The sequence below is a fragment of the Rhodococcus sp. ARC_M5 genome, from assembly GCF_022810405.1.
Classification (GTDB): domain Bacteria; phylum Actinomycetota; class Actinomycetes; order Mycobacteriales; family Mycobacteriaceae; genus Rhodococcoides; species Rhodococcoides navarretei.
The window spans coordinates 115,344-173,014 of sequence record NZ_JALGQE010000006.1; the positions used below are offsets into that span (position 1 = coordinate 115,344).

At 65.9% G+C, this 57,671-nt stretch carries 53 protein-coding genes (2 of these 53 cut by a window edge); 40 read left to right on the forward strand and 13 right to left on the reverse strand.

Going from position 1 to position 57,671, the window contains the following annotated elements:
• Positions 1-202, forward strand: the 3' end of a protein-coding gene (gene aroB / locus MTX34_RS11725; protein ID WP_243593136.1) for a 3-dehydroquinate synthase. The gene continues 911 nt to the left of window position 1, outside the view; the window shows 202 of its 1,113 coding nt (coding positions 912-1,113); its start codon lies off the left edge, out of view; its stop codon occupies positions 200-202.
• Positions 203-293: 91 nt separating this feature from the next.
• Here the strand turns inward: aroB and MTX34_RS11730 are convergent, their stop codons facing one another.
• Positions 294-965: a B-4DMT family transporter gene (locus MTX34_RS11730; protein WP_243609557.1), complete on the reverse strand. Its 672-nt coding sequence runs from the start codon at positions 963-965 to the stop codon at positions 294-296.
• Between the two features lie 105 nt (positions 966-1,070).
• On the opposite strand from MTX34_RS11730, the gene MTX34_RS11735 reads away from it, so the two are divergent.
• From MTX34_RS11735 to MTX34_RS11815, 17 genes are all read left to right on the forward strand, one after another.
• Positions 1,071-2,174 carry a Xaa-Pro peptidase family protein gene (locus MTX34_RS11735; RefSeq protein WP_243609558.1) on the forward strand — a complete coding sequence of 368 codons (1,104 nt, stop codon included), beginning with the start codon at positions 1,071-1,073 and terminating at the stop codon, positions 2,172-2,174.
• A gap of 76 nt (positions 2,175-2,250) precedes the next feature.
• A complete protein-coding gene (gene efp / locus MTX34_RS11740; RefSeq protein ID WP_008716608.1) occupies positions 2,251-2,814 on the forward strand; it encodes an elongation factor P in 564 nt (187 codons plus the stop codon).
• Position 2,815: 1 nt separating this feature from the next.
• Complete coding sequence (gene nusB, locus MTX34_RS11745) at positions 2,816-3,370, forward strand: transcription antitermination factor NusB (protein WP_243609559.1); 555 nt, start codon at positions 2,816-2,818, stop codon at positions 3,368-3,370.
• A 116-nt stretch (positions 3,371-3,486) separates the two neighbouring features.
• Positions 3,487-4,074 carry a bifunctional pyr operon transcriptional regulator/uracil phosphoribosyltransferase PyrR gene (pyrR, locus tag MTX34_RS11750; protein WP_279393150.1) on the forward strand — a complete coding sequence of 196 codons (588 nt, stop codon included), beginning with the start codon at positions 3,487-3,489 and terminating at the stop codon, positions 4,072-4,074.
• Positions 4,071-5,018: an aspartate carbamoyltransferase catalytic subunit gene (locus tag MTX34_RS11755; protein ID WP_243609560.1), complete on the forward strand. Its 948-nt coding sequence runs from the start codon at positions 4,071-4,073 to the stop codon at positions 5,016-5,018. Before pyrR ends, MTX34_RS11755 begins: the two co-directional genes overlap by 4 nt.
• Positions 5,015-6,331, forward strand: coding sequence for a dihydroorotase (locus MTX34_RS11760; RefSeq protein ID WP_243609561.1), 1,317 nt, complete (start codon positions 5,015-5,017; stop codon positions 6,329-6,331). Before MTX34_RS11755 ends, MTX34_RS11760 begins: the two co-directional genes overlap by 4 nt.
• Before the next feature lie 4 nt (positions 6,332-6,335).
• Positions 6,336-6,842 (forward strand): transporter, encoded by a 507-nt coding sequence (locus tag MTX34_RS11765; protein ID WP_243609562.1) that lies wholly within the window; start codon positions 6,336-6,338, stop codon positions 6,840-6,842.
• Positions 6,839-7,969 carry a glutamine-hydrolyzing carbamoyl-phosphate synthase small subunit gene (gene carA, locus MTX34_RS11770; RefSeq protein WP_243609563.1) on the forward strand — a complete coding sequence of 377 codons (1,131 nt, stop codon included), beginning with the start codon at positions 6,839-6,841 and terminating at the stop codon, positions 7,967-7,969. The genes MTX34_RS11765 and carA overlap by 4 nt, the downstream gene beginning before the upstream one ends.
• Positions 7,969-11,310, forward strand: coding sequence for a carbamoyl-phosphate synthase large subunit (gene carB / locus MTX34_RS11775; protein WP_243609564.1), 3,342 nt, complete (start codon positions 7,969-7,971; stop codon positions 11,308-11,310). The genes carA and carB overlap by 1 nt, the downstream gene beginning before the upstream one ends.
• Positions 11,307-12,134 (forward strand): orotidine-5'-phosphate decarboxylase, encoded by an 828-nt coding sequence (pyrF, locus tag MTX34_RS11780; RefSeq protein WP_243609565.1) that lies wholly within the window; start codon positions 11,307-11,309, stop codon positions 12,132-12,134. The genes carB and pyrF overlap by 4 nt, the downstream gene beginning before the upstream one ends.
• 202 nt (positions 12,135-12,336) lie before the next feature.
• Positions 12,337-12,657 carry an integration host factor, actinobacterial type gene (mihF, locus tag MTX34_RS11785; RefSeq protein WP_243593126.1) on the forward strand — a complete coding sequence of 107 codons (321 nt, stop codon included), beginning with the start codon at positions 12,337-12,339 and terminating at the stop codon, positions 12,655-12,657.
• Positions 12,658-12,662: 5 nt separating this feature from the next.
• A complete protein-coding gene (gmk, locus tag MTX34_RS11790) occupies positions 12,663-13,274 on the forward strand; it encodes a guanylate kinase (RefSeq protein ID WP_243609566.1) in 612 nt (203 codons plus the stop codon).
• Positions 13,275-13,346: 72 nt separating this feature from the next.
• Positions 13,347-13,652 (forward strand): DNA-directed RNA polymerase subunit omega, encoded by a 306-nt coding sequence (gene rpoZ, locus MTX34_RS11795; RefSeq protein ID WP_032377808.1) that lies wholly within the window; start codon positions 13,347-13,349, stop codon positions 13,650-13,652.
• Between the two features lie 23 nt (positions 13,653-13,675).
• On the forward strand, positions 13,676-14,926 hold the full coding sequence (gene coaBC, locus MTX34_RS11800) for a bifunctional phosphopantothenoylcysteine decarboxylase/phosphopantothenate--cysteine ligase CoaBC (protein WP_243593124.1): 1,251 nt from the start codon (positions 13,676-13,678) through the stop codon (positions 14,924-14,926).
• 181 nt (positions 14,927-15,107) lie between these two features.
• A complete protein-coding gene (gene metK / locus MTX34_RS11805) occupies positions 15,108-16,322 on the forward strand; it encodes a methionine adenosyltransferase (protein WP_243609567.1) in 1,215 nt (404 codons plus the stop codon).
• A 144-nt stretch (positions 16,323-16,466) separates the two neighbouring features.
• A complete protein-coding gene (locus MTX34_RS11810) occupies positions 16,467-18,434 on the forward strand; it encodes a primosomal protein N' (protein WP_243609657.1) in 1,968 nt (655 codons plus the stop codon).
• 80 nt (positions 18,435-18,514) lie between these two features.
• Entirely contained in the window at positions 18,515-19,366 is an 852-nt protein-coding gene (locus MTX34_RS11815) for a cyclase family protein (RefSeq protein ID WP_243609568.1), read from the forward strand.
• On the opposite strand, the gene MTX34_RS11820 is transcribed toward MTX34_RS11815, so the two are convergent.
• A complete protein-coding gene (locus MTX34_RS11820; protein ID WP_243609569.1) occupies positions 19,282-20,991 on the reverse strand; it encodes a GGDEF domain-containing protein in 1,710 nt (569 codons plus the stop codon). The two genes, MTX34_RS11815 and MTX34_RS11820, sit on opposite strands and share 85 nt — an antisense overlap.
• A 322-nt stretch (positions 20,992-21,313) precedes the next feature.
• Between MTX34_RS11820 and MTX34_RS11825 the strand changes: the two genes are divergently transcribed.
• The 3 genes from MTX34_RS11825 (at position 21,314) to MTX34_RS11835 (ending at position 24,492) form a co-directional block, all read left to right on the forward strand.
• Positions 21,314-22,015 carry a PadR family transcriptional regulator gene (locus MTX34_RS11825; RefSeq protein ID WP_374639493.1) on the forward strand — a complete coding sequence of 234 codons (702 nt, stop codon included), beginning with the start codon at positions 21,314-21,316 and terminating at the stop codon, positions 22,013-22,015.
• Positions 22,016-22,102: 87 nt separating this feature from the next.
• Positions 22,103-23,026: a methionyl-tRNA formyltransferase gene (fmt, locus tag MTX34_RS11830; protein ID WP_094741971.1), complete on the forward strand. Its 924-nt coding sequence runs from the start codon at positions 22,103-22,105 to the stop codon at positions 23,024-23,026.
• Positions 23,023-24,492 (forward strand): RsmB/NOP family class I SAM-dependent RNA methyltransferase, encoded by a 1,470-nt coding sequence (locus MTX34_RS11835; protein ID WP_243609570.1) that lies wholly within the window; start codon positions 23,023-23,025, stop codon positions 24,490-24,492. The genes fmt and MTX34_RS11835 overlap by 4 nt, the downstream gene beginning before the upstream one ends.
• 17 nt (positions 24,493-24,509) lie before the next feature.
• Here MTX34_RS11835 and MTX34_RS11840 read toward each other — a convergent pair whose 3' ends face one another.
• A complete protein-coding gene (locus MTX34_RS11840) occupies positions 24,510-24,899 on the reverse strand; it encodes an MmcQ/YjbR family DNA-binding protein (protein ID WP_243609571.1) in 390 nt (129 codons plus the stop codon).
• A 36-nt stretch (positions 24,900-24,935) separates the two neighbouring features.
• Here MTX34_RS11840 and rpe point away from each other — a divergent pair, with 36 nt between their 5' ends.
• From rpe to ppc, 15 genes are all read left to right on the forward strand, one after another.
• Positions 24,936-25,610, forward strand: coding sequence for a ribulose-phosphate 3-epimerase (gene rpe / locus MTX34_RS11845; RefSeq protein WP_243593118.1), 675 nt, complete (start codon positions 24,936-24,938; stop codon positions 25,608-25,610).
• Positions 25,610-26,641, forward strand: coding sequence for a bifunctional diaminohydroxyphosphoribosylaminopyrimidine deaminase/5-amino-6-(5-phosphoribosylamino)uracil reductase RibD (gene ribD, locus MTX34_RS11850; protein WP_374639429.1), 1,032 nt, complete (start codon positions 25,610-25,612; stop codon positions 26,639-26,641). Before rpe ends, ribD begins: the two co-directional genes overlap by 1 nt.
• Positions 26,642-27,253 carry a riboflavin synthase gene (locus MTX34_RS11855; protein WP_243609573.1) on the forward strand — a complete coding sequence of 204 codons (612 nt, stop codon included), beginning with the start codon at positions 26,642-26,644 and terminating at the stop codon, positions 27,251-27,253. It abuts the gene before it with no gap.
• A gap of 86 nt (positions 27,254-27,339) precedes the next feature.
• Positions 27,340-28,593 carry a bifunctional 3,4-dihydroxy-2-butanone-4-phosphate synthase/GTP cyclohydrolase II gene (locus MTX34_RS11860; protein WP_243593115.1) on the forward strand — a complete coding sequence of 418 codons (1,254 nt, stop codon included), beginning with the start codon at positions 27,340-27,342 and terminating at the stop codon, positions 28,591-28,593.
• Positions 28,590-29,087 carry a 6,7-dimethyl-8-ribityllumazine synthase gene (ribH, locus tag MTX34_RS11865; RefSeq protein ID WP_243609574.1) on the forward strand — a complete coding sequence of 166 codons (498 nt, stop codon included), beginning with the start codon at positions 28,590-28,592 and terminating at the stop codon, positions 29,085-29,087. The genes MTX34_RS11860 and ribH overlap by 4 nt, the downstream gene beginning before the upstream one ends.
• Positions 29,088-29,116: 29 nt before the next feature.
• Positions 29,117-29,575: a PH domain-containing protein gene (locus MTX34_RS11870; protein ID WP_243593594.1), complete on the forward strand. Its 459-nt coding sequence runs from the start codon at positions 29,117-29,119 to the stop codon at positions 29,573-29,575.
• 71 nt (positions 29,576-29,646) lie between these two features.
• Complete coding sequence (gene uvrC, locus MTX34_RS11875) at positions 29,647-31,734, forward strand: excinuclease ABC subunit UvrC (RefSeq protein ID WP_243609575.1); 2,088 nt, start codon at positions 29,647-29,649, stop codon at positions 31,732-31,734.
• Positions 31,735-31,817: 83 nt separating this feature from the next.
• A complete protein-coding gene (gene rapZ / locus MTX34_RS11880; protein WP_243593593.1) occupies positions 31,818-32,684 on the forward strand; it encodes an RNase adapter RapZ in 867 nt (288 codons plus the stop codon).
• Positions 32,681-33,706 carry a uridine diphosphate-N-acetylglucosamine-binding protein YvcK gene (yvcK, locus tag MTX34_RS11885; RefSeq protein WP_243593112.1) on the forward strand — a complete coding sequence of 342 codons (1,026 nt, stop codon included), beginning with the start codon at positions 32,681-32,683 and terminating at the stop codon, positions 33,704-33,706. Before rapZ ends, yvcK begins: the two co-directional genes overlap by 4 nt.
• On the forward strand, positions 33,697-34,680 hold the full coding sequence (gene whiA / locus MTX34_RS11890) for a DNA-binding protein WhiA (protein ID WP_032398005.1): 984 nt from the start codon (positions 33,697-33,699) through the stop codon (positions 34,678-34,680). The genes yvcK and whiA overlap by 10 nt, the downstream gene beginning before the upstream one ends.
• A 120-nt stretch (positions 34,681-34,800) precedes the next feature.
• Positions 34,801-35,820 carry a type I glyceraldehyde-3-phosphate dehydrogenase gene (gene gap / locus MTX34_RS11895; protein ID WP_032365753.1) on the forward strand — a complete coding sequence of 340 codons (1,020 nt, stop codon included), beginning with the start codon at positions 34,801-34,803 and terminating at the stop codon, positions 35,818-35,820.
• 5 nt (positions 35,821-35,825) lie between these two features.
• Positions 35,826-37,037: a phosphoglycerate kinase gene (pgk, locus tag MTX34_RS11900; RefSeq protein WP_243593111.1), complete on the forward strand. Its 1,212-nt coding sequence runs from the start codon at positions 35,826-35,828 to the stop codon at positions 37,035-37,037.
• A 3-nt stretch (positions 37,038-37,040) separates the two neighbouring features.
• A complete protein-coding gene (tpiA, locus tag MTX34_RS11905; protein WP_243609576.1) occupies positions 37,041-37,826 on the forward strand; it encodes a triose-phosphate isomerase in 786 nt (261 codons plus the stop codon).
• 119 nt (positions 37,827-37,945) lie between these two features.
• The gene (gene secG, locus MTX34_RS11910; RefSeq protein ID WP_032398009.1) at positions 37,946-38,179 is read left to right on the forward strand and encodes a preprotein translocase subunit SecG; all 234 of its coding nucleotides are present in this window, start codon (positions 37,946-37,948) and stop codon (positions 38,177-38,179) included.
• Between the two features lie 51 nt (positions 38,180-38,230).
• On the forward strand, positions 38,231-41,062 hold the full coding sequence (gene ppc / locus MTX34_RS11915) for a phosphoenolpyruvate carboxylase (protein ID WP_243609577.1): 2,832 nt from the start codon (positions 38,231-38,233) through the stop codon (positions 41,060-41,062).
• 216 nt (positions 41,063-41,278) lie between these two features.
• On the opposite strand, the gene pgl is transcribed toward ppc, so the two are convergent.
• Genes pgl through tkt form a run of 5 tightly spaced genes read right to left on the reverse strand, consistent with a single transcriptional unit; the run spans position 41,279 to position 47,713 of the window.
• On the reverse strand, positions 41,279-42,025 hold the full coding sequence (gene pgl, locus MTX34_RS11920) for a 6-phosphogluconolactonase (protein WP_243609578.1): 747 nt from the start codon (positions 42,023-42,025) through the stop codon (positions 41,279-41,281).
• The gene (gene opcA, locus MTX34_RS11925) at positions 42,018-42,926 is read right to left on the reverse strand and encodes a glucose-6-phosphate dehydrogenase assembly protein OpcA (RefSeq protein WP_243593107.1); all 909 of its coding nucleotides are present in this window, start codon (positions 42,924-42,926) and stop codon (positions 42,018-42,020) included. The genes pgl and opcA overlap by 8 nt, the downstream gene beginning before the upstream one ends.
• Positions 42,923-44,479, reverse strand: coding sequence for a glucose-6-phosphate dehydrogenase (zwf, locus tag MTX34_RS11930; RefSeq protein WP_243609579.1), 1,557 nt, complete (start codon positions 44,477-44,479; stop codon positions 42,923-42,925). Before zwf ends, opcA begins: the two co-directional genes overlap by 4 nt.
• Before the next feature lie 6 nt (positions 44,480-44,485).
• Positions 44,486-45,610 (reverse strand): transaldolase, encoded by a 1,125-nt coding sequence (tal, locus tag MTX34_RS11935; protein ID WP_243609580.1) that lies wholly within the window; start codon positions 45,608-45,610, stop codon positions 44,486-44,488.
• Positions 45,611-45,613: 3 nt separating this feature from the next.
• Positions 45,614-47,713 carry a transketolase gene (tkt, locus tag MTX34_RS11940; RefSeq protein WP_243593104.1) on the reverse strand — a complete coding sequence of 700 codons (2,100 nt, stop codon included), beginning with the start codon at positions 47,711-47,713 and terminating at the stop codon, positions 45,614-45,616.
• A gap of 410 nt (positions 47,714-48,123) precedes the next feature.
• Here tkt and MTX34_RS11945 point away from each other — a divergent pair, with 410 nt between their 5' ends.
• A complete protein-coding gene (locus tag MTX34_RS11945) occupies positions 48,124-49,131 on the forward strand; it encodes a heme o synthase (RefSeq protein WP_308198091.1) in 1,008 nt (335 codons plus the stop codon).
• A 24-nt stretch (positions 49,132-49,155) separates the two neighbouring features.
• On the opposite strand, the gene MTX34_RS11950 is transcribed toward MTX34_RS11945, so the two are convergent.
• Positions 49,156-50,121: a quinone oxidoreductase gene (locus MTX34_RS11950; RefSeq protein ID WP_243609581.1), complete on the reverse strand. Its 966-nt coding sequence runs from the start codon at positions 50,119-50,121 to the stop codon at positions 49,156-49,158.
• 136 nt (positions 50,122-50,257) lie between these two features.
• On the opposite strand from MTX34_RS11950, the gene MTX34_RS11955 reads away from it, so the two are divergent.
• The gene (locus MTX34_RS11955; RefSeq protein ID WP_243609582.1) at positions 50,258-50,629 is read left to right on the forward strand and encodes a hypothetical protein; all 372 of its coding nucleotides are present in this window, start codon (positions 50,258-50,260) and stop codon (positions 50,627-50,629) included.
• A 139-nt stretch (positions 50,630-50,768) separates the two neighbouring features.
• On the opposite strand, the gene MTX34_RS11960 is transcribed toward MTX34_RS11955, so the two are convergent.
• From MTX34_RS11960 to mptB, 4 genes are read right to left on the reverse strand one after another with little or no spacing between them, the layout of a single operon-like run.
• Positions 50,769-51,773, reverse strand: a complete 1,005-nt coding sequence (locus MTX34_RS11960) for a heme A synthase (protein WP_243609583.1) — start codon at positions 51,771-51,773, stop codon at positions 50,769-50,771.
• A gap of 55 nt (positions 51,774-51,828) precedes the next feature.
• Entirely contained in the window at positions 51,829-52,629 is an 801-nt protein-coding gene (locus tag MTX34_RS11965; RefSeq protein WP_243593100.1) for an ABC transporter permease, read from the reverse strand.
• Entirely contained in the window at positions 52,626-53,570 is a 945-nt protein-coding gene (locus tag MTX34_RS11970; RefSeq protein WP_243609584.1) for an ABC transporter ATP-binding protein, read from the reverse strand. The genes MTX34_RS11965 and MTX34_RS11970 overlap by 4 nt, the downstream gene beginning before the upstream one ends.
• Positions 53,567-55,219 (reverse strand): polyprenol phosphomannose-dependent alpha 1,6 mannosyltransferase MptB, encoded by a 1,653-nt coding sequence (gene mptB / locus MTX34_RS11975; RefSeq protein ID WP_243609659.1) that lies wholly within the window; start codon positions 55,217-55,219, stop codon positions 53,567-53,569. Before mptB ends, MTX34_RS11970 begins: the two co-directional genes overlap by 4 nt.
• Positions 55,220-55,455: 236 nt before the next feature.
• Here mptB and MTX34_RS11980 point away from each other — a divergent pair, with 236 nt between their 5' ends.
• Both MTX34_RS11980 and sufB read left to right on the forward strand, forming a co-directional pair.
• Positions 55,456-56,301 (forward strand): metalloregulator ArsR/SmtB family transcription factor, encoded by an 846-nt coding sequence (locus tag MTX34_RS11980; protein ID WP_243609585.1) that lies wholly within the window; start codon positions 55,456-55,458, stop codon positions 56,299-56,301.
• On the forward strand, positions 56,298-57,671 hold the 5' portion of the coding sequence (sufB, locus tag MTX34_RS11985) for a Fe-S cluster assembly protein SufB (RefSeq protein WP_243593097.1). It continues 72 nt past the right edge of the window; the window shows 1,374 of its 1,446 coding nt (coding positions 1-1,374); it begins with the start codon at positions 56,298-56,300; its stop codon lies off the right edge, out of view. Before MTX34_RS11980 ends, sufB begins: the two co-directional genes overlap by 4 nt.

Sequence of the window (57,671 nt, forward strand, 5' to 3'; positions counted from 1 at the left end):
CGACGAGGACGCGTTCTCGGATCTGCTCAAGGGCATGCAGACGGACAAGAAGAACCGGGCCGGGTTGCTGCGGTTCGTCGTTCTGGACGGTCTGGCCAAACCCGGACGGCTGGAGGGCCCGGACCCGGCACTGCTCGTTGCAGCATTCTCCGCGGTCGGCCGCGAGGCCCCGACCTCGGGTGGGTCGGCCATTATGTTGTGATCTCGTGAGAATCGACTCGGGTCCGAACGAAGAACGGGCGGTGATCGACGCGCACAGCGTCGATCACCGCCCGTAGGTCGAGGTGGGGGAGTCAGGAACCGTCGGCGGTGCCGTGGCGGTTGCCGCGCTTGTCCAGCCGCGGCTTGCCGTCGGCGTCCACTGCCGAGAACACCTCGGTGTCTGCTTCGCCGTGCTCCGGGGCCCACTGCTGTTCCGACCTCGTGGGTTCTGCTTGCCGCCCGCGGTCGTCTCGACCGGATTCGGTGCGTTCGGCGTTCCCGGCATTGACCAGCTCGCGGTCGTGCGCGCGTTCGGCGTCCGATGTGGCCAACTTCTTCTTGGCCTCGCGGTTGACGATCTGCCGTCCCACGAACACCGCGAGGCTGGCGGCGATGAAGATGGTGAGAATCGTGAACGCGGCTCCGGAGGTGAGCTCGAAGACCAGGCCGTTCTGACCCAGGCTGAAGTCGACGAAGAAGTCGACGACCCAGCTCAGGAGACCGCCGAGGAGTCCACCGACCACCGCGGCCTTGAGCCAGACCATGGTCAGGTCCTCGCCGTCGTCGGGGTCGGGATGCCTGCGTCGGTCGCGGATTCCGTCGATGCCGGCCCACACGATGATGACGAGCAGCACGAGGGCGTATGCCACCCAGCGCAGTGCCGATCCACTCAACGGCCACATCGACACTGCTGCCCCCAGCAGCAGTCGAACGACGACGTTGAACAATCCCATACTTATGCCACGCACTGCCCACCCAGTCATGCGGCACAGCATATCCGCACGTCGAAGTTCGTGTGTCGGGGCCCACAAAATCGACACCCGGTCGAGTGAGAAGAGGCCTGTGGAGCGACCGGTAATGTCGACTGCATGCCTGCCGATTTCGGTGCCCGTCGTGGTGCCCTGCGAGAACTGATGGCCACCGACGGACTCGATTCGATGTTGATCACCGATCTTCTCAACGTCCGATATCTGACGGGTTTCACCGGTTCCAACGCTGCGTTGCTGCTCTCGACGGCCGATTCGGTCGGTGCCGAGGATCGGACGGTCATCTGCACCGACGGTCGGTACGTCACGCAGGTGGCCGAGCAGGTGCCGGATCTGCGCGCCGAGATCGACCGGGCGTCGGCGATCCACCTGCTTCGTTCGGGTGCCGCGGGCAGCAATGGTCGAGTGGGATTCGAGAGTCACGTGGTGACCGTGGACGCTCATCGAGCGTGGTCCGAGCTGGGCGGCGCTGTGGAGTTGGTGCGCGCACCGGGCGTGGTGGAGTCGTTGCGCATGGTCAAGGACGAGTTCGAGGTGGGGTTGCTCAGGGACGCCTGCCGCGCCGCCGACGACGCCCTGGCCCACTTGATCGGTGGGGGCGGCATCCGTGCCGGCCGGACCGAGCGTGAGGTCGCCCGCGAGCTGGAGTCGTCGATGCTCGATCACGGTGCCGATGCCATTTCGTTCGAGACCATTGTCGCTGCCGGGGCCAATTCGGCGGTCCCGCATCACCGGCCCACCGATGCGGTGCTGGCCGACGGCGACTTCGTCAAGCTCGACTTCGGTGCACTCGTCGGCGGGTATCACTCGGACATGACTCGGACCTTCGTCATCGGGACTCCCGCGCAGTGGCAGCGCGATCTGTACGAGCTGGTGCAAAGGTCGCAGACGGCCGGTCGAGAGGCTCTGGCACCCGGTGTGACCACTGCCTCGGTCGACGCCGCGTCGCGCTCGGTGATCGAGGATGCAGGGTACGGGGAGTACTTCCTCCACGGGCTCGGCCATGGGGTGGGCCTGGAAATCCACGAAGCGCCGGGAATCGCGAAGACGAGCACCGGTACACTGCTGAGCGGTGCAGCGGTCACCGTCGAGCCGGGTGTCTACTTCTCCGGTCGCGGCGGCGTTCGGATCGAGGACACACTCGTCGTTCGCGACGGGGGTCCGGAACTGCTCACCCTGACAAGCAAGGAACTCACGTCCGTCTAGCGCGCGGGCGGGAGCGAATCCCGCACGTGACCGACGGCGCGTCACGCGCACAAACGATTGAGGAGACGCGAAGCAAGTGGCTTCCACCAGCGATTTCAAGAACGGACTGGTTCTCAACCTGGAGAACCAGCTGTGGTCGATCATCGAATTCCAGCACGTCAAGCCCGGCAAGGGACCGGCATTCGTGCGGACCAAGCTCAAGAACGTGCTCTCGGGCAAGGTCGTCGACAAGACGTTCAACGCCGGTGTGAAGGTCGAGACCGCTACGGTCGACCGCCGCGACATGACGTACCTCTACCACGACGGTAGCGATTACGTGTTCATGGACGCCGACACCTACGACCAGCTCCCGATCGGTGAGGCCACTGTCGGTGACGGCGCACGCTTCCTGCTCGAGAATCTCCGGGTTCAGGTCGCCATGCACGAGGGCGTCCCGCTGTACGTCGAGCTTCCCGTCACGGTCGAGCTCGAGGTCAAGCACACCGATCCCGGCCTGCAGGGCGATCGCTCCACCGGCGGCACCAAGCCGGCGACCCTCGAGACCGGAGCCGAGATCTCGGTGCCGCTGTTCATCAACACCGGCGACAAGCTCAAGGTCGATTCGCGTGACGGAAACTACCTCGGGCGTGTGAACTCCTAACGTGTCATCGAAGAAGCCGACATCCTCCGCCTCGCAGAACGGTGCCACCGGCGCGAAGAAGCTCGGTGCGCGACACAAGGCGCGCAAGCGCGCAGTGGACTTTCTGTTCGAGGCGGAGGCGCGCAACGTCGACCCGGTCAACCTGACCACCGAACGCATCGAACTCGCGCGCGGCGACGACACGATCGCTCCCGTCAGTGACTACACCAGGACGCTGATCGAGGGTGTGGCCGAGAATCTCGATCGCCTCGACGGAGTGATCGCCGATCACCTCAAGGACTGGACGCTGACCCGACTGCCTGCGGTCGACAGAGCCATCCTTCGCGTCGCGGTGTGGGAGCTGTTCCACGCCACCGACGTGCCACCCGTCGTCGCCGTCGACGAAGCCGTCGAGCTGGCAAAGCAGCTGTCCACCGACGATTCGCCCGGATTCGTCAACGGAGTGCTCGGTCAGATCGTTCTGGTCGCGCCTCAGGTACGCGCGGCGGCAGCGGCGGTTTCCAGCCGTACCCAGGCCGAAGCCACCGACGAGACGCCGGTCGACGTCGAACAGTGACCGAACGCTCTGCGGGCCTGCTGATCATGGTTCGCAGAGCGTTGCTAGGCTCTACGCAGTTGTTGTCAGACATCCTTTAACGATCCGTCCAGAGAGGCGGAGAAGGAGGTCGTAGTTTGCCTGCGCCCGAAAGCTCGCCCGCGAACCCTGCCGTTCGAGAATTGCTGTCCTCGGCCGATGTGGGACGCACCATCTCCCGCATGGCCCATCAGATCATCGAGAAGACGGCCCTCGATGCTGCAGACTCGCCGCGCGTGGTCCTGCTCGGCATTCCCACCCGAGGGACCACGTTGGCGGAGCGACTCGTCGAACGTATCGAGGCATTCTCGGGCGTGCGTCCCCCGCTCGGTTCCCTCGACATCACCCTCTACCGCGACGATTTGCGGAACAAGCCGCACCGTCCGCTCGAACGCACGTCGGTTCCAGCAGGCGGTGTCGACGACGCACTGGTCGTATTGGTGGACGATGTGCTGTTCTCGGGGCGAACCGTACGGTCCGCGCTCGACGCCCTACGCGACCTCGGACGGCCCCGCGCCGTGCAACTCGCTGTTCTGATCGACCGCGGCCACCGCGAGCTGCCGCTTCGCGCGGACTACGTCGGTAAGAACGTCCCCACTGCGCGCACCGAGGACGTGTCGGTGCTGCTCTCCGAACACGACGGCCGCGACGGGGTCACCTTGTCCGAGGGAGGGTCCGCTCGATGAAGCACCTGCTCTCGGTCGCCGACCTGACGGCCGAATCGGCCACCGAGCTTCTGGACGAAGCGGAACGATTCGAGCAGGCGCTACTCGGCCGCGAAGTCAAGAAACTCCCGACACTGCGCGGACGCACCATCATGACGGTGTTCTTCGAGAACTCGACGCGTACCCGCGTCTCGTTCGAGGTGGCGGGTAAGTGGATGAGCGCCGACGTCATCAACGTCAGTGCCAGTAGCTCGTCGGTGTCGAAGGGGGAATCGCTCCGCGACACCGCGATGACGCTGCGCGCTGCCGGAGCCGATGCGCTCATCGTCCGACACCCGGCATCCGGTGCCGCACACCAAATCGCTCAGTGGACCGCCGACCAAGGCGCTGGTGGGGGTCCCGCGGTGATCAACGCGGGCGACGGCACGCACGAACACCCAACCCAGGCGTTGCTCGACGCCCTGACGGTTCGTCAACGACTCGGCGACATCACCGGCCGTCGGATCGCGATCGTCGGCGACATCCTGCACAGCCGGGTGGCGCGCTCGAATGCGATCCTGCTGGCCACTCTCGGAGCCGAGGTGGTGCTGATCGCGCCACCGACCCTGCTGCCCGTCGGAGTGGCCGGCTGGCCGGTGCGGGTCTCGCACGATATCGACGCCGAACTGCCCGGTCTGGATGCGGTGCTGATGCTTCGCGTACAGGCCGAGCGCATGAACGGCGGGTTCTTCCCCTCCGCTCGTGAGTACTCGATCACGTACGGACTCTCGCAGCGCCGGCTCGACCTGCTGCCCGAGCACGCCGTCGTACTGCACCCGGGTCCGATGCTGCGCGGGATGGAGATCGCCTCCTCGGTGGCCGATTCTCCGAAAACTGCAGTCCTGCAACAGGTTACGAATGGAGTTCACGTGCGGATGGCGGTGCTGTTCCGATTGCTGGTCGGTTCGGACGGGGGTGCGTCGTGAACGCACCCGCAACCTCCGTCCTACTCCGCGGGGTTTTGCTGTACGGGGAGGGCCCTGAAACCGACGTGCTGATCACCGGCGAGGAGATCGTCGGAATCGGCTCGGACCTCGACGCCGACGGTGCCGAGATCGTCGATGCGCGCGGCCAGATCCTGCTGCCCGGATTCGTCGACATGCACACGCACCTGCGCGAGCCCGGCCGCGAGGACACCGAAACGATCGAATCCGGTTCGGCAGCAGCCGCTTTGGGTGGTTACACAGCGGTGTTCGCGATGGCGAACACCGATCCGGTTGCCGACTCGGTAGTGGTCACCGATCATGTCTGGCGTCGGGGACAGGAAGTCGGTCTCGTCGACGTCCACCCGGTCGGTGCGATCACCGTCGGCTTGAAGGGCAAGCAGCTCGCCGAGATGGCCACGATGGCAGCGGGAATCGGCCGGGTGAAGATGTTCTCCGACGACGGCCACTGCGTGGACGATCCACTGATCATGCGTCGTGCGTTGGAGTACGCGAGTTCGCTCGGTGTGCTCATCGCTCAGCACGCCGAGGAGCCCAGGCTCACTGTCGGTGCCGTCGCGCACGAGGGTCCCACTGCGGCGCGGCTCGGACTGACCGGTTGGCCGCGCGCGGCAGAAGAATCGATCGTCGCGCGGGACGCCCTGCTGGCCCGGGACGCGGGTGCGCGGGTGCACATCTGCCACGCGTCCACCGCCGGAACCGTCGAGTTGATGAAGTGGGCACGCGGACAGGGTATTTCGATCACCGCCGAGGTCACCCCACATCACCTGCTGCTCGACGATTCGCGGCTCGAAACGTACGACGCGATCAACAAGGTGAACCCGCCGCTGCGCGAGAAGACCGATGTCGACGCGCTGCGCAAGGGGTTGGCCGACGGTGTGATCGATTGTGTGGCAACCGATCACGCTCCGCACGCCGAACAGGACAAGTGCTGTGAGTTCTCGATCGCACGTCCCGGGATGCTCGGGCTCGAAACCGCACTGTCGATCGTCGTCGACACGATGGTGACCCCGGGATTGCTCGATTGGCGTGGTGTGGCGCGGGTGATGAGCGAGCGGCCGGCCCAGATCGTCGGATTGGCCGATCAGGGGCGTCCCATCGAGGTCGGTGAGATCGCCAATCTCACGCTGGTGGACCCGAATGCGAGCTGGACGGTCTCGGGCAAGAAGCTGGCCAGCGTCGCGCACAACACGCCGTTCGAGGACATGACCTTCTCCTCGAAGGTCACCACGACGGTGTTGCGCGGACGAATCACCGTCCGCGGTGGAGTCGTGGCGAACAGAGCGGGAGAGTAGCGCCGTGGACAGAGTTCTCATCGTCATCGGATTCATCCTGTTCTGGGCGCTGATGATCGCGCTGATCTTCTGGGGTTGGCGAGGGCGGCAGAAGCGCCAGGAAGACCGAATCGGCGAATTCCCGACTGTGCCCCAGGACCTGGGTGCCACCCACATCGAGCCGAGCACCGGCCTGTACGTCGGCAGCACCATCGCGCCGAGCTGGCAGGACCGCATCGCCGTCGGCGACATCGGCCACCGCGCCACGGGTGAGCTGTCGCGACACGAGAAGGGCATCCTGCTCGATCGAGACGGTGAATCTCCCATCTGGATCCCGGCGGAGTCGATTCGCGCGATCCGCACCGAACGCGGGTTGGCGGGCAAGGTCATGACCAAGGACGGGCTCCTGGTCATTCGCTGGGAGCTCCCGACGGGGACCGAGATAGACACCGGCTTCCGGGCCGACGACAAGCAGATCTACCCGGTGTGGACAGCGAGTTCCGCCGGAGAAACCAAGGAGGAAACCGCGTGAGCAGCGCAGTTCTTGTTCTGGAGGACGGCCGGACATTCCGCGGCACCACATTCGGCGCACAGGGGCGCACCCTCGGCGAGGCCGTGTTCTGCACCGGAATGACGGGGTACCAGGAGACACTGACCGACCCGAGCTACCACCGACAGATCGTCGTCGCGACTGCGCCGCAGATCGGTAACACCGGTTGGAACCAAGAGGACGGTGAAGCCGCCAGCGCCCAGGATCCCAACAAGATCTGGGTCGCCGGATACGTGGTCCGAGATCCGGCGCGCCGCACCTCGAGCTGGCGCTCGACCGGAACTCTGCAGGATCAGCTCGAGGCCCAGAATGTCGTGGGCATCGCCGGAATCGACACGCGTGCCCTGGTACGGCACCTGCGCACACGGGGCTCGATGCGAGCGGGAGTGTTCTCGGGCGACGCACTCGGCACCTCGGACGAGATGCTGGAGCAGGTGGTCGGTCAGCCCTCGATGCTCGGTGCCGATCTCGCCGGTGAAGTGACCACCGGAGCCGGCTACACCATCGAGCCGACCGGCGATGCTCGATTCACGGTCGTCGCAGTCGATCTCGGCATCAAGACCAACACTCCGCGGATGTTCGCCGAGCGCGGTATCCGCGTGCACGTGGTGCCGTCGAACACCAGCATCGAGCAGGTTCTGGAACTGAACCCGGACGGTGTGTTCCTGTCCAACGGACCTGGTGACCCGGCCACGGCCGACACCAGTGTCGCTCTGACCAGGCAGGTACTCGAACGCGAGCTGCCGTTGTTCGGTATCTGCTTCGGCAACCAGATCTTCGGGCGAGCGCTCGGACGTGGCACCTACAAGATGAAGTTCGGCCACCGCGGCATGAACATCCCGGTCATCGAGCACACCACCGGCCGAATCGCGATCACCGCGCAGAACCACGGATTCGCACTCGAAGGCGAAGCGGGCGAGGAGTTCGACACCGACTTCGGCCGGGCTCGGATCAGCCACACCTGCGCCAACGACGGCACCGTCGAGGGCGTCGAGCTGATCGGCGGGAGTGCCTTCTCCGTGCAGTACCACCCCGAGGCCGCGGCCGGTCCACACGACGCCGCCTACCTCTTCGACCGTTTCACCAGCGTCCTTCAGGAGAAGAAGTAATGCCACGCCGCACCGACCTGAACCACGTCCTGGTCATCGGATCCGGCCCGATCGTCATCGGTCAGGCCTGTGAGTTCGACTACTCCGGCACCCAGGCCTGCCGAGTGCTGCGCGAGGAAGGGCTTCGCGTCAGCCTCGTGAACTCCAACCCCGCGACGATCATGACCGACCCCGAGTTCGCCGACGCCACCTACGTCGAGCCGATCACGGCGGAGTTCATCGAGAAGATCTTCGCCCGCGAAGCCGAGCAGGGTCACCCCATCCAGGCCGTGCTCGCCACCCTGGGTGGACAGACGGCACTCAATGCCGCTGTCGCACTGCATGATCAGGGAATTCTCACCAAGTACGGCGTCGAGCTGATCGGTGCCGACTTCGACGCCATTCAGCGCGGCGAGGATCGGCAGAAGTTCAAGGACATCGTCGCCAAGGTCGGTGGCGAGTCCGCCAAGTCGGCCGTCTGCTACACGATGGACGAGGTCCGCGAGACCGTCGCCGAGCTCGGCTTCCCGGTCGTCGTCCGGCCGTCGTTCACCATGGGCGGTCTCGGTTCGGGACTGGCCTACAACGACGAGGATCTGACCCGGATCGCCGGCGGCGGCCTGGCAGCTTCCCCGACGGCGAACGTCCTCATCGAGGAGTCCATCCTCGGCTGGAAGGAATACGAGCTCGAGCTCATGCGCGACGGCCGCGACAACGTGGTCATCGTGTGTTCCATCGAGAACGTGGACCCGGTGGGCGTGCACACCGGCGACTCGGTGACCGTCGCCCCCGCCATGACGCTGACCGACCGCGAGTACCAGAAGATGCGCGACCTCTCCATCGACATCCTGCGCGAGGTGGGCGTCGACACCGGCGGCTGCAACATCCAGTTCGCGATGGACCCGACCGACGGCCGCCTCGTCGTCATCGAGATGAACCCCCGCGTGTCGCGCTCGTCGGCGCTGGCGTCGAAGGCGACCGGTTACCCGATCGCGAAGATGGCCGCCAAGCTGGCCATCGGCTACACCCTCGACGAGATCGTCAACGACATCACCCGCGAGACCCCGGCGTGCTTCGAGCCGACCCTGGACTACGTGGTCGTCAAGGCACCGCGGTTCGCGTTCGAGAAGTTCCCCGGTGCCGACGGCACGCTGACCACGACGATGAAATCCGTCGGTGAGGCGATGTCGATCGGCCGCAACTTCACCGAGGCATTCGGCAAGGTGATGCGCTCGCTCGAAACCAAGCGCGCGGGGTACTGGACCGGCCCCGAGGTCGAGGCAGAAAGTCTGGAAGCGTTGCTGAAGGACCTGTCCGTACCGCAGGACGGTCGGATGTACGGGATCGAGAAGGCATTCGCTCTCGGTGCCACCCTCGAGCAGCTGTTCGAGGCGACCAAGATCGACCCGTGGTTCCTCGACCAGTTCCAGCAGATCCATGAACTCGGCGTCCAGGTTCGCGAGGCCGCCGAATTCGACGAGGCGCTGCTGCGTCAGGCGAAGTACCACGGTCTGTCCGACCGCCAGATCGCGGCTCTGCGTCCCGAACTCGACGGTGAGGACGGCGTGCGTGCGCTACGCGACGAACTCGGTGTGCATCCGGTCTACAAGACGGTCGACACCTGCGCTGCCGAGTTCGAGGCCAAGACGCCGTACCACTACGGCACCTACGAGCTCGACCCGAACGCCGAATCCGAGGTCGCCCCGCAGCCGGACCGCCCCAAAGTGCTGATCCTCGGCTCGGGTCCCAACCGCATCGGCCAGGGCATCGAATTCGACTACAGCTGCGTGCACGCGGCGCAGACGCTGTCCGAGGCCGGGTACGAGACGGTGATGGTGAACTGCAACCCCGAAACCGTCTCCACCGACTACGACACCGCCGACCGCCTGTACTTCGAGCCACTGACCTTCGAGGACGTGCTGGAGGTGTATCGGGCGGAGGCCGCGTCGGGCACGGTGCGAGGTGTCATCGTCCAGCTCGGCGGCCAGACTCCACTCGGCTTGGCCAAACGACTGAAGGCCGCAGGCGTTCCCATCGTCGGAACATCGCCCGAGGCCATCGATCTCGCCGAGGACCGCGGCGAGTTCGGCAAGGTGCTCGACGCAGCCGGACTGCCCGCTGCGAAATACGGCACCGCGACGACGTTCGACGGAGCCCGTGAGATCGCCGCAGGGATCGGTTACCCGGTGCTGGTGCGTCCGTCCTACGTGCTCGGCGGACGCGGCATGGAGATCGTGTACGACGAGGCCTCGCTCGCGACGTACATCTCCAACGCGACGGAGATCTCGGACGACCGTCCGGTACTGGTCGACCGGTTCCTCGAAGATGCTGTCGAGATCGACGTCGACGCGTTGTGCGACGGCACCGAGGTCTACATCGGCGGCATCATGGAACACATCGAGGAGGCCGGTATCCACTCCGGTGACTCTGCGTGCGCATTGCCGCCGATCACGCTCGGCAAGACCGACATCGAGAACGTTCGTCGGTCCACCGAGGCTCTCGCGAAGGGCATCGGCGTGCGTGGCCTGCTCAACGTGCAGTACGCACTCAAGGACGACATCCTGTACGTCCTCGAGGCGAATCCTCGTGCGAGCCGCACCGTTCCGTTCGTCTCCAAGGCGACCGCAGTGCAGCTGGCGAAGGCATGCGCACGAGTGATGTTGGGGGAGAGCATCGCCGAGCTGCGAACCGCAGGCATCCTGCCCGAGACCGGGGACGGTGGCACCGTCCCGGCCGGAGCCCCGATCGCCGTCAAGGAAGCGGTGTTGCCGTTCAATCGATTCCGTCGCGCGGACGGCACCGGAGTGGACACTCTGCTCAGCCCGGAGATGAAGTCCACCGGTGAGGTGATGGGTATCGACTTCGATTTCGGGACCGCGTTCGCCAAGAGTCAGACCGCCGCGTACGGCTCGTTGCCTACGGGCGGTGCAGTGTTCGTATCGGTGGCCAACAAGGACAAGCGGTCACTGATCTTCCCGGTGAAGCGACTCGCTGATCTCGGCTTCAAGATTCTGGCCACCGAAGGCACCGCGGATGTGTTGCGGCGCAACGGAATCAAGTGCGAGCAGGTGTACAAGCAGTCCGGCGAGGACGTGCCGGAGGGGGAGCGGACCATCGTCGACCGGATACTCGCCGGCGACATCGCCATGGTGATCAACACCCCGTACGGCAACTCCGGCCCGCGCGTCGACGGGTACGAGATCCGTAGCGCGGCGGTGGCACAGAACATTCCGTGCATCACCACCGTGCAGGGCGCGTCGGCAGCGGTGCAGGGCATCGAAGCCGGTATCGCGGGAGGGATCGGTGTTCGCTCGTTGCAGGATCTGCATGCCGGGCTGAAGGAAGGCCTGGTTCTGCCGTGAGTCATCGCAGTTGGTCGGATCGGTTGCGTTCTGCGGTGAGTGCGCGCGGTCGGCTCTGTGTCGGTATCGATCCGCATCCGGCCCTGCTGGAGGCCTGGGACCTGCCACGCTCGGCAGACGGTCTCGAAGTGTTCGCCGAGCTGTGCGTCGAGGCATTCGTCGGTGAGGTGGCGATCGTCAAGCCGCAGGTGGCGTTCTTCGAGGCGTACGGATCGGCCGGGTACGCGGTGCTCGAACGCACTGTCGGTGTGCTTCGGGATGCGGGAACCCTGGTGATCGCCGATGCGAAGCGCGGCGACATCGGCACCACGATGGATGCGTACGCGCAGGCCTGGCTGGAACCCGATTCTCCGTTGTCGTCGGATGCTGTCACGGTGTCGCCGTACCTGGGCTTCGATTCGCTGGGGGAGACCGTCGATCGAGCGGTGCGACACCGGCGAGGTCTGTTCGTGCTGGCTCGAACCTCGAATGCGGAGGGCTCTGCCCTGCAACAGGCGGCGACGTCGACCGGCGGGTCGGTGGCTCAGTCGATCGTCGACGCGGCGGCGACGCGTAATCGCGTCGATGCCGACACAGTGGGCTTGGTGGTCGGTGCCACTCGTGATCATGGTCTCGATCTGTCGAACTACACCGGTCCGATCCTCGCGCCGGGTCTGGGAGCGCAGGGAGCGACGGTTGCCGATCTCGCGGAGATCTTCCGCGATTCGCGTGAGCTGTTGCTGCCCAACTCCTCTCGGGGTGTCCTGGCTGTCGGCCCATCGGTGACGGCATTGCGCGACGCGGCCACGCGGTTGCGCGACGAGATCGAAGCCGGTCTCGCATAGACGATGCTGTGGCGCTCCGGCACTCGGGGGCGAGTTAGCGGTGAACGCGAGTCGTCGGTACGGTCGCTAGCGCTGCCGACGAACGGTGCTGGTCGCCCTCGCAGAGTGCCGACGACCGAGGCAGTGAAACACCGATGGTCGACGTACCGGCAGTGATCGTGTGTGTCGTACCGCCCAGAACGAGAAGACGGAGGAACCGACAGTGGCCCTTCCCCAGTTGACCCCCGAGCAGCGCGCGGCTGCCCTCGAGAAGGCAGCTATCGCACGGAAAGCGCGCGCCGAGCTCAAGGAGCGTCTCAAGCGCGGCGGCACCGATCTCCAGCAGGTGCTCAAGGATGCCGAGACGGACGAGATTCTCGGAAAGATGAAGGTGTCCGCCTTGCTCGAGGCCCTGCCGAAGGTGGGCAAGGTCAAGGCCGCGGAATTGATGACCGAATTGGAGATCGCACCCACCCGTCGACTGCGCGGTCTCGGGGATCGGCAGCGCAAGGCGCTGTTGACGAAGTTCGATTTCGAAGCCTGACGACAGTGAGTGACACGGCGGCGGCATCGGCCCCGGAACAGAAGCGCGGCCGGTTGGTGGTGCTGTCCGGCCCCTCCGGCGTCGGCAAGTCCAGTGTCGTTCGGCTCGTGCGCTCGGCATTGCCGGAGCTGGTCTTCAGCGTGTCGGTCACGACGCGGTCACCCCGGCCGGGCGAGGTGGACGGTCAGGATTACCACTTCGTGTCGGCCGACGAGTTCGATCGAATGATCGCCGACGACGAGCTGCTCGAGTGGGCGAGTATTCACGGTGGTCTGCAGCGGTCCGGTACTCCGGCCGCACCCGTGGAGGCCGCCTTGGAGGCGGGGAGCCCGGTGCTGCTCGAGCTCGATCTGGCCGGTGCTCGGGCCGTGCGGGTGTCCAAGCCCGAGGCCCTGTTGGTTTTTATGGCGCCACCGACGTGGGACGACCTGGTCTCTCGATTGGTCGGGCGCGCGACCGAGGAGAGCGCTGCCACCGAGCGGAGGTTGGAGACCGCACGGGTGGAATTGGCCGCCCAGAACGAGTTCGACACGGTGGTTGTCAATACCGATGTCGACCATTCGTGCGAACAGTTGGTATCCTTGTTGGTCGGTAGGTCGTCGGTCGGCAACAGCTGACCAGTTTCACGGCGCACGAGGCCCCGACCAGCTAGTTCGTAGCACCAACGATGCAATTTCAGGAGATCATCAGTGAGCAGCATTTCAGCGGCCGTTTCCGACTTCGACGGACGCAGCGCTCTGCCGGCCTACGACACGCCGCTCGGCATCACCAATCCACCCATCGACGAGCTGCTCGCCCGCACGTCGTCCAAGTACGCTCTCGTGATCTACGCAGCCAAGCGTGCGCGCCAGATCAACGACTACTACAACCAGCTCGGTGACGGCATCCTCGAATACGTGGGTCCTCTGGTCGAGCCGGGTCTGCAGGAGAAGCCGTTGTCCATCGCTCTGCGTGAGATCCATGCCGACCTCCTCGAGCACACCGAAGGCGAATAAGAACCTCACAGAGGACATCTGACTTGCACGTTGTCGTCGGAGTCGGCGGAGGTATCGCCGCCTACAAGAGTTGTTCGCTCATCCGTATGTTCACCGAGAGCGGGCACCAGGTTCGGGTGATCCCGACCGCGTCCGCGCTGGAGTTCGTCGGGCGCGCAACATTCGAGGCGCTGTCCGGCCTTCCGGTACACACCGGCGTCTTCGCGGACGTGCCGGAAGTGCCGCATGTGCGCCTGGGCCAAGAGGCGGACCTGGTCGTCGTTGCGCCCGCCACCGCGGACCTCATGGCCCGCATTGCAGGCGGCCGAGCAGATGATCTGCTGACCGCTACGCTGCTCACCGCACGGTGCCCGGTGGTCCTGGCACCGGCGATGCACACCGAGATGTGGGAACACCCCGCTACGGTTGCCAACGTCGCGACGCTTCGCTCCCGCGGCACGCACGTCATCGAACCCGCATCGGGTCGTCTGACCGGCCGCGACACCGGTTCGGGCCGGCTACCGGAGCCGGACGAGATCTTTGCACTCTCGATGCTGGTGACCGAGCGAGCGGATGCGCTTCCTCGGGATCTCGAAGGTCGCCATGTGCTGGTGTCTGCAGGCGGCACTCGTGAGCCACTCGATCCGGTCCGTTTCCTGGGTAATCGAAGCTCCGGCAAGCAGGGATACGCACTCGCGCGAGTGGCCGCCCAGCGCGGTGCCCACGTGACGCTGGTTGCCGGGTACACCAGCGATCTGGACGTTCCGGCCGCCGTCGACGTGGTGCACGTCAAGACTGCCTCGGACATGCAGGACGCCGTTCGGAAGCTGGCCGTCGGAGTCGATGCGGTGGTGATGGCGGCCGCGGTCGCCGACTTCCGCCCGGAGTCCGTCGCGGGAAGCAAGATCAAGAAGGGGTCCAACGAACCGTCGTCGATCCCCCTGGTGCGCAACGACGACATCCTTGCCGGCCTCGTCGCGGCCCGCCGTGACGGTGAGCTCGAATCGTCCACGGTCATCGTCGGGTTCGCCGCCGAGACGGGTGACGCGGACGGAGACGTCCTGACGTACGCGCGGGCCAAACTGGAGCGCAAGGGCTGCGATCTGCTCGTGGTCAATGCGGTCGGTGATGGCAAGGCGTTCGAGGTCGACCACAACGACGGCTGGCTGCTCGGTTCCGACGGTTCCGAAGCTGCACTCGGAGAGGGCTCCAAAGCTCTCCTGGCGAGCCGCGTACTGGACTCGGTTGCGCAGCTGCTCGACGCGCGCGGTCCTCTATCGAGTTCGAGTCCGTGACCGTGCCGAGGGTGCGCGATCGATGTCGCACCGGATACCGTGCTGAGCACCACGTGTAGTGCCGTAGAGGTTTGCCTGGCTCCGGCAGGGGCGATAACACCGAGGGAACGTCAATTTTCGTGGAGTGCCCGACCGGCGCGAGGCGTCGGGTCGGGCAGCAACATGCGTCGAGAGGAAGTCCGTGAGCAAGTCCGGTAGCCGGCTTTTCACCAGTGAGTCCGTCACAGAGGGTCACCCCGACAAGATCTGTGATGCCATCAGCGATTCGATTCTCGATGCCCTTCTGACCGAGGATCCGCGCGCCCGAGTTGCTGTGGAGACGTTGGTCACCACCGGGCAGGTGCATGTTGCGGGTGAGGTCAACACCACCGCATGGGCCGACATCCCGAAGATCGTGCGCGAGAAGGTACTCGAGATCGGGTACGACTCGTCCGCCAAGGGGTTCGACGGAAACTCGTGCGGGGTGAACGTCGCCATCGGTGCGCAGTCTCCGGAAATTGCTCAGGGCGTGGATCATTCGCACGAGGCTCGGGTCGAGGGGCTCTCCGACGACGAAATCGATCGTCAGGGTGCGGGGGATCAGGGGTTGATGTTCGGATACGCCAACACCGATACTCCCGAGCTGATGCCGTTGCCGATCGCTTTGGCGCACAGGCTTTCCCGGCGGCTGACCGAGGTACGCAAGAGCGGTGTACTGCCGTATCTGCGTCCGGACGGCAAGACGCAGGTGACGATCGAGTACGACGGCGACGACGCCGTACGCCTCGACACCGTGGTGATCTCGACGCAGCATGCCGCCGATATCGATCTCGACAATCTGCTCACTCCCGACATTCGGGAAAAGGTGCTCAGCTCGGTGCTCGCCGAGTTGAACGTGCCGACACTGGACACCTCCGATGTGCGGCTGTTGGTCAACCCCACCGGAAAGTTCGTGCTCGGTGGCCCGATGGGTGATGCCGGTCTCACCGGCCGGAAGATCATCGTCGACACCTACGGCGGTATGGCACGGCACGGCGGTGGAGCGTTCTCCGGCAAGGATCCGTCCAAGGTCGATCGCAGCGCTGCCTACGCGATGCGCTGGGTCGCCAAGAACGCTGTTGCAGCTGGGCTCGCGGACCGCATCGAAGTACAGGTGGCGTACGCCATTGGCAAGGCCGCGCCGGTCGGTTTGTTCGTGGAGACATTCGGCACCGAGAAGACCGATCCCGCGCGTATCCAGGCGGCGATCAGCGAGGTGTTCGACCTTCGTCCCGGTGCCATCATTCGTGATCTGGATCTGCTGCGGCCGATCTACGCTCAGACGGCGGCGTACGGCCACTTCGGCCGTACCGACATCGATCTGCCGTGGGAGTCCACCGATCGTGCCGGCAAACTCCGGGACGCTGCAGGCCTGTAAGCACGGCGACCGTTCTGCACGTACCCTGCTCGCACCGGCTCGGTGCTCCGACATCGAGTGTGGGGTGAGAATCGAGGAGGAGGTGCGGTGGCAGGCGTAGCGCGGGTGGCGGCGTCGGATCTTCCGATCGCGCGCATTCTCCCGATGTTGCCGCTGCCGCATCTCGACCGCGAGTTCGACTACCTCGTTCCCGAGGAGGTGAGCAGCGATGCTCAGCCCGGTGTCCGAGTTCGGGTGCGGTTCGCGGGACGACTGGTCGACGGTTTCGTGCTGGCCAGACTGGCCGAGACCGAACACTCCGGCAAGCTCGGCTGGCTGGATCGGGTGGTGTCGGCGGAGCGAGTTCTGACCCCGGAGATCGCGGAACTGGCCGAGGCGGTCGCCGATCGGTACGCCGGGACCAGAGCGGATGTGCTGCGTCTGGCGATCCCGGCTCGCCATGCCCGAGTCGAGGCGGAACAGACACCTGTCGTCGAGCCGCCGGTCGAGCCCGACATCGACCGAGCAGCCTGGTCGGCCTACACCCACGGCTCGAACTTCCTCGATGCGTTGGCATCGGGACGCGTACCGCGAGCGGTATGGCAGGCGTTGCCCGGTGAGCGATGGCCGGTGCGGCTGGCGGAGGCCGCCGCCGTGACCGTCACGGGCGGTCGTTCCGCGGTGGTGGTGGTACCCGATCAGCGAGACCTCGATCGACTGGAGACGGCCTGTGTGGCCCTGCTCGGTGCCGACCGGGTGGTGGCGCTGTCGGCCGGACTGGGCCCGGCGAAGCGGTATCGGCAATGGTTGCGTGGTCTGCGATCGGGGCCGGTCGTCGTGGTGGGGACACGCAGCGCCGTGTTCGCTCCGGTGTCCACTCTCGGCATGATTGCCGTCTGGGACGACGGTGACGACAGTTTTGCCGAGCCTCGCTCGCCGTATCCGCACGCCAGAGAAGTGGCGTTGCTTCGAGCTCACGTATCCGGGGCAGCGGTCGTCATCGGCGGACATGCGCGAACTGCAGAGGCCGAGGCACTCGTCGATTCCGGGTGGGCACACGACCTGGTGGCTCCGCGCGAATTGATTCGTGAGCGTCAACCCCACGTGGTGGCCCTGGCGGACTCGGACCATGCGCTCGCGCGGGATCCGGCAGCCCGGGTCGCGCGGCTACCTGCGATTGCGTTCGAGGCGGCGCGAGCCGCACTGAAGGCGGATTCGCCTGTGCTGGTTCAAGTTCCGCGCGGCGGATACGTACCGTCGCTGGCGTGTGCCAAGTGTCGGCACCCGGCGCGGTGTCGCCGGTGCAACGGGCCGCTGGCCCTGCCGTCCGCCCCGGGCAGCGACGGAGCCGGCAGTCCGACGTGCTCGTGGTGTGGAATCGCCGACACCGCACATCGGTGCACGGTCTGCGGATCACGCAACCTGCGTGCGGTCGTGATCGGAGCGGGCCGCACCGCCGAGGAACTCGGACGGGCATTTCCCGGCGTACCGGTACACAACTCGGGGGGTGCCGCCGTGCTCGACGCCGTCGAGCCGGGTGCCGGTCTCGTCGTGTCGACCGTCGGTGCCGAGCCGACGGTCGACGGTGGGTACGGCGCTGCCCTCTTGTTGGACGGCTGGGCCCTGCTCGGCCGGGCAGACCTGCGCGCGGCAGAGGAGACACTGCGTCGGTGGATGACGGCCGCCGCCTTGGTCCGCCCGGGTGCGGCAGGTGGCCGCGTGGTAGTCGTTGCCGAGTCCGAGATACCCACGGTGCAGGCGCTGGTTCGCTGGGATCCGCTGTGGCACGCCAGAAGTCAGCTGGACGAACGCGTCGAGGTGCGGTTCCCGCCCGCCGTGCACGTCGCGGCGATCGACGGAACCACCGATGCGATCACCGCGCTGGTGGAGAGCGCGGATCTGCCCGAGGCAGTGGAGATTCTGGGACCTGTCGATCTGCCGGACGGCCAACGGGCTCCCGCGAGCAGCGGTGAGGACGTGCTTTCCGGTGATGTGCAGCGGCTGTTGATACGCGTCCCGCGGAGCACCGGGGCGGCGTTGGCGCGAGCACTGTCCACTGCGCAGGCAGCTCGTAGTGCCAAGAAACTCGGCGCTGGAGTGCGGGTTCAGATCGACCCGATTCGAATCGGCTGACACTGCCGTCGGGGCTCGCCGTGGCCTAGGGTTGCCTCGGGGCGGTGCACGGGGCGCCGACGAGAGATGGGTCGGGGGACATGAAGAGAAGACAGCTTCTTCGCCGTGTGACAACAGGTTTGGCAATAGTGATCGGGGCCCGTCTGGTCGCGCCCACCGCCGCCGACGCCCTGCCCGGTACCGGCTCGGCGCAGCCGACGACACCGGCCGTTCCGTTGGACCGACTGCTACGGATCGTGTCGCTGTCGCACATCAACGATCCGGCGCTCACCCCGATCTTTCCCGGCGATCCCGAATTCTCGCTCGAGACGGCGTTCACCGTCGCGGACGACGGCTTCTACCTCCAGTACGTCAAGGAGGGCGAACACACCGGTACGCACTGGGGAGCGCCTGCGCACTTCCAGGAAGGTGGGTTGACCGCCGACCAGCTCGATCCGGAGGATCTGTTTCTGCCTGCGGTGAAGATCGACATTCGTGATCGGGCGGCGGACGACGCCGACTACGCCGTGACCGTGGCAGACCTGCAGAACTGGGAAGCAGTCAACGGAACCATTCCGCCAGGGGCGGCTGTCATTCTGTGGACAGGCTGGGAGTCACGCTGGGGGACCTATGCGTATGCCAACGCGGACGCGGACGGTGTGACGCACCAACCCGGGTTCTCCGCGGAGGCGGCGCAGTGGTTGATCGACACGGGCAGGCTCGCCGACAGAGGTGCCCTCGGCACCGACACCTTCGGGCCCGATCTGGGCAACGACGACACCTACCCGGTGTCCGTCAAGCTCTACGACCGGCGTCGGATTAGCCTGGAGAACCTGACCAATCTGGAGTCGATCCCGACCACCGGCGCCTACGTCCTGGTCGGTGGCCCGATCAACCGAGCCGGATCCGGCTCGCCTGCAACCATTTTCGGTTTGGTCCCACGAGTCGCGTGATCGGAGCCGCTCGGCACCGCGCTGAGTGTGCCCGCGGTGTCGTAGGCGTAGATTCCGGCCTTGCCCTCGCGTTTGGCCGTGTACATCGCGCGATCGGCCAGCCGCATCAGCTCGTCCTCGTCGGCGGTGTCGGAGCCGGCCACGGTCGTGGAGTCGGGGGGTGTGCGGTCTGGTCGACCGATCTGCACCACGCCCACGCACACGCCGACCGACACCGAATGGCCGTCGATCTCGTGTGTTGTCCGCATCGCCTCGGCAATGCGGACAGCCGTCGCGCGACCGGTATCGAGGTCGGCGTAGACCAGGGCGGTGAACTCGTCACCGCCGAAGCGCGCCACCACACCCTCGACCACACATCGGTCGAGGCGGCGGGCAAGTTCGACCAGTAGTCGATCACCGCCGGCGTGGCCGAATCTGTCGTTGACGCTCTTGAAGTCGTCGAGGTCGATCAGCAGTAGGACGGCGCAGCCCCGGCCCGCTCGGGCGTCGTTCACCGCCTCTCGAAGGTGTTCGTCGAACGATGACCGGTTGAGCAGGCCGGTCAGCCCGTCGTGGTGCGCGCGATACGTCAGCTCGGCCTGTGCCCGAGTCAGGGTTCGGAGCAGATTGTCGTTCTGAACCAGGGTGATCACCTGGCGAACGAGTGAGACCAGCACCACTGCAACTCCGAGAACGATGACGGTCGAATCCAGGTCCCCGGTCTGCACACGCAGTATCGCCAACACGATCCCTACTGCACCCATGAGCCCGTACGGCAACAGCAGCTGCGTTCTTTCACCGGTCACGGTCTCGGCGTACACACGTGCAGTGGGCTCCGATCCGTACCGCGACGAGCCGTATTTCGACGAGCCGGGCGTCGATGGGGTGTCGTCGACGGTCCTCGGGGCGGCGGCCGCGAGAGCGATGAGTGCAGTGCCTGCGATGAATCCGCCGTCGGTCAGAACCGGCATGAAGTCCGCACCGGTGGCAACGAGGTACGCGTAGATGCTGTCGGATATCGCCATCATCAGGATCCCGGCACCGAGCAGGGTGAGCTGCGTCCGGTATCGCGCCGCGATCTTCGGGATCACGACGAGCAGCACGATCATGGCCACGAGGACCAGGTCGGTGATGGGGTACATGATCGCCACGAGGAACTCGATCGATTCGTATTCCGACGAGTGCGCGACCGCACCGAGCACGGTGGCCCAGGAGAGAACGAACAGGGACCCGACGACGACGGCCCCGTCGAGCAGCGACATCACCCAGACGTGGCGTGCACCTGCGGCAGCCCGTCGGGGCGACAGACCGACGAAGGCGAGCAACGCAGGCACGGCGAAGATCGGGAAGAGAAAGAACCCGACGTCGGCGATCGATGCAGTCGGCAGCGGCATGTCGAGAGCGGATCGATAGAAGGCCCAGACCGCCATGCCTGCACTCCAGCACGCCATTCCTGCGGCCATCAGAACGCGCCACTGCCGTTCGGTGCCCGTCCTCGTGGACGCGGTCCGCCAGCACACGATCGTCGCGGTGATACCACCCGCGAGCTGTGCGACGTCGTCGATCAGCACGGAGACTCGCTGGCCGAGAACATTGGAGCCGGCCAGCAGAACGATGGCGAGGACGCAGCCGAGCACGACGGTCACGCGTCGTCTCGTCGATCCGGCCACACGGCCCCCCCTCGTTCTTGAGCGGGCCCTGTCGAGCCGGCCGCTGGATTCCGGTGCGGTCAACGAGAGCTCCTACCGACCGCGCAATTCTAACGAGCGAGAGCGACCCACGACGCGTTCCTCGGATGCGGAAAATCGGAGGTTACCTCTTGGCCTTGCCAAAGATCTATTGTCGATATATCGTCGACTTATCAATCGATCGAAGGAGTACGACATGAACTACGCATTCGAAGGATTTGCACACGAATTCGGACGTCGCGCAGGCGCACGTCGACACATGCGAGGAGCGCCGTTCGAGATGTGGGTCGCGCAGAGTGACGATCACGGCCCGTCGGACGATCAGGGTCCGCGAGAGCGAGGCCGCGGAAGGAGAGGGCACGGCGAACGCAGTGGACACCGGGACGGTGGCCCGTTCGGACGAGGACGAGAAGGTATGCGCACCGGCTTCGGGCCCGGCGGTTTCGGACCCAATGCAGATTTCGGTCGAGGCCGGGGTCGGGGAGGGCGAGGGCGTCGCGGGGACGTGCGCGCTGCAATCCTGCTCTTGCTCGAGGAACGTCCGATGCACGGGTACGAACTGATCCAGCAGATCGCCGAGAAGAGCAACGGCACCTGGAAGCCGAGTCCGGGCTCAATCTATCCGGCCCTGTCGCAACTCGAAGACGAGGGTCTGGTCATGATCGACAAGGTGGCCGGCCGCAAGACGGCTGCGCTGACCGACGAAGGGAGAACGCACGTCGATGCTCATCGCGCCGACCTGGGCAGCCCGTGGAACGACGTGGCGGAGTCCGTCGGTGTCGATGCCCGGGATCTTCGGGCACTCATCGGACAGTTGATGGGCGCAGCCGGGCAGGTCGCCGGAGTCGGCACGCCGAAACAGGTCGAACAGGCTGCCGAGATTCTCACCGAAGCACGCAGGTCGCTGTACCGGATCCTTGCCGACGACGGTCCGACCGATCGATCTCCCGAGGACACGGTCGACACCCCCGACGCGACGTGATCGACAGGTGCGGAATCGTCCGCAGCGCTCGCGACTCCCTAGGATGGACACCCGAGATCCTTTCGTCCATCCCAGGGAGTTGCTCGAGTGCGCGTCGTCTTTGCCGGTACACCGGAGCCCGCAGTTCCGTCGCTGCGGCGACTGCTGGAGTCCGAACGACACGAGGTGATCGCGGTGGTGACCCGGCCCGACGCCGCTGCCGGTAGGGGGCGCAAGACGATGCGGTCACCGGTCGGGCAGCTGGCCGACGAGCACGGAATCCCGGTGTTCACACCCGCGAAGCCCTCGGATCCGGATTTCGTCTCGCAGCTCACCGAACTCGCACCCGACGTGTGTCCGGTCGTCGCATACGGTGCACTGCTGCCGCAGCCGGTGCTCGACATCCCTCGCTTCGGCTGGATCAATCTGCACTTTTCGTTGTTGCCCGCATGGCGAGGTGCCGCACCGGTGCAGGCGGCCATCGCCGCAGGCGACGAGATCACCGGTGCCTCCACCTTCCTGCTCGACGCGGGAATGGACACCGGCCCGGTACTCGGCGTCGTCACCGAGCGGGTACGCGCAACCGATACGACAGGGGACCTGCTCACCCGACTGGCGTCGAGCGGAGCAGACCTACTCGCTGCCACCCTCGACGCGATCGAGGACGGGACGGCATCCGCGCATCCGCAGCCCGAGGACGGGATCTCCTACGCGAGCAAGGTGAGCGTCGACGCCGCCCGCATCGACTGGACTCGATCTGCAGCATTCGTCGACCGACACATCAGATCGGTCACCCCCGCACCGGGCGCATGGACGACGATCGGTGAACTCCGCGTCAAGATCGCCCCGACGACGCGCTCCGAGGACACGTTGGCCCCGGGCGAGATAGCGGTGCGCAAGTCCGGCGTGCACATCGGAACAGGCACGACCGCAGTCGTTCTCGGCGATGTTCAACCGCAGGGCAAGAAGCTCATGAAAGCACTCGACTGGGCGCGAGGCGCTCGGCTGGACGATACGGCGGTAGCGCGATGACAGAACCCGACAGGCCTCGAAAGCGCGAGTCGAGTCCAGCCCGAAAGACAACCAAGAAGTCGCCCGGTGCGCGCGGTCCGAAGGGGAACCGACCCCCGCAGGGTGCAGGACCCCGTGCCGTCGACGCGATCGACCCGGCCCGCCGAGCGGCCCGGGACGTGTTGAAGGCCGTGCGTGAACGGGATGCGTACGCCAACCTGGTGCTCCCCGGACTGCTGCGAGAGCGGAAGCTGGACTCGCGCGACGCCGCGCTCGCGACCGAGCTCGCCTACGGTGCGTCCCGAGCGCGTGGCGTCCTCGACGCGGTGATCGCCCATGCCGCCGGTCGGCCCGCCGCCGAGATCGACGGGCCGCTACTCGACATTCTGCGGCTCGGCGCCTATCAGCTGCTGCGGACTCGCGTTGCCCCACACGCGGCCGTCGCCACGTCGGTGGACCTCGCCCGGTCCGAATTCGGTACCGGCAAAGCAGGTTTCGTCAATGCGGTGCTGCGGCGCGTGTCCGAGCGGACGGCCGAGCAGTGGGTGAACGAGCTAGCACCCGAGGCGGCGGTCGATCCCGTCGGCCACCTCGCGTTCGAGTACGCCCATCCCAAATGGATCGCGCAGGCATTCGCCGATGCACTCGGTGCCGACGCCGGTGAACTGGCCGCCGTCCTCGAGGCCGATGACGCGCGTCCCTCGGTGCACCTGGTGGCCCGGCCCGGTGAGATCTCCGCCGAAGAACTGGCGTTGATCACCGGGGGAGAGGAAGGTCCGTATTCGCCGTACGCCGTGCACCTCGACGGCGGAGATCCCGGCAAGCTCGACGCCGTCCGTGACGGACTGGCCGGAGTTCAGGATGAGGGCAGTCAACTCGTCGGACGCGCGCTGACGTTGGCACCGTTGCTCGGCGAGGACAACGGCCGATGGTTGGACCTGTGCGCCGGACCGGGCGGTAAAGCCGCCTTGCTCGGTGCCATCGCCGAGATCGACGGTGCCACCGTCGATGCCGTCGAACCGACGCCGCACCGAGCAGATCTGGTGTCCAAGACGACCAAGGACCTTCCGGTGACGGTGCACACCGTCGACGGTAGAGCGTCCGGACTCGACAGCGGCTACGACCGAGTGCTCGTCGACGCACCGTGCACCGGACTCGGTGCCCTGCGCCGCAGGCCCGAGGCACGGTGGCGCCGCCAACCCTCCGATGTGGCGGCGCTGGTGACGTTGCAGAAGGAACTGCTGGCCGCGGCGATCGAGCTGGTACGCCCCGGCGGAGTGGTGCTGTACTCGACGTGTTCGCCGCACCTGTCCGAGACCACCGCCGTCGTCGCCGACGCGGTCCGCCGCTACGGCGTCGACCAGCTCGATACCCGCGAGCTCGTCCCAGGAGTGCCGCAACTCGGCGACGGTACGTCCGTGCAACTGTGGCCGCACCGCCACGGCACGGATGCGATGTTCATGGCGGCGCTGCGCAAACCGGTGTGATCAGGAAGTCGATGTGATCAGTTGCCGGCCAGGAAGGTCTCGGCCACGTTCTTCGGGGCGTGGACCAGCCACCCGTCGATGATCAGCTCCCGCAGTTCGTCGTCGTCGGTGTTGTCGAGGTCGACCAGGATGGCGGCGAATCCGTCGAAATGCGAAATGGTGAAGCACGCCCTTGGGTGTGCGGCGAGGATCGCTTCCTTCTCGTGCAGATCAGCCGTGCGAACCGCGAGGATCGGACCGCTGGGCGGAGTCTCGCTGGCGAATCGCTTCAGGTCGGCCTTGCTGAACGGTCGAATCCATGCGAACACGTTCTTGCCCACCGACCACGCCGGGTTTCCGTACCGGACACTCTCGGTGACCTCGGGAAGATCGGCGATCACCGCCGTCGCGGAATCGATGGTGGTCATGGGCGAACGATACCGGCTCGACTAGGCTCGTCAATCGTGGTTTCCCCGATGATTGCCCCCTCGATCCTGTCCGCAGACTTCGCGCGTCTGGCTGCCGAAGCCGACGCCGTGTCCGGAGCCGACTGGCTGCACGTCGACGTCATGGACGCGCACTTCGTTCCCAACCTCACCCTGGGGCTGCCGGTCGTCGAGAGCCTGCTGAAGGCGACGAACATCCCCCTCGACTGCCACCTGATGATCGAGGATCCGGCGCGCTGGGCCCCGCCCTACGCCGAAGCAGGCGCGTACAACGTCACCTTCCACGCCGAGGCGACCGACGACCCGTCCGCCGTGGCCCGCGACATCCGCGCAGCCGGAGCCAAGGCAGGCCTGTCGGTCAAGCCGGGAACACCGATCGAGCCGTACCTCGAGATCCTGCGCGACTTCGACACGCTGCTGGTGATGAGCGTCGAGCCTGGCTTCGGCGGACAGTCGTTCATGCCGGAGGTGCTCTCGAAGGCGAAAGCAGTGAGGGCACTGGTCGATTCCGGCGATCTTCGACTGATCGTCGAGATCGACGGCGGCATCAACTCCGACACGATCGAGCAGGCCGCAGAGGCCGGCATCGACTGCTTCGTCGCCGGCTCGGCCGTCTACAACACCGCCGACCCCGCTGCCGCCGTGCGCGACCTCCGCGACCGAGCCGCCCACGCATCACACCACCTGTCGTAATGAACGGCCGGGGCGCAGCAATGTCCATCGCGGACGCCATGGCCCTCGCCGTCGAGGCATCCGAGTCCGCCCGAGGCATCAGTAGTCCCAATCCCGCGGTCGGTGCGGTGATCCTGGATGCACACGGCGTGGTGGTCGGCATCGGTTCCACGCGTCCGCCCGGCGGTCCGCACGCCGAGATCGTCGCCCTGGCCGAGGCCGGGGACCGCGCTCGCGGCGGCACCGCGGTGGTCACCCTCGAACCCTGCAACCACACCGGCCGCACCGGACCGTGCTCCCGAGCGTTGATCGACGCGGGCATCGCCTCGGTCGTGCACGCCGTCGCCGATCCGAACCCGCTCGCCTCGGGCGGCGGGGACACCCTGCGCGCGGCCGGCATTCGCGTCGAACAGGGGATCGGCGAGACCGAGGTGCGGCAGGGGCCACTGCGAGCCTGGTTGCACAAGCAACGCACCGGGCGACCGCACGTGACGTGGAAGTACGCCGCCACTCTCGACGGTCGCAGTGCCGCAGCGGACGGCACGAGCCAGTGGATCACCGGACCCCAGGCCCGGGCGCACGTGCACGCCGAGCGAGCCAAGCTCGACGCCATCGTCGTCGGAACCGGCACCGTGCTGGCCGACGACCCGCGACTGACCGCGCGACGTCCCGACGGCACGTTGGCAGCGCATCAGCCGGTTCGCGTCGTCGTCGGATCGCGGCCGATACCGTCGACCGCGGCAATCCGTGGGTCCGACGCTCCGACGGTGTTTCTCGACACACACGATCCGGCCGCCGTCGTCGAGGCGCTGCGCGAGCACACCGACATCCAGATCGAAGGCGGTCCGACGCTGGCCGGGGCATTCCTCGCTGCAGGGTTGGTGGACCGGATCGTGGCGTACGTCGCACCGGCGGTGTTGGGCAGCGGACCCGCGGCGGTGGAGAATGCGGGCATCGGAACAATTGCCGATGCAATTCGGTTCCGCACGGAGACAGTCACCATGATCGGCAACGACATTCTGATCGGCGTCGTGCCCGAAGGAGCGAAGTAGATGTTCACCGGAATTGTCGAAGAGCTCGGCGAGATCGTCGCCAAGGACGAACTGCCCGACGCCGCGCGGTTCACCGTTCGCGGTCCGGTGGTGACCTCGGACGCCGGGCACGGCGACTCCATCGCGGTGAACGGGGTCTGCCTGACCGTGGTCGAGGTGCTGCCCGACGGCGGATTCACCGCCGACGTCATGCAGGAAACGCTGAACCGCTCGAGCCTCGGTGCCCTCGACGTGGGCAGTCGCGTCAACCTCGAGCGTGCGGCCGCGCTCGGCAGCCGCCTCGGCGGGCATCTCGTGCAGGGTCATGTGGACGGCACCGGGACCATCATCGGCCGATCCCCGTCCGAGAACTGGACCGTCGTGCGCATCGCACTGCCCACCTCGGTCGCGCGCTACGTGGTCGAGAAGGGCTCGATCACCGTCGACGGAGTCTCGCTCACCGTCTCCGGACTCGGCGTCGACGAGGGAGCGCACTGGTTCGAGATCTCTCTGATCCCGACGACCCTCGACCTGACCACTCTCGGCACGGCCGAGGTCGGATCGCCCGTCAACCTCGAAGTCGACGTCATCGCCAAGTACGTGGAGCGGCTGCAGAGTATCGACGCGCAGTAAGTAGTGTTGACGTGCACGCAATCGATGGTGCATCTGAGAATTTACAGGGCGCTGAGCCAGGCCCGAGACGTATGGAGCACACCGTGGTGACCAGGTTCGACAGTATCGAGCGCGCAGTTGCGGACATCGCTGCGGGCAAAGCAGTGGTGGTCGTCGACGACGAGGACCGCGAGAACGAAGGCGACCTCATCTTCGCCGCGGAGAAGGCCACCCCGGAGCTGGTCGCCTTCATGGTCCGCTACACCTCGGGTTACCTGTGCGTTCCGCTGTCCGGCGAGGACTGCGACCGGCTCGGCCTGCCGCCTATGTTCGCTACCAACCAGGACAAGCACGGCACCGCCTACACCGTCACCGTCGACGCCCGCGAAGGCATCGGCACCGGTATCTCGGCCTCCGACCGAGCAGCCACGATGCGGCTGCTCGCAGACCCCGACACCGGCGCGAACGACTTCACCCGGCCCGGCCACGTCGTACCGTTGCGCGCCAAGGACGGCGGAGTGCTGCGTCGCCCAGGCCACACCGAGGCTGCCGTCGACCTTGCCCGGATGGCCGACCTGCGGCCCGCAGGCGTCATCTGCGAGATCGTCAGCCAGAAGGACGAGGGGGCGATGGCCCAGACCGACGAACTGCGTGTCTTCGCCGACGAACACGACCTCGCCCTCATCTCCATCGCCGACCTCATCGCCTGGCGTCGCAAGCACGAGAAGCACGTGGTCCGCGTCGCCGACGCCCGAATCCCCACCGGCCACGGCACGTTTCGCGCCGTCGGCTACCAGAGCATCTACGACGAGGTCGAACACGTAGCGCTCGTCCGCGGCGACATCGCCGGGCCCGACGGAGACGGCAGCGACGTGCTCGTTCGAGTGCACTCCGAATGCTTGACCGGCGACGTGTTCGGATCACTGCGCTGCGACTGCGGACCGCAATTGGACGCGGCCCTGGAAATGGTGGCCGCCGAGGAGCGCGGCATCGTGCTCTACATGCGCGGTCACGAAGGTCGCGGCATCGGTCTGCTGCACAAGCTGCAGGCGTACCAACTCCAGGACGCAGGCTCCGACACCGTCGACGCCAACCTGCAGCTCGGACTCCCCGCCGACTCCCGCGACTACGGGATCGGAGCCCAGATCCTCGTCGATCTCGGTGTCTCCTCGATGCGGCTGCTGACGAACAACCCCGCCAAGCGAGTGGGACTCGACGGCTACGGATTGCACGTCACCGAGCGAGTTCCGATGCCGCTGCGCGCCAACGCGGAGAACCTCACCTACCTGCGCACCAAGCGCGACCGCATGGGCCACGACCTCACCGGGCTCGAGGAGTACGAGAACGGGGTCAACCCATGAGCGGCGAAGGCGAACCCACCCTGCAGCTCGCCGGCGCGAATGATCTCAAGCTGGCGATCGTCGCCGGTCAGTGGCACCAGAAGATCTCGCAGGCGCTGCTCGACGGTGCGCTCCGCAAGGCCGAGTCGGCCGGGATTCAGGACGTCACGGTCATCCGTGTTGCCGGAGCCATCGAACTGCCCGTCGTCGCGCAGGAACTGGCCCGAAACCACGACGCTGTCGTCGCTCTCGGCGTCGTCATTCGCGGGGGCACACCGCATTTCGAGTATGTGTGCGACGCCGTGACGGCCGGACTTACGCGTGTGTCGCTGGACGAGGGCACCCCGGTCACCAACGGAGTGCTCACCACGAACGACGAGCAGCAGGCTCTCGATCGAGCGGGGTTGCCCGGTTCGTTCGAGGACAAGGGCGCGCAAGCCACGGCTGCCGCGATCGACACGGCTCTGACGCTCAAGCACCTGCGTCAGCCCTGGACGAATCAGGAGTTCACGTGACCGGCAACACACCGTCCGCCGAGTGGGACATGGTCGTGAAGTCGCGTAAGTCGGCCCGCTACGCCATCGCGACAGCGGTGCTGCTCGTGGTGGCGCACACGACCGTCGCCGTCCTGTTGCGAGTGTCGCCGACCGGGGTGTACTTCAGAACCGCCGACCAGCTCGCGATGGCGGGACTCGGACTTCTTCTGGGAAGCCTGGCGCTCGTGCTGACGCGCCCGCGCATTCGCGTCGGGCCGGCCGGCGTTGCGGTGCGAAACCTGTTGTCGGAGCGTCTGATCGAGTGGGATCTGGTGCGGGGCCTGTCTTTCCCGGACGGAGCGATGTGGGCCAGGATCGACATTCCCGACGACGAGTTCATCAACGTGATGGCCATCCAGTCCAACGATCGTGACCATGCGGTCGCGGCGGTACGACAGTTCCGTACCCTCGAACGCAGATACGCACCCGCTGACTCCGTTCCGGACATCGCGGTCGATCAGGACTGACGTCGGACCTCTGCACCACGGCTGAGCTGCGGATGCGGAGAACGTCGGACCCGACGGCTAACGTGGATGCCGTGTCCGACCCCGCTACCTACCGCCCGGCCACCGGAACCATCCCGGTGGAGCCGGGGGTGTACAAATTTCGCGATCCGCACGGCCGTGTCGTCTACGTGGGAAAGGCCAAAAGCCTCCGCAGTCGGCTCAATTCCTATTTCGCAGACATAGCCTCGCTGCATCCGCGTACTCGCCAGATGGTCACCACCGCAGCATCGGTGGAGTGGACTGTGGTGACCACCGAAGTCGAGGCGCTGCAGCTCGAGTACAACTGGATCAAGGAGTTCGATCCTCGGTTCAACGTCCGCTACCGCGACGACAAGAGCTATCCGATGCTCGCGGTGACGATGAACGAGGAATACCCGCGGTTGTTCGTCTACCGCGGACCCAGACGCAAGGGTGTGCGCTATTTCGGTCCCTACGCGCATGCGTGGGCCATCCGCGAGACGCTGGATCTACTGCTGCGAGTGTTCCCCGCGCGCACGTGCTCGACCGGAGTGTTCAAGCGGCACAATCAGATCGGCAGACCCTGCCTGCTGGGTTACATCGACAAGTGCTCGGCACCGTGCGTCGGCCGGGTCAGCGCCGACGAGCATCGCGCCACCGTCGAGGACTTCTGCGACTTCTTGGCCGGAAAGACGGACAAGCTCGTGCGGCAGCTCGAGAAGAAGATGCAGGCGGCATCCGAGGACCTCGATTTCGAGACCGCCGCGCGGCTGCGAGACGACGTCGGTGCGCTGCGTCGGGCATTGGAGAAGCAGGCGGTGGTGCTCGGTGACGGCACCGACGCCGATCTCGTCGCCTTCGCCACCGATGCCCTGGAAGCTGCCGTTCAGGTCTTCCACGTCCGAGGCGGCCGGGTTCGCGGCCAACGGGGCTGGGTGGTGGAGAAGGCAGGAGAGGTGATCGAACGCCAGGACGAGGCCGATCTCCCCGCTCTGGTCGAACAGTTTCTGACGCAGTTCTACGGCGAGCAGGCTGCCCTGTCCGCACAGGTGCCGGGCGGCAACGACGGTGGCTCGAATGCCGTTCCGCGAGAAGTGTTGGTTCCGGTCCTGCCGGACAACGCCGACGAGGTGCAGATCTGGCTCAGTGAACTGAGAGGGTCGAACGTGACCCTTCGGGTTCCCCAGCGCGGCGACAAGAAAGCGTTGGCCGAGACCGTCGAACGCAACGCGAAAGAGGCGCTGCAGCAGCACAAGCTCAAGCGCGCGGGCGATTTCACGTCGAGATCCGCAGCCCTGCAAGGCATTCAGGAAGCGCTCGATCTCGATTCGGCACCGCTGCGCATCGAATGCATCGACATCTCCCACGTTCAGGGAACCGATGTGGTGGCCTCGCTCGTCGTCTTCGAGGACGGGTTGCCCCGCAAGAGCGACTACCGCCACTACGCGATAAAGGAAGCGGCAGGTGACGGGCATTCCGACGACGTCGCCAGCATCGCCGAGGTGACTCGACGTCGATTCCTGCGACATTCCGCCGATGGTTCGACCGGGTCCGGAGGCGACCTGGCCCCCGAAGCGGCGTTGGATCCACAGACCGGAAGACCGCGCAAATTCGCGTACCCACCGAACCTGTTCGTCGTCGACGGCGGTGCTCCTCAGGTCGCCGCCGCCGCGGCGGTACTGGACGAACTCGGTGTCACCGACGTTGCGGTGGTCGGTCTGGCGAAACGGCTGGAGGAGGTGTGGGTTCCGGGCGAGGAGGATCCGGTCATCCTGCCTCGCACGAGCGAATCGTTGTATCTCCTGCAACGAGTTCGCGACGAGGCGCACCGCTTCGCGATCACGTTCCATCGCAGCAAGCGATCGCGGCGGATGACGGCGTCGGCGCTGGATTCGGTTCGCGGACTCGGCGAGTCGCGGCGCACCGCACTGGTCGCCCACTTCGGTTCGGTCGCCAACCTCAAGCGTGCGACGGTTGCGGAGATCATGGAGGTTCCGGGAATCGGCGAGACGACGGCCACGTCGGTGCTGGCCGCCCTTGGTTCCGACACGGACGGCGCCGATGTAGGCGATGATGGCAGCGCAACTGCAACGACATCGGGCGAGAACACGGCGGAACATGCGATCGCACCGCGTGTGGAATCGGCGGGACAGGCTTCGTAGTGAGCGAACACCAGACACAGGGACATCCACCGTCCGAAGAGAACCTAGAGCAGCCCTTCGAGGCAGGGGCCGGGCACGACGAGATCGAAGTCGCGTTGGTGACGGGAGTTTCCGGTGCAGGGCTGCGCACCGCAGCCAAGATCCTCGAGGACCTCGGCTGGTACGTCGCCGACAACCTGCCTCCCGAGCTCATTTCCAAGATGGTCGATCTCGGACTCGAGTCGAAGCCCCGAATCGAGCGACTGGCACTGGTGATGGACGTCCGCAGCCGGCTGTTCACCGGTGATCTGGGGTGGGTGGTGAAGGAACTCGACTCCAAGGGCGTGCGCAATCGCGTGCTCTTCCTCGACGCGTCCGACGCCGTGCTGATCCGTCGGTTCGAGTCCAACCGGCGTAGCCATCCACTACAGAACGACGGTCAGGACGGAACGCTGACCGAGGGCATCACCGCCGAACGGTTGCGGCTCGCCCAGGTCAAGGCAGCGGCCGATCTCACGGTGGACACCACATCGCTGTCGGTGCATCAGCTGCGCCGCAAGATCGAGACGGTGTTCGGTGACGCCGACACCACCGGCGTCGGCGTCACCGTGCAGTCCTTCGGGTTCAAATACGGCCTGCCGATGGACGCCGACCTGGTCTGCGACGTGCGATTTCTGCCCAATCCGCACTGGGTTCCCGAGTTGCGCGAACACAGCGGTCAGGATGCGGACGTTCGCGACTACGTGCTGGGGCAGGACGGGGCACACGACTATCTGCAGACGTACACGCACCTGCTGAATCTGACGATCGAGGGGTACGTGCGGGAAGGCAAGAGATACATGACGGTGGCCGTGGGCTGCACCGGAGGGAAGCATCGAAGTGTCGCGATGACCGAGGCACTGGCCGGGTTACTCGCCGAGCAGGGTGATGTGTCGGTGCGTGTGCTGCATCGGGATCTGGGTCGCGAATGAGCCAGGATCACACCACGGCATCGGGGGCCGGCCCCAGGATCGTCGCCCTCGGAGGCGGTCACGGGCTGTACGCCACGCTCTCGGCGGCCCGGTTGCTCGCACACGACGTCACTGCCATCGTCACCGTCGCCGACGACGGTGGATCCTCGGGACGGCTGCGGGCCGAACTCGGCGTCATTCCGCCCGGGGACCTGCGCATGGCGTTGGCCGCACTGGCGCGCTCAGACGACCGAACGCAGTTGTGGACCGACGTGCTGCAGCACCGCTTCGGTGGCACGGGTGCGTTGGCCGGACATTCTGTGGGCAACCTCATCCTCGCCGGCCTCACCGAGGTGTTGGGCGACCCGATCGCTGCACTGGACGAGATGGTGCGGATGCTCGGAATCGACGGACGAGTGCTGCCGATGTCGCCCATCGCACTCGACATCGAGGCGGACGTCTCCGGTCTGGAGGACGACCCTCGGGTGAGCCGCGTCATCCGGGGTCAGGTGGCAGTGGCCACGACTCCGGGCAAGGTTCGCCGCGTGCGACTGCTTCCACCCGAACCGCCCGCGTCCGCGGATGCACTCGCGGCCATCGAGAGGGCCGACCTGGTGGTGCTCGGACCGGGATCGTGGTTTTCGAGCGTGATCCCGCACGTACTGGTGCCGGATCAGCTCACCGCGCTGGCTCGCACGAGCGCGCCGAAGGTACTCGTGCTGAACCTGGCACCCGAGCTGGGGGAGACCACCGGATTCTCCGCCGAGCGGCATGTCCACGTACTCTCCCAACACGCACCTGATTTGGGAATCGACTACGTACTGGTCGATTCCGCCTCGGTCCCGGAAGGCAGCAACCGCGAGCACGTAGCGCGGGCAGCAGCCCGGCTCGGTGCCGAGGTCGTCTACGTCGACGTTGCCGAAAACGGCACCCACGCACATCATTACGGCAAGCTTGCTGCGGCTCTCGGTTCCATCGTGTCGTCCACCGACGGCACCGAACCGACCGCCGCGCGCAGAGAGGGGATCACTTCGTGGCCATGACAGCGGAGGTCAAGGACGAGCTGAGCAGGCTCACCGTCAGTCAGGTCAGTTGCCGCAAGGCCGAGGTGTCCGCACTCCTGCGATTCGCCGGTGGACTGCACATCGTGGCGGGCCGGGTGGTGGTCGAGGCCGAGGTGGACCTCGGGTCCATCGCGAGACGACTGCGTCGCGAGATCTTCGAGCTGTACGGCTACTCCTCCGACGTGCACATGCTCGGTGCAGGCGGGCTCCGCAAGACCTCGCGCTACGTGGTCAGGGTGGCCAAGGACGGCGAGGCGCTGGCCCGGCAGACCGGCCTGTTGGATCTGCGCGGTCGTCCGGTTCGGGGCCTGCCCGCGCAGGTCGTCGGCGGCACGGTGGGGGACTCCGAGGCCGCATGGCGTGGCGCGTTCCTGGCACACGGTTCGCTCACCGAACCGGGTCGATCCTCGGCCCTCGAGATCAGCTGCCCCGGACCGGAGGCAGCACTCGCGCTGGTCGGAGCCGCTCGGCGCCTCGGGGTGGCCGCCAAGGCTCGTGAAGTCCGCGGCACCGATCGAGTGGTCGTGCGCGACGGCGAGGCGATCGGAGCCCTGCTCACCCGAATGGGAGCACAGGACACTCGGCTGATCTGGGAAGAACGACGCATGCGACGCGAAGTCAGAGCCACCGCGAATCGACTCGCCAACTTCGACGACGCCAACCTGCGTCGCTCGGCCAGGGCGGCAGTCGCGGCCGCAGCGCGTGTCGAGCGGGCCCTGCACATTCTCGGCGACGACGTGCCGGATCATCTGGCCGCCGCAGGCTCGCTCCGAGTCCAGCATCGGCAGGCGTCGTTGGAGGAGCTGGGCCAGTTGGCCGATCCGCCGATGACCAAGGACGCCGTGGCAGGTCGAATTCGACGCCTGCTGTCCATGGCCGACCGCAAGGCCAAGGAGACCGGAATTCCCGACACCGAGTCCGCGGTCACCGCCGAGCTGCTCGACGAGGCATGATCGCCCCGACGACGTGATGCGCGCGCTCTGCCTGCGCGCACACTAGGGTGGGTACCGCGTGTGGCACCCCGCACGCCGGCACAATCAGACATCTGTTTTCACAACTTTTAGGAGCGAACAGTGACGATCCGGGTAGGCGTCAACGGCTTCGGCCGCATCGGGCGTAACTTCTTCAGGGCTGTCGACGCGCAGAAGGCGCTCGGTACCACCGACATCGAAATCGTTGCTGTCAACGACCTGACCGACAACGCATCGCTCGCACACCTGCTCAAGTACGACTCGATCCTGGGCCGCTTGCCGCACGACGTCTCGCTCGAGGGCGAGGACACCATCGTCGTCGGCGGCCAGAAGATCAAGGCACTGTCGCTGCGCGAGGGCCCGTCCGCACTTCCGTGGGGTGACCTGGGCGTTGACGTCGTCGTCGAGTCCACCGGCATCTTCACCGACGCTGCGAAGGCTCAGGGCCACATCGATGCCGGCGCCAAGAAGGTCATCATCTCCGCGCCCGCCAAGGGCGAGGACATCACCATCGTGATGGGCGTCAACGACGACAAGTACGACGGCAGCCAGAACATCATCTCCAACGCGTCGTGCACCACCAACTGCCTCGGCCCCATCGCCAAGGTTCTCGACGACGAGTTCGGCATCGTCTCCGGTCTCATGACCACCATCCATGCGTACACGCAGGATCAGAACCTGCAGGACGGCCCGCACAGCGATCTGCGTCGCGCCCGCGCTGCAGCTCTCAACGTGGTGCCCACCGGCACCGGCGCGGCCAAGGCCATCGGCCTGGTCCTCCCGCAGCTGCTCGGCAAGCTCGACGGCTACGCGCTCCGGGTACCGATCCCCACCGGCTCGGTCACCGACCTCACCGCACTGTTGAAGAAGAAGGCCAGCGCCGACGACATCAACGCCGCGATGAAGGCAGCTGCCGAGGGTCCCCTCAAGGGCATTCTGAAGTACAACACCGACCCGATCGTGTCCTCGGACATCGTCACCGACCCGCACTCGTCGATCTTCGACGCGCCGCTGACGAAGGTCATCGACGACCAGGTCAAGATCGTCTCCTGGTACGACAACGAGTGGGGCTACTCCAACCGCCTCGCCGACCTCATCGGTCTCGTCGGCAAGTCCCTCTGACACCGATGGCTGTCAAGACACTGCAGGATCTGCTCGATGCCGGTGTCGAAGGCCGTGGCGTCCTCGTGCGATCGGACTTCAACGTCCCGCTCGAGGACGGCACGATCACCGATCCCGGCCGTATCCAGGCGTCGATCCCGACTCTTCGGGCCCTGGTCGAGGCCGGTGCCAAGGTCATCGTCACCGCGCATCTCGGTCGTCCCGATGGCAAGCCCGACGCGAAGTACAGCCTGGCTCCGGTGGCAGCGAAGCTCGGGGAGCTGCTCGGACGCCATGTTCAGCTCGCGGGCGACGTGGTGGGCCAGGATGCCGAGGCTCGCGCCGAGGGTCTGACCGACGGCGACGTGCTGCTGCTCGAGAACATTCGCTTCGATCCCCGTGAGACCAGCAAGGACGAGTCCGAGCGAGCTGCTCTGGCACGTGAGCTCGTTGCGTTGGCGGGCGACGACGCGGCGTTCGTCTCCGACGGATTCGGCGTCGTGCACCGCAAGCAGGCGTCGGTCTACGACGTGGCGCAGTTGCTGCCCCACTACGCGGGCACCCTCGTCGCTGCCGAGGTCGAGGTGCTGGCCAAGCTCACCGAGGACGCTGCACGTCCGTACGCGGTGGTGCTCGGCGGCTCCAAGGTCTCGGACAAGCTCGGCGTCATCGAGGCGTTGGCCCCCAAGGTCGACACCCTCGTCATCGGCGGCGGAATGGCGTTCACTTTCCTTGCTGCGCAGGGATATTCGGTCGGCAACTCGCTGTTGCAGGAGGACCAGATCGGGGTCTGCAAGGACCTGCTCGAGCGTTTCGGCGACGTGATCCACCTGCCCGTCGACATCGTCGTCGGGGACAAGTTCGCAGCGGACGCCGAGGCGAAGACCGTCAAGGCGTCCGAGATTCCGGACGGCTGGATGGGCCTGGACATAGGGCCGGACTCGGTCAGTCGTTTCGCCGTCGTCCTCTCGAATGCCAAGACCGTCTTCTGGAACGGACCGGCCGGAGTGTTCGAGTTCGACAAGTTCGCGGCCGGAACCAAGGGCATTGCCGAAGCGATCATCGGAGCCACCGAGAAGGGCGCGTTCAGCGTTGTCGGCGGCGGCGATTCCGCGGCTGCCGTGCGCACCCTCGGACTGCCCGACGACGGCTTCTCGCACATCTCCACCGGCGGTGGTGCATCCCTCGAATACCTCGAAGGCAAGCAACTCCCCGGCCTATCCGTCCTGGAGGCGTAACGCATGGCACGTAAGCCGCTCATCGCGGGCAACTGGAAGATGAACCTCAATCACCTCGAGGCCATCTCGCTGGTGCAGAAGATCGCCTTCTCGTTGCCCGAGAAGTACTTCGACAAGGTCGACGTGACGGTGATCCCGCCGTTCACCGACATCCGCAGCGTGCAGACTCTGGTCGAGGGCGACAAACTCCTCCTCACCTACGGTGCACAGGACGTCTCTTCCGAGGACAAGGGTGCTTTCACCGGCGAGATCAGCGGATCGATGCTGGCCAAGCTGGGGTGCACCTTCGTCGTCGTCGGGCACTCCGAACGACGCACGCTGCACAGCGAGGACGACGCCGTCGTGCTCGCCAAGACGAAGGCGGCCCTGAAGAACGGCCTCACTCCGATCGTGTGCATCGGCGAGGGTCTGAACATCCGGGAGGCCGGCGAGCACGTGGCCTACAACGTTGCCCAGCTGCGTGGTTCGCTCAGCGGACTGTCGGCCGACGATATCTCCAAGATCGTCATCGCCTACGAGCCGGTGTGGGCGATCGGCACCGGCCGGGTCGCGTCGGCGTCGGACGCTCAGGAAGTGTGCGGGGCCATCCGCGAGGAACTGAAGGCGCTGTCCTCGGACGAGGTCGCCGCCGGAGTGCGCGTGCTGTACGGCGGTTCGGTGAATGCGAAGAACGTCGGCGAGATCGTCGGTCAGCCCGACGTCGACGGCGCACTGGTCGGTGGCGCTTCGCTCAAGGCAGACGAGTTCGCCACGTTGTCGGCCATCGCCGCAGGCGGCCCCTTGCCCTGATCGGTCATCGGCACCGCTGGACAGACCTGGTTTCGGACACCTCGCTTCGGCGGGGTGTCCGAAGCCGTTCGCGGGGCCAGGTAGGCTGCTGAAGGCATCGAATCGAGTTTGAGGTGGACATGGATCTGTTTCTGGATATTCTGCTGGTCATCACCAGCCTGGCACTGATCTTGCTGATCCTGCTGCATCGCGGCAAGGGTGGCGGATTGTCCAGCCTGTTCGGTGGCGGAGTGCAGTCCAGCCTCTCCGGTTCCACGGTCGTGGAGAAGAATCTCGATCGCCTCACCGTCTTCACCGGCATCATCTGGCTGATCGCCATCCTCGGTATCGGTCTGGAGATCAAGTACACCTGATCCACCTCGGCTCCGAGTGCGAGTTGGTCGCGAAGCGACGATACTGAGTGGATGAGCGAATCCTCCTACGACTCAGTCGGATCCCCAGCCTTCGTTCCACCGACAGCTCAGGGGCGGGAGTTGACCGAGCCACTCCGTGAGGACATCCGCTATCTCGGCGGCATCCTGGGTGAGATCATCCGTGAGCACGAAGGCGACGACGTATTCGACCTGATCGAGGCGGCACGCGTCGAGTCCTTCGCGGTACGCAGATCCGAGATCGAGCGAGACGATTCGGTCGGTCGCTACACCGACGTCGAAGTGGCTCGAGCAGTTCCACTCATTCGAGCATTCAGTCACTTCTCATTGCTTGCCAATCTTGCCGAGGACCTGCACCGCGAGCGCCGACGCGCGATTCACCTCGACCGCGAGGATCCGCCGCAGGACAGCAGTCTCGACGCCACCTGGCTCAAGATCGATTCGGCGGCACCGTCGCGCGAGCAGGTGGCCGCGGCACTGACGGACGCGCTGGTGGCTCCGGTGATCACCGCACACCCCACCGAGACGCGTCGCCGGACCGTGTTCGATGTCCAATCGAAGATCACCGAACTGATGCGCCGCCGCGATGTCGCCACTGCCGCTCGCGAGGGCAAGGCCGCCAGTGCCGCGAAGGAACTGGCCGCCATCGACGTGCAGATCCGCAGGCAGGTACTGACTCTGTGGGAGACGGCTCTGATTCGGTTGTCGCGCTTGCGGATTCAGGACGAGATCGAGGTCGGACTCCGATACTTCGAGTCCTCCCTGTTCGACGTCATGCCCGCCCTCAACGCGGATGTGCGCGCCGCTCTGCGCGCGCGGTGGCCCGAGGACGACCTGCTGCCGCGTCCCATTCTGCGCCCTGGCTCGTGGATCGGCGGTGACCGCGACGGGAACCCGAACGTCACCGCGGACGTGGTGCACACCGCGACACATCAGGCGGGGTACGTCGCGTTCGAGCATTACCTGGACGAGCTGGTCGGGCTGGAGAAGGAACTCTCGATGTCCGCGCGCCTGGTGGACGTCACCGAGGATCTCGCAGCTCTGGCCGGCGCATCGGCCGAGCCGGACGATCGCCGATCGGACGAACCGTATCGCGTCGCTGTCGTCGGCATCCGGGCCCGTCTCACGGCCACTGCCGAGGCGGTACTCGACGCGGTGCCGGTCTCCGGGATCGACCTCGGGGCGCAGAAGTACGACGGTCCACAGGCCATTCTCGACGACCTCGACATCATCGACCGTGCTCTACGCGCCGACGGAGATGCCTTGATCGCCGACGATCGTCTGCTGCGGCTCCGACAGTCGGTCGAGACGTTCGGCTTCCATCTGCAGGCATTGGACATGCGGCAGAACTCCGAGACCCACGAGGAAGTGGTCGCCGAGCTGCTGGCGTGGGCCGGTGTTCACTCCGACTACATGTCCCTCGAAGAGGACGAGCGGGTCTCGGTGCTGTCGCAGGAACTCGCGACCAGGCGGCCGCTCGTCGGCCCCAACGCGCAGCTCAGTGAGCTCGCCACCAAGGAACTGGGCATCGTCAGGGCGGCCAAGGAGGCTATCGATCACCTGGGCCCCGACACCATCCAGAACTACATCATCAGTATGTGTCAGTCGGTGAGCGACATGCTGGAAGCGGCGTTGCTGCTCAAGGAAGCAGGCATCTTCGACCCCGGCACCGACGGCTCCTCACCCACGTCGACGGTGGGTGTGGTTCCGCTGTTCGAGACCATCGAGGACCTTCAGCAGGGTGCGGCGACGCTGCTCGCCACGCTCGACGTTCCGATCTACCGCGCGCTGGTGGCCGGGCGCGGCATGAATCAGGAAGTCATGCTCGGATATTCGGACTCGAACAAGGACGGTGGGTACCTCGCGGCGAACTGGGCGCTCTACCGTGCCGAGTTGGACCTGCTCGAAGCATCGCGCAAGACGGGAATTCGACTGCGACTCTTCCATGGTCGCGGTGGCACGGTCGGCCGCGGCGGCGGCCCCAGCTACGACGCGATCCTGGCCCAGCCGCCCGGCGTGGTGCAGGGATCCCTGCGTCTGACCGAACAGGGTGAGATCATCGCGGCGAAGTACGCCGAGCCGTCCATGGCGCGCCGCAACCTCGAGTCCCTGGTGGCGGGAACCCTCGAATCGACTTTGCTGGACGTCGAGGGCCTCGGGGACGGCGCAGAAGCCGCATACGACGTCCTGGACGACCTCGCGGCGAAAGCCCGCGCGGCGTACGGCCGGCTGGTGCACGAGGAGCCCGGTTTCGTCGAATACTTCCGCACGTCGACGCCGGTGGCGGAGGTCGGCGAGCTGAACATCGGCTCCCGTCCGGCATCGAGGAAGCCGACGAACTCGGTGTACGACCTGCGTGCCATCCCGTGGGTGATGTCGTGGAGTCAGTGCCGCGTCATGCTGCCCGGGTGGTACGGCACCGGTTCGGCGTTCGAGGAGTGGGTCGGCGACGACGATTCCAAGCTCGAGGTGCTGACCGACCTCTATCGAAAGTGGCCGTTCTTCCAGACGGTGCTGTCCAACCTCGCGCAGGTCATGGCCAAGTCGGACCTGGGTATCGCGGCGCGCTACGCCGAGTTGGTTCCGGACGCCGATCTGCGGGCCCGGATCTTCGGCATGATCGAGGCAGAGCACGCCACGACGGTGCGGATGTACCTGAAGATCACCGGCCACAGTCGACTGCTCGAAGACAACCCGTCCCTGGAGCGCTCCGTGCACAACCGGTTCCCGTACCTCGAACCACTCAATCAGATGCAGGTCGAGATGCTGCGCCGTTACCGCAGCGGTGACGACGACGAGCGCGTCAAGCGTGGAATCCTGTTGACGATGAACGGTCTGGCGACTGCGCTGCGCAACAGCGGCTAGCGACGGGGGAGGAACCGGTCGGCGGTCGGTCGCGTCCAACGAGGTATGAGGCAGTGCAGCAACGACACCGATGCCTGGCGAGACGGATCCGCCTACCGCGCGAACGGTAGGCGGATCCGTAACTCGACGACAGGACGTGCCTGGGGCGTCAGCGAGTACGAGGGCAATCGGCCGAGATGTGACCCCGACGCCGCGGAACCCAGCTGAGCGGGTAGATCAGACAGTGTCCAGCTTGGACGCTGCGCCGGCATCGAGGAACCAGACAGTCGATTCGGTGCCCAGCGCGCCGGCCGACGGGATGTCGTCGGGATCGGCCCCGCCGACCGCCGCGGCAACGGCATCGGCCTTGTTCGCTCCCGATACGAGCAGCCACACGTGCTGTGCGCGGCGAACGGCGGGCAGCGTCAATGTGATTCGCACGGGCGGAGGCTTGGGGGAGTCCTCGACCGCCACGACGAACCGATGCTGTTCCCGGACTGCATCGGTGTGGGGGAACAGCGAGTTGATGTGCCCCTCGCCGCCCATTCCCAGCAGGTGGATGTCGAAAGTGGGCGTCGGCTCGCTCTCGGATCCGGAATGCAGGGTCTGCGCATACGCCGCCGCGGCCACCTCGGGATCGCTTCCGTGAGGTCCGTCGGACGCGGCCATCCGGAAAATGCGATCCGGATGCACGTCGACGTGATCGAACAGTGCCTCCGAAGCCTGAACCTCGTTGCGTTCGGAATCACCCGAGGGCAAGAATCGCTCGTCGCCGAAGTAGATGTCGACGGCAGCCCAGTCGATGGATCCGGAATCCTGGCGAAGCGCCTCCAACAGGGCGATACCCGTGCCACCTCCGGTGAGCACCACCGAGGCCGAGCCTCGCTCGGCCTGCGCGGCCGCGACGACCTCCACGAATCGAGACCGGGCGGCGTCGACCAACGCCTGCGAGTCCAGGTACTGAAGGACCGATGTCTTACTCATAGCTCACTTTCGACAGTCCGTGCAGGGCCAGTTCGTAGATCTCGTCCGTGTCGAGTCGGCGCAGTTCCTCGGCCAGGCACTCGCGGGTGTTGCGTCGGGCGAGTGCCACCTCGGCGTCGGGCTGCCCGGTGCGCCGCAACGTGGCGGTCTTGCCGGTCTGCGGACGCGTCAACGAGATGCTGCTGTTCTCTCTGATCAGCTCCACCTTCAGTTCACCCGCTCGGCGATACACCGGCACGTCCAGTTTGGCGGCCAGCCAACCGGCCAGGATGTCGAGTGCCGGCTCCTCGGCCAGTCCCGATACCGTCGCCGAGACGACCGCCTCGTACGGAGCCTGGTCGAGGGCAGTGGCCAACAGACCGCGCCAGTAGGTGATGCGGCTCCACGAAAGGTCGGTGTCACCCTCGGTGTAGCTGCTCAACCGCCCCTTGATGGTCGCGGTGGTGTCGGGGGAATTGGTGGCATCGGTGATTCGCCGAATTGCCAAGCGGCCCAGCGGATCCTTCGCCGGAACTGCAGGTGCCTCGTCGGGCCACCATGCCACGATCGGGGTGTCGGGAAGCAGGAACGGAATGACCACGCTGTGCTCGTGATCAGCGAGCTCGCCGTTCAGGCGCAACACGACGACCTCCGACGCACCCGCGTCACCGCCGACGCGAATCTGGGCGTCGAGGCGCGACTCGGCCGACCGATCGCCGTGAATGAGGACAATGACGCGGCACGGATGCTCGCGGCTCGCCTCGTTCGCTGCGTCGATCGCTCGCTCGGCCTTGGCCGGATCGCGACTGGCGACGATCAGTGTCAGGACACGGCCGATCGTCACCGCGCCACCTGCCTCGCGAACCTCCACCAACTTCTTGCCGACCTCGGCCGTCGTCGTGGCGGGGATATCGACAATCACGGCCTTCTCCATTCGCGTCCGGTGCGGTGCATCATCTCGTCACCCGAGGAAGGACCCCAGGTGCCGGCTTCGTACGGTTCCGCAGTGCCACCCGACGCCCAGAAGTCGAGGATCGGGTCGAGGATCTTCCACGACAGTTCGACCTCCGCGTTGACCGGGAACAGCGAGGGCTCGCCGAGCAACACGTCGAGGATGAGTCGCTCGTATGCCTCCGGCGAGGATTCGGTGAAGGCCTGGCCGTAGCTGAAGTCCATGCTGACGTCGCGCACTTGCATGCTCGATCCCGGCACCTTCGAACCGAACCGCATCGTCACGCCCTCGTCGGGCTGGACCCTGATCACCAGCGCATTCTGACCGAGTTCTTCGGTCATCGTCGCATCGAAGGGCAGATGTGGAGCACGTTTGAACACCATGGCAATTTCGGTGACTCGGCGGCCGAGTGCCTTGCCGGTACGAAGATAGAACGGAACTCCACCCCACCGTCGCGTATCCACCTCGAGGGTGATGGCAGCGTAGGTTTCGGTGTTGGACTCGGAGTCGAAACCCTCCTCTTCCTTGAGCCCCTTCACTTTCTGGCTGCCCTGCCACCCTGCGGAGTACTGACCGCGAGCGGAGGTGCGATCGAGTGGTTCGGCGAGCTTGGTTGCAGAGAGCACCTTGATCTTCTCCGACTGCAGCTCCTTGGGGTTGAAGCTGACCGGCTCCTCCATCGCAGTGATGGCGAGCAGCTGCAGAAGGTGATTCTGGATGACGTCGCGGGCCGCTCCGATGCCGTCGTAATACCCTGCGCGACCGCCCAATCCGATGTCCTCGGCCATCGTGATCTGAACGTGGTCGACATAGTGCGCGTTCCAGATCGGATCGAACAACTGGTTGGCGAAGCGCAGTGCCAGGATGTTCTGCACCGTCTCCTTACCGAGATAGTGGTCGATGCGAAACACGGTGTCCTCGGGGAACACTCGGTTCACGACCGCGTTGAGCTCTTTCGCGCTCTGCAGGTCGTGTCCGAACGGCTTCTCGATGACGACGCGTCGCCAATTGCCGTCGTTGCTCTGTGCCAGGCCGGATCGAGACAGCTGCTCGAGGACGACGGGGAACGCGCTGGGCGGGATGGACAGATAGAAGGCGTGATTGCCGCCGGTGCCACGGGTCTCGTCGAGCTCGGTCAGCGTTCGGGACAGCTCGTCGAACGCCGCGTCGTCGTCGAACGTGCCCTGGACGAAGCGGAAACCCTCGGCGAGGGTGTTCCACACCTCCTCGCTGAACGGTGTTCGTGCGTGATCGCGCACGGAGTCGTGCACGATCTTGGCGAAGTCCTGGTTCTGCCATTCCCGCCGGGCAAATCCGACCAGGGCGAAACCGGGGGGTAGGAGCCCCCGGTTCGCCAGGTCGTACACCGCAGGCATGAGCTTCTTACGCGCGAGATCGCCGGTCACCCCGAAGATGACCATGCTGCACGGGCCCGCAATGCGGGGGAGTCGCTTGTCTCGTGCGTCGCGGAGAGGATTGAGCCAGTCCGCGGAGTGGAGAGGTTCGGTATCTGCGGTGGGCACAGTCGGTCAGCTCTTCTGACCTGCTTGGCGAAGCTGCTCGCCGGTGGCCTCGAGCAACTCGTTCCAGGCCGCCTCGAACTTCTGCACGCCCTCGTTCTCCAACGTCACGAAGACGTCCGAGATGTCGATTCCGAGAGCCGAGATGCGGTCGAAGATCTCCTGTGATTCCGGTCCCTTGCCCGAGACGGTGTCGCCGACGATCTCGCCGTGATCGGCAACTGCGTCCATGGTCTTCTCCGGCATCGTGTTCACCGTGTTCGGTGAGACGAGCTCGGTGACGTACATGGTGTCCGGGTAGGCGTCGGACTTGACGCCGGTCGAGGCCCACAGGGGCCGCTGTGGACGCGCGCCACTGCCGACGAGCTCGCGGAACCGGGGAGCGACCTCGAAGATCTGCTGGTACGCGACGTACGCGAGGCGAGCATTGGCCAGAGCAGCCTTGCCCTTGAGTGCCTCGGCGTCGGGGGTGCCGATCGCGTCGAGTCGGGAATCGATCTCGCTGTCCACCCGGGAGACGAAGAACGACGCCACGGAGTGGATCTTGTCGAGGTCGTGACCGGCTGCGCGCGCCTTCTCCAGACCGTCGAGGTAGGCGTTCATCACCAGTTCGTAGCGCTCGACGGAAAAGATGAGCGTGACGTTGACGCTGATGCCCTCGCCGATCACCTTGGCGATGGCCGGAATTCCGGCTTCGGTGGCCGGAATCTTGATGAGCAGGTTCGGGCGGTCGACGATCTTCCACAGTTCGACGGCCTGCTCGTACGTCTTGTCGGCGTCGTGTGCCATGCGGGGATCGACCTCGATCGACACCCGTCCGTCGACGCCTGCACTTGCCTCGTACTGCGGCATCAGGATGTCGCACGCTTCGCGGACGTCGTCGGTCGTGACCGTGCGGATCGTGGTCTCGACGTCGGCACCTTCGCCGGCGAGCTTGGTGACCTGCTCGTTGTACGCGTCGCCCTTGCTCAGCGCCGCCTGGAAGATCGACGGGTTGGTCGTCACGCCCACGACACTCTTGGTGTCGATGAGGTCCTTCAAGTTGCCCGAGCGGATGCGATCACGGGACAGGTCGTCCAGCCATACCGAGATACCGGCGGTGGAGAGCTCTGCGAGATTCTTGTTCTGGGTCATTGATTATCCCTTCACGTTGGTGATGGAGCGCTGAGCGGCTGCGGTGACGGCCTCGGCGGTGAAGCCGAACTCGCGGAAAAGTGTTGCAGCGTCGGCAGATTCGCCGTAGTGCTCGAGCGAGATGATCTCACCGAAGCCGCCGACGATCTTCCACCACGGCATTGCGATGCCGGCTTCGATCGACACTCGTGCCTTGACGGTGGGTGGGATCACCTGGTCGCGGTAGTTCTGGTCCTGGCTCTCGAACCACTCGACACACGGCATCGAGACCACGCGGGCGGCGATGCCCTGATCCTCCAGCTGCTTCTGCGCCTCGACCGCGTACTGCAGCTCGGAACCGGTGCCGATCAGTACGACGTCCGGGGTCGCCTTGGACGACTCGACGAGGATGTATCCGCCCTTCGACACGCCCTCGAAGCTGGTGCCCTCGAGAATCGGGATGCCCTGACGCGTCAGCGCGAGGCCGACGGGTCCGCTGCTGCTGGACTTGGCCAGCACGGCCTGCCATGCGAACGCGGTCTCGTTGGCGTCGCCGGGGCGCACCACCGACAGGTTGGGGATGGCCCGCAGCGCCGCGAGGTGCTCGACCGGCTGGTGCGTCGGGCCGTCCTCACCGAGGCCGACGGAATCGTGTGTCCACACGTAGATGGGGTCGATGTCCATCAACGACGCGAGTCGCACTGCCGGCCGCATGTAGTCGCTGAACTGCATGAACGTTCCGCCGTACGCGCGGGTGGGGCCGTGCATGACGATGCCGGACAGGATGGCACCCATCGCGTGCTCACGGATACCGAAGTGCAGCGTGCGGCCGTACGGCTCGGCGTCCCAATCGTCGGTGGAGATCGACGTGGGGCCGAAGGACTTCGCACCCTTGATCGTCGTGTTGTTGCTGCCGGCGAGGTCGGCCGAGCCGCCCCACAGCTCCGGGAGAACGGGTCCGACGGCGTTGAGGACCTCGCCCGACGCCGCACGCGTGGCGACGGCCTTGCTGCCGGGCTCCCAGGTGGGCAGAACGTCGGTCCAGTTCTCGGGCAACGTGCCCTGAGTCAGTCGATCCAGCAGCTTCTTGCGCTCGGGCTCGCGCGCGGCCCAGGCCTCGAATTCGACGGTCCAGTCGGCGTGCGCCTTGCGGCCGCGTTCCTGCAGTTTGCGGGTGTGGCCGATGACCTCGTCGGTGACCTCGAACGTCTTGGCGGGGTCGAAATCGAGTGCCTGCTTGACCTTGGCGATCTCTTCGTCGCCCAGTGCGGCACCGTGGACTGCACCGGTGTTCATCATGGTGGGAGCCGGGAAACCGATGATGGTGCGCAGCACGATGATCGACGGTTTGTCGGTGACGGCCTTCGCGGCCTCGATGGCCTCTTCGATGGCGGTGACGTTCTCGCCACCCTCGACCACCTGCACGTGCCAGCCGTAGGCCTCGTAGCGAGCGGCCGTGTTCTCGGACAGGGCGATGTCGGTGGAGTGCTCGATGGAGATCTTGTTGTCGTCGTAAAACAGGATCAGGTTGCCGAGCTGCTGAGTACCTGCCAGCGACGACGCCTCGGACGTGACGCCTTCTTCGATGTCGCCGTCGGAAGCGACGACGTAGATGAAGTGATCGAACGGGCTGTCGCCGAGAGCGGGCTCGGGATCGAACAACCCGCGCTCGCGGCGCGCCGCCATTGCCATGCCCACAGCGGAGGCCAGACCCTGACCGAGCGGGCCGGTGGTGATCTCGACGCCGTCGGTGTGACGGAACTCCGGGTGTCCGGGAGTCTTGGACTTGTAGGTGCGCAGTGCCTCGATGTCGGCGAGTTCGAGTCCGAAACCGCCCAAGTAGAGCTGCAGGTACAGCGTCAGGCTCGAGTGGCCGCACGAGAGCACGAATCGGTCGCGGCCGATCCAGTGCGTATCGGTCGGATCGTGGCGCATGGTGCGCTGGAAGAGGGTGTAGGCGAGGGGAGCAAGGCTCATCGCGGTTCCGGGGTGGCCGTTGCCGACCTTCTGCACTGCGTCCGCTGCCAGAACACGAACGGTGTCGACCGCTCGGGTGTCCAGGTCCGTCCAGTCGCTCGGGTGGTGCGCCGTGGTGAGGACGTCAATATCGTCTGTGATCGACACGAGCAGAAATCTCCTGACATTCGTTCGAGTTGTGGCTCCGAGGAATCGTCGCTCGGCGGCGACTGCCACGCGCCTTGGTGGAGCGCGCACGCAGCCGGTGCCGAAGGACGTCCTCCACCAGCCTAGTTCTGTCCGACCCTACTGTCGTGCCTTCCCCCGGGCGATTGCGCGCGGGCGACTCGTAGGCGACACATTCCGCACTTTGGGTGCCCTGCGAATTGGCGGTGCAAACCCCGCCGTCTACCATCGGTTGTAGTAGGCGCACGTTCGCCGGCTCACGCGGCAGTTGATGCGGACGATCACGCGTGCGCTCCGGCGTCCAGGTGTCGCCATGGAGATCGATCCGCGTGCCGGTGGCACGTGAGCAAGTGGCCCAGCGCCAGAGAACGACAGTCGTGCAAGGAGACGCAGTGCGAATTGGGCAGCAGTCGGGCGGACACGGTTTCGCCGGCGGCCCCGGATTCGGAGCAGGCGACGAAGGCGCTGCCGCCCAGGCCGCACCGGCGACGTCCGCCCCGCGCAGAGCGTTCGCACTCTTTCTTGCGTACGTTGCGCTGACGAAGCCCAGGGTCATCGAACTTCTTCTCGTCACCACCATTCCCGCGATGCTGCTCGCAGACCGCGGGAACGTCGATCCGTGGCTGATCCTCACCACGCTCTTCGGGGGAATGCTGGCTGCGGCCAGCGCCAACACCCTGAACATGGTGGTCGACGCAGACATCGACAAGGTGATGAAGCGCACCGAGAAGCGCCCCCTCGCCCGTGGTGCCATGCCTGTCTCGCATGCCCTGATATTCGGGCTCGTCCTGGGCGTGTTCTCGTTCTTCTGGCTGTGGGCCACCACGAATCTGCTCAGCGGTGTGCTCGCCGTCGTGACGATCTGCTTCTACATCTTCGTCTACACCCTCGTGCTCAAGAGGCGCACATCCCAGAACGTGGTGTGGGGTGGCGCGGCCGGATGTATGCCGGTGATGATCGGTTGGTCCGCCGTGACCGGCACGATCGGGTGGCAGGCGCTGGTGATGTTCCTGGTGATCTTCCTGTGGACGCCACCACATACCTGGGCCCTCATGCTTCGGTACAAGGAGGACTACCAGGCCGCCAATGTGCCGATGCTGCCTGCTGTCGCCTCGGAAACCAAGGTCACCAAGCACATCGTGCTCTACGCCTGGGCCACCGTCGCCGCGACGTTGGCGCTGGCACCGGGCTCGGGCGTCGTGTACGCGGCCGTTGCCGTGGCCTCGGGAGTGTGGTTCCTCGTGGTGGCGCATCGTCTGTACGCAGGTGTGCGAGCGGGAACTCCGGTCAAGCCGCTCAAGCTGTTCATTCTCTCCAACGAATACCTGGCACTGGTGTTCTGCGGCCTGGCCGTCGACTCGGTTCTCGGCTGGCAGACGCTCGCCCAGCTGCTCTCCTGAACGAGCGTCCACCCGACGGATCGGTTAGGGAACGAGCACAATCGACCCTGTCGTCCTCCGTGACTCCAGGTCGGTGTGGGCAGTCGCCGCGTCCTCCAACGCATACCGCGCACCGATCTCCACCGTCAGAGCGCCGCTCGACATCGCCGCGAAGACGTCCCCGGCGCGCCATTCCAACTCGGCCCGGTCTCGGATGTGATGAGCAAGCGTGGGCCTGGTCAGAAACAGAGATCCTGCGCCGTTCAACCGCTGCGGATCCATGGGCGGCACCGGACCGCTCGCGGCACCGAACAGAGCGAGCGTCCCTCTGATCCGAAGCGACGCAAGACTTGCCTCGAACGTGTCGGCACCGACGCCGTCGTACACCGCATGCACACCCTCGCCGTCGGTGATTTCACGCACGCGCGCGGCGATGTCCTCCTCGTATCGCACCACGTGGGCTGCACCGGCCTGCCTCGACCGCTCGGCCTTCGCATCCGTGGAGACCGTGGTGATCACGTTCACGCCCTTCGCCACCGCCATCTGCGTCAACAACAGTCCGACGCCACCAGCGCCTGCATGTACCAGCACGGTGTCGCCCCGCTGAGCGGGATAGGTGGACTCGATCAGGTAGTGCGCCGTCATGCCCTGGAGTAGCGCCGATGCAGCCTGATCGGCAGGTACGCCGTCGGGAACCGCGATGGCCGAGGGGGCGTCGACCAGGACGTGTTCGGCGTAGCTACCCGGTGCTGCAGCCCAGGCGACGCGATGTCCCGGTGCAAATTCGGTGACGTCCGCTCCGACCTGTTCGATCACCCCCGATCCCTCGTCGCCGGGAACGTACGGAAGCGCGCGTGGGTACAGGCCGCGTCGGAAGTACGTGTCGATGTAGTTGATGCCGATGGCGTCGGTTCGGACCAGCAGCTGCCCGGGCCCTGGCGTCGGTATCGGAATGTCGACAACTTTCATGACCTCGGGTCCGCCGATGTTTTCTACTCGAATGGCACGCATGAACACCGTTGTACACGGACCGGCCGCGCCCGAGTGCACAAATCCGGTGGATGCGGGCGGGGAGTCGAAGTTACCGATCAGTAACGACTCGACGGGTCGTTGTGGGCGCGATGGGCGACCTCGGTATCGTGACGGCATGGCTACCGAAATCGACAGTGCGGGCATCGAGAAGAACGAGTCGAACGACGTTCCCAAGGGAACGCTCGCGGCAGTGAAGAGCTTCCTCGCCGATCATGGCAACTCCGCGAGTGTGGTGATCCAGCCGGTCGGTCGGGCCGGAACTCGGCTCACCATGGTCGGTGCCGACGGCGTCCTGGGGGACCAGGTGGTGCCGACGACTGCAATCGCCCGCGCGATCGTCAACGGTCTGGACGAGTTGACCGAGGCCGAATGGGACCGCGAGCTGGTCAGTTCGGTCAATCCGGCCCCCGGGCACCACGAGAAGATGGCCGGCTGGGTAGCCGGTCAGAAAAAGTTCCCGAAGGCGCGCAACCAGGCGATCGTCTGAGCGGAGAAAAGTCGAAAAAATTGTTCGATTCGACGGGAACCATCTCGGTACCCGGTGCGTCGAAGTCAGTGGAGGGGCAGTCGGCCATCTGAGGGGGAGGTCGGCTGCCCCTCTACCCTGTTCGAAGTTCGACCGATCGTCACGAGCGAACTGCGACGTCCTCGGCGGTCTCGATCTTCTCGGATACGGCCGGGCCACGGGTGCGGCAGGCCGCCCACACGGCTGCGGTGGCGGCGGTACATGCGCCCGCACCGGCCACGTGGAAGGCGACGAGTACGGCCGGAACCCCGGTGAAGTACTGGACCAGTCCGATCAGAGACTGTGCGAGCACCAGGACGATCAGGACATTGAGTCGAAACGTGACGGCCTTCGGAGCCCGAACTGCATACAGGGCGAATACCAGACCGACCAGCAGGGCAAGGTAGCCGACCAGGAATTGAGAGTGTGCGTGCACCAGCGTCACGATCTCGATACCGAGGCGCGGTACCGGTTCTTCGATGCTCTTGTCGCCCGCGTGCGGCCCGGCCCCGGTCACCATGGTGCCCGCGATCAGTACGCCCGCCAGCGCGATCCCGGACAGCCCCGTCAGCGCTCGCAGCGCAGCTGGCACCGTGGGCGTCGACTCCGATGGCGCATCGCTTTCACCGACCTTGGCGTACAGCAGCGTGGCCAGCCACACCATCGCCATCGACACGACGAGGTGAACGGCGACCGTCCACCACAGCAGTCCGGTCAGCACGGTGAATCCGCCGATCACGGCCTGCACGACGGTACCGAGTGGCATCAGCCACGCGAAGAACAGTACTCCGCGACGACGCCGCGCCCTGGTGACGGCGATGACGACAGCGGCGGCCGAGAGAACGACGACGAAGGTGAGCAGACGATTGCCGAACTCGACGGCCTGGTGCAAGACCGGTACCTCGGACACCCCGACGGGAGTGAAGCTACCCGGGAAGCACTGCGGCCAGGTGGGACAGCCGAGACCGGATCCCGTCACGCGAACGACGGAACCGGTGACCGCGATGCCACCCTGGGTCAGGATTGCGATGAATGCCAGCACCCGCTGCACTCGACGCGACGGCAGTGGCAGGAGATCGACGACGCGCAGGAATACGCCATAGAGCTTCCGTAGGAGGGAGGGCACTCCACGATGGTAAACGCCGATCAACTACACAGCGTCGTTGGGTAGCGAGCGTGGCTCAGGTGAACTTGAACGTGCGCACGGCGAGCGTGCTGCACACCGCAGCCCAGACCAGCAGTACGACGACGCCGAACACGTCGAACGACGACGAGACACCTCGGCTCAACGCCTCGCCCAGCGCGCCGGACGGAACGATGCGCGCCACGTTCTGCAGGCCCTGCGGAATCTGGTCGTCCACGAACACCACGCTGCCGATGCCCAGCATCACGAACCAGGCGATGTTCGCCAGCGCCAACACGATCTCCGCCCGCAGGGTGCCGCCGAGCAGCAGACCCATCGACGCGAAAGTCACGGTTCCGAGCGCGATGACGACGGCCCCGAGCAACAGGCCCGTCGCGCTCGGACGCCAGCCGAGTGCGGCACCGATCGAGCCGAGCAGAACCGACTGCAGAATCACCACGATCACCACTGCAGCGGATTTGCCGCCGATGATGCCCCACCGAGGGAGCGGTGTTGCCCCGAGCCTCTTGAGGGCACCGTAGCGACGATCGAACCCGACGGCGATCGCCTGCCCGGTGAACGCCGTCGACATGATGGCCACCATCATCACGGCCGGAACCACTCGGCCGACTCGGTCGTCGCCGAGCTCGCCGAAGGGCAGCAGGGTCAAGCCGATCAACAGTGTGATCGGGATGAACATCGTCAGCAGCAACTGTTCGCCGTTGCGCAGCAGCAACTTCAGTTCGAGTCGGGTCTGCGCGAGCAGCATGCGCGCAGCCGACGCGGCCTGCGGGCGCGGCGCGAACAGGCCTGTCTCGAATCGGTTGTCGGCGAGCCGGGCTTCTCTGCGCACGGTCACTTCCTCAATTCTCTGCCGGTCAGCTCGAGGAAGACGTCCTCGAGGCGGCGCTGGTCGACCTGCAATTCGGTGGCCAACACGTCCTGCTGCGCACACCAGGACGTCACGATCACCAGAATCTGCGGCTCGATCACGCCGGAGACCACATAGGAACCCGGCGTCGGTTCCGACGGTACGTAACCCGGGGGGAGTGCCGCGTCGAGCAGAGACAGCTCGAGGCCCGGGGGAGCGGCGAACCGCAGTTGGCCCTCTGCGCCCTGCTTGGTCAATTCCGACGGGGTACCCGAGGCGACGACGCGGCCGTTGTCGATGATCGTCAACCGGTCGGCCAGTTGCTCCGCCTCGTCCATCAGATGTGTGGTGAGCAGTACCCCGACACCGTCGCGGCGCAAGGCGTCGATCAGTTCCCACACCAGAAGTCGGGCCTGCGCGTCGAGCCCTGCAGTCGGTTCGTCGAGGAACACCAGCTCGGGTCTCCCGACTATGGCGCAGGCCAGAGCCAGCCGCTGCTGTTGCCCGCCGGAGAGCCGTCGGTACGGCGTGCGGACGGCCGACGTCAGACCGAGGCAGTCGAGCAGCCATGCCGGATCGAGTGGGTCGGCCGAGTACGAGGCGACGAGTTGGAGCATCTCGCCTGCCTTGGATCCTGGATAAGCGCCGCCGCCCTGGAGCATGACGCCGATTCGTGGCCTCAGCTGCGCCGACTGCGCAATGGGGTCCAGCCCGAGTACCCGAACGGAGCCGCTGTCGGGTACCACGAATCCCTCGCACATCTCGACGGTGGTGGTCTTCCCGGCACCGTTGGGGCCCAGCAGTGCGAGAACCTCGCCGGGACCGATGTCGAGGCTGAGACCGTCGACGGCAGTGACGCCGTCGTACGACTTGCGTACGTCGGTCAACTGCACGACAGGTTGCGTCGTATTCGACGTCCCGGAGGTCACGAGGACCCAGCGTATTCGTCGGCGCTGCGCTCGCGTGCCGGTGGTCCGGTGCGGGTGGGCCACGGCATCCGGTTTCGCGTGAACAGGTACAGCACCGCGACCGTCAGGATTGTCATCACTGCGGCCTGCACTATCTGGAACGGCTGATACTCACTACCGTTCGGCATGAGAATCACGCTCACCAACGACGAGAAGGCGATGGCAGGACGCCGGAACGAGGGAGTCGTGGCCCACGCGGCCAGCGGAATCACCGCCCACAGCAGGTACCAGGGTTGCACCACCGGGAACAACAGAACGACGGCCCCGAGCGCAACTCCGAGTGCGCCGACCGGATGCAGGCGGCCGCGCAGAACTGCGATCAGCATGCGTACGACGATGATTCCCGCGACGACGGCAGCGATCGGTCGAGTGAGACTCAACACAGCCGTGGTGTGATCACCGAGGCCGAGCAGCACGCCGACGAATCCGGTGCCGAGCCCGAGAATCGTCGGAATGGACATCCAGCTGCGCACCACCCCCGCGGTACCCAGAGTGTTGATCCAGCCGAAGCCGAGCCCGCTGCTCAGACTGACGGCGACCTGCACGGCGATGACGACCGTGCCGAGCAGTACCGCCACGTACACCACGGACCGGAGAGTGCCACCCCATCGCTTGGACAGTGCCATTCCCACGAAGCCCAGTGCGATCAGAGACGGGATCTTCACGGTCGACGACAGGGCGATCAGGGCGGCACCGCCGATGAGGAATGCGATGTCGGTCTTGCGCAGCGCTCCCGCGCGTTCCACGGCACGCAGTGCGAACTCGGTGCCTGTGAGCATCAGCCCGATCATCAAAGCCTCGTTGTGGATACCGGCAACCAGGTGGAACAGCAGCAACGGGTTCGCGGCGCCGAGCCAGAGTGCAGTCACGGACGCGACCCCGCATCGGCGTGCGAGACGTGGCAGTGCCCAGACGATCAGTGCCACGCCCACCAGCGCGAGCAGCCGATGGAGGAATATGCCGGCGACGATGTTCTCGCCGGTCAAGTACGTGATTCCGCGGCCCATCCACAAGAACAGCGGACCGTACGGCGCAGGCGTATCGCGCCAGATGGTGGGAACGGTTCGGGTCAGCACATTGTCGACACCGAGTGCTGTCGCAGGGCCGACCTCGTAGGGGTCGAGTCCGCGCGCCGTGATCTCGCTCTGCGCCAGGTAGGAGTAGACGTCGCGCGAGAACATCGGCGGTGCGACACACAAGGGCAGGATCCACAGCAGCAATGTGCGGTCCATCTGGGAACGGGTGAGCCGACGCGGAGTGGCCCCGGACCGCGTCTGTCCGAGAGCGAATCGGCCCAGGAGCAACCAGGCGATGACCACGATGACGGTGCCGGTCATCGTGACGGTCAGCGCGGAGGTGGCCATTCGGGACGGCAGACTCAGTAGTCGAACGCCGAAGACGGGATTCTGCAGCACCGGCTGCGCGCCCGCGCCGAGGGCACCGATCGCCATCAGCAAGGCACCCGCGGCCCCGAAACGGCGAATGTTCCGAAGCTGGTTCGTCTCCGACGGATTCAGCCCCGGTGCCTCCTGCTCGTCTCCGTGCAGGGTCGCGACGCCACCGCCGGGAGGCGTGGGTTCGAGGCCGATGAGGCGACGTGCGGGGGCCAGGACGAATCGGCGGACGAACGCAGCGGAGGCGGCTTTCGAGGTGCCGGACCCCGAGGATGAACCCGGACCGCTCGCGAGAGGTGAGCTCTGGGAACTGGGCTCACTGTCTGTCGATGGCACAGTGGGAGCGTAGCGGTGCACTCGCGCACGACCCGCACCGTGCTCGACTCCGCTTCACGGCTCGGCACCGGTACCGGCCGCATGGTCGGCAAAGGGCACCCTTGCTGGACCGGGTCATGCAATTCCGTCACACTGGTGTTGTGAAAACAACCGAAAGCTCGCTCGTGCGTCCGGGAAGTGTCGTGTCCTCGGCCGCCGGCGCAGGCGTTCCGTCGGTGCGACCTGCCTCGGCCCCCGAGGGGCAGACGCGGAGCGCAGTGGTCACTCTGTTGCTCGAAGAGGGCCCCATCACCGCCTCCGATATCGGTACACGGCTGGGATTGAGCGCAGCGGGTGTCCGACGTCACCTCGACGCACTCATCGACGCGGGCGAGGCCCGCATCACCACCCCAGCAGGTGCGCAGCAACGGGGTAGGGGTCGGCCGGCCAAGTATTTCCAGCTGACCGCAGCCGGACGCAACCGTCTCGGCCACACCTACGACGATCTCGCCGGTGCTGCCATGCGGCAGCTACGCAAGATCGGTGGAGATGCGGCCATAGAGGCGTTCGCCCGACAGCGCGTCAACACCATCGTGGCCGACGTCGAGCCGGCGACGGGATCCGATGCGCACGACGTGGAGGATGCCGCGGACCGAATCGCCGACGCGTTCAGCGCGGCGGGATTCTCTGCCACCACCCGTCAGGTGGGCAACGGTGTGCAGATCTGCCAGCACCACTGCCCGGTGTCGCACGTCGCCTCCGAGTTTCCGGAGCTGTGCGAGGCCGAGCAGACCGCGTTCGCCGAGATCCTCGGCACGCACGTACAGCGTTTGGCCACCATCGCCAACGGTAATTGCGCTTGTACGACACACGTACCGCTGTCACCGACGCGGTACTCGAACACCGATAGTTCCGACAAGAAGACTCCCGACGCGCAGCCCCGCGTCGGAGAACGCCCACGCCTCCGGAAGGAGCCCGCATGACCGTCACACCAGACCAGGTGACACCCACCGCGCCGCTGACCCAGGACGAGACCATCGCCTCGCTCGGCACCTACGGATACGGCTGGGCCGACTCGGACGTAGCCGGTGAAAGTGCCAAGCGCGGCCTTTCCGAGGCTGTCGTCCGGGACATCTCGCAGAAGAAGAGCGAGCCCGAGTGGATGCTCGAGGCGCGCCTCAAGGCGCTCAAGACGTTCGAGCGCAAGCCGATGCCGAACTGGGGTTCCAACCTCGACGGCATCGATTTCGACAACATCAAGTACTTCGTGCGGTCCAGCGAGAAGCAGGCTGCAACGTGGGAAGACCTGCCGGAGGACATCAAGAACACGTACGACAAGCTCGGCATCCCCGAGGCGGAGAAGCAGCGCCTCGTCTCCGGTGTCGCCGCTCAGTACGAGTCCGAGGTGGTCTACCACTCGATCCGTGAGGATCTGGAGGCTCAGGGAGTGTTGTTCCTCGACACCGACACCGCCCTCAAGGAGCAGCCGGAGCTGTTCCGCGAGTACTTCGGCACGGTCATCCCCGCAGGCGACAACAAGTTCTCCGCACTGAACACCGCGGTGTGGTCCGGTGGATCCTTCATCTACATCCCGCCGGGCGTCCACGTGGACATCCCGCTGCAGGCCTACTTCCGGATCAACACCGAGAACATGGGTCAGTTCGAGCGGACGCTGATCATCGTCGACGAGGGTGCCTACGTGCACTACGTCGAGGGTTGCACGGCACCGATCTACAAGTCGGATTCGCTGCACTCCGCCGTGGTCGAGATCATCGTCAAGAAGGGTGGTCGTTGCCGCTACACGACCATCCAGAACTGGTCGAACAACGTCTACAACCTCGTCACCAAGCGCGCCAAGGCAGAGGCAGGCGCAACGATGGAGTGGGTCGACGGCAACATCGGCTCCAAGGTCACCATGAAGTACCCGGCCGTCTGGATGACCGGTGAGTACGCCAAGGGTGAGGTTCTCTCGGTCGCCTTCGCAGGCCCGGACCAGCACCAGGACACCGGCTCGAAGATGTTGCACCTCGCGCCGCACACGTCTTCGAACATCGTCAGCAAGTCGGTCGCCCGCGGCGGTGGGCGCACGTCCTACCGCGGTCTGATCCAGATCAACAAGGGTGCGCACGGCTCGCGTTCGACGGTCAAGTGTGACGCGTTGCTCGTCGACACGATCAGTCGTTCCGACACGTACCCGTACGTCGACATCCGCGAGGACGACGTATCGATGGGCCATGAGGCCACCGTCTCGAAGGTCAGCGACGATCAGTTGTTCTACCTGATGAGCCGCGGCTTGACCGAGGACGAGGCCATGGCGATGGTCGTGCGTGGCTTCGTCGAGCCGATCGCTCGC

Excerpts from the sequence above, each read along its gene's own strand:
- MTX34_RS11755 (WP_243609560.1), top strand. The coding sequence starts at position 4,071 with ATGAAGCACCTGCTCTCGGTCGCCGACCTGACGGCCGAATCGGCCACC.
- tal (WP_243609580.1), bottom strand. The coding sequence starts at position 45,610 with ATGACCCAGAACAAGAATCTCGCAGAGCTCTCCACCGCCGGTATCTCG.
- secG (WP_032398009.1), top strand. The coding sequence starts at position 37,946 with ATGGATCTGTTTCTGGATATTCTGCTGGTCATCACCAGCCTGGCACTG.
- pgl (WP_243609578.1), bottom strand. The coding sequence starts at position 42,025 with ATGAGTAAGACATCGGTCCTTCAGTACCTGGACTCGCAGGCGTTGGTC.
- ppc (WP_243609577.1), top strand. The coding sequence starts at position 38,231 with ATGAGCGAATCCTCCTACGACTCAGTCGGATCCCCAGCCTTCGTTCCA.
- MTX34_RS11825 (WP_374639493.1), top strand. The coding sequence starts at position 21,314 with ATGTGGGTCGCGCAGAGTGACGATCACGGCCCGTCGGACGATCAGGGT.
- MTX34_RS11835 (WP_243609570.1), top strand. The coding sequence starts at position 23,023 with ATGACAGAACCCGACAGGCCTCGAAAGCGCGAGTCGAGTCCAGCCCGA.
- tpiA (WP_243609576.1), top strand. The coding sequence starts at position 37,041 with ATGGCACGTAAGCCGCTCATCGCGGGCAACTGGAAGATGAACCTCAAT.
- pgk (WP_243593111.1), top strand. The coding sequence starts at position 35,826 with ATGGCTGTCAAGACACTGCAGGATCTGCTCGATGCCGGTGTCGAAGGC.
- MTX34_RS11950 (WP_243609581.1), bottom strand. The coding sequence starts at position 50,121 with ATGCGTGCCATTCGAGTAGAAAACATCGGCGGACCCGAGGTCATGAAA.
- MTX34_RS11870 (WP_243593594.1), top strand. The coding sequence starts at position 29,117 with ATGGTCGTGAAGTCGCGTAAGTCGGCCCGCTACGCCATCGCGACAGCG.
- MTX34_RS11855 (WP_243609573.1), top strand. The coding sequence starts at position 26,642 with ATGTTCACCGGAATTGTCGAAGAGCTCGGCGAGATCGTCGCCAAGGAC.
- MTX34_RS11730 (WP_243609557.1), bottom strand. The coding sequence starts at position 965 with ATGACTGGGTGGGCAGTGCGTGGCATAAGTATGGGATTGTTCAACGTC.
- ribH (WP_243609574.1), top strand. The coding sequence starts at position 28,590 with ATGAGCGGCGAAGGCGAACCCACCCTGCAGCTCGCCGGCGCGAATGAT.
- ribD (WP_374639429.1), top strand. The coding sequence starts at position 25,610 with ATGAACGGCCGGGGCGCAGCAATGTCCATCGCGGACGCCATGGCCCTC.
- yvcK (WP_243593112.1), top strand. The coding sequence starts at position 32,681 with ATGAGCCAGGATCACACCACGGCATCGGGGGCCGGCCCCAGGATCGTC.
- MTX34_RS11955 (WP_243609582.1), top strand. The coding sequence starts at position 50,258 with ATGGCTACCGAAATCGACAGTGCGGGCATCGAGAAGAACGAGTCGAAC.
- MTX34_RS11810 (WP_243609657.1), top strand. The coding sequence starts at position 16,467 with ATGTTGCCGCTGCCGCATCTCGACCGCGAGTTCGACTACCTCGTTCCC.
- MTX34_RS11980 (WP_243609585.1), top strand. The coding sequence starts at position 55,456 with ATGCAATTCCGTCACACTGGTGTTGTGAAAACAACCGAAAGCTCGCTC.
- MTX34_RS11735 (WP_243609558.1), top strand. The coding sequence starts at position 1,071 with ATGCCTGCCGATTTCGGTGCCCGTCGTGGTGCCCTGCGAGAACTGATG.
- carB (WP_243609564.1), top strand. The coding sequence starts at position 7,969 with ATGCCACGCCGCACCGACCTGAACCACGTCCTGGTCATCGGATCCGGC.
- MTX34_RS11840 (WP_243609571.1), bottom strand. The coding sequence starts at position 24,899 with ATGACCACCATCGATTCCGCGACGGCGGTGATCGCCGATCTTCCCGAG.
- MTX34_RS11815 (WP_243609568.1), top strand. The coding sequence starts at position 18,515 with ATGAAGAGAAGACAGCTTCTTCGCCGTGTGACAACAGGTTTGGCAATA.